The sequence below is a fragment of the Nocardia sp. NPDC051030 genome (assembly GCF_040683015.1).
Lineage (GTDB): Bacteria > Actinomycetota > Actinomycetes > Mycobacteriales > Mycobacteriaceae > Nocardia.
This window is the reverse complement of sequence record NZ_JBFBCD010000001.1, coordinates 1-57,401: the sequence shown is the minus strand read 5'-3', so window position 1 is coordinate 57,401 and position 57,401 is coordinate 1. Positions and strand designations below refer to the sequence as shown.

The following is a 57,401-nucleotide window of genomic DNA, read 5'->3' as shown; positions in this document are numbered from 1 at the left end:
GGATAGAACGCCTGTGCGGCAAGGGGATCGGGCAAGCCGGGCGTGAACATGCAGGTGGAGGCTGTGACTGTCGGGTGACTACTCCGAGTCGTCCTCGGTGGTCGGGGTGAGAGTTGTCGGGCGCACAGTGGTTGGGGGGAGGGTGGTGGGTCCCTCTGTTGTGGTCGGCTCCGTGGTGCGGGTTGGGTCCGTGGTGGGAGCCGGGCGAGTTGTGGTGGTGCGGGTGGTGGTGGGGCGGGGGATGCCGGAGGTGGGGGCTTCCGGGTCTTCCGCGGCGGTGGTTGGTGGGGTGGTTAGGGTGCGGCGGGGCGGTTGGTCTGCGGCTACGCGCCAGGTGGGGGAAGGCGGGATTATGACGGCGGGGGTGGTTTTGCCGGCGGCTGAAGTTGCCGGGGCCGCTTGGAGATCCGCGTTCAGGGGGGGTGGGGCTACGTAGGTGTCTTGGCCGCCCAGGCCGCAGGCGCCTAGGAGGATCAGGCCTAGGGAGACCGCTCCGACCGCGGCGGCTGCGTAGGTTGCGGCGGCGGGCAGGCGGCGCAGCGGGGTGGGGCCGCGATCGTCCGCGCCGGCGTTGCTGCCGTCCATTGGTGGCACTCCTGATTCGTGTCGAGTGGGCTCACACTAACGGAGGTGGCGGTGCGGGGCCAGGCGGGTGGTCGGTTCGAAAACCGGGGGCGCCGAGGGCATTCCGCGGGACACAACCACATTTCAAACAGCGATGATTCAGATATCGAATCAGTAAAGTCCGCGCGTTTTGGGCACGTGTCGTATGGACTTTTCGTTGCAGAGCCGTAATGTGTGTCCAAAGTTACACGTGATACGCCCGAAATTAGCCGAGGGGCGCGCCGAGGGTTTTTCATGGCACCCTGTGGCCGCTGTTCCCGGTGGGCGTCATCGAGGAGTAGATGATGGGTGCATTTTCGACATCTCCGTTGCGTGCCGCGGCACGGGCGGGGGAAGCGGCGGCCTCGGAGTCGCCGCGATTGTCGGCAATTCTGGCCCGCTACGCCGCCTGGTTGATCTTCCTGGGTGGAGTCACGGGCGCAGTCCTCGGGATCGCCGGGCTACGCGTCGAAACTACCGTCGCGGGACTGATTCTCGCTTGCACCGCCGGTCTGGTGCTACTGAAGCTGCGCGCCGACGCGAGCAATGCCGAGCGTTCGAATCAATAATGCGAGCAACTGAATAGCTAACTCAGGGATTCGAATTCCCGGCGCGCAGCCACATTCTCGATGAAACTCACTCCTGCGTGCGAATAACCCATTCGAACGCATCCGCTTTGGACCGACTGCCTTCCGCAACGCGTGAACGATTCGGTTCCCCGAGTTCGGCCAGCAACCGTTCCGAGATCGGCACCAGGGCCGCGAGAGTGTCCGGAGTGAACCATTCCGGGCGAGTGCCGAAAAGCAGATCCTCACTGGAAGTATTGCCGGATGCGCCGGGCGCGAACGGGCATCCGCCGAGTCCGCCGAGCGACCCGTCGACCACCCTTGCGCCCGCGGCGATGGCCGCGAGGGAGTTCGCGACACCCATGCCCCAGGTGTCGTGGCCGTGGAAGACAATTCGATGCTCCGGCGTTCCCCAGCGCCCGGATGCGGCTACCGCTGAGATCAGGGACGTCACCTGCGCCGGATGAGCCTGGCCCAGGGTGTCGGCGATGACGATGTCCGCCGCGCCCTCGGCCCGTGCGTCCCGCGCGATCGCCAGCACCCGCTGCGGATCCACCGGCCCGTCGAATGGGCAGGTGAAAGCCGTTGCCAGGCAGAGTTGAATCCGCCCGCCCGCTTCCTGCGCGATCCGCACGGCATCGGGCATGGCGGCCAGGCTGTCCTCGGTGGTGCGGCCGATATTCGCCTTGTTGTGCGCGTCCGAGACCGAGAAGCAGTACTGGAAGTTCCGCACCCCGGCGGCGGCGGCCTTCTCCACATGCCGCGGCGTCGCCACCCACACCCAGCTGCGCGCCAGCTCGTCGGGTGTCAGCTCGGCCACCAGCTCGAGCGTATTGGCCATGGGCGGCACCAGATCCGGTCGCGCCATGGACCCGATCTCGAGTTCCGGCACCCCCAGCGCCAGCAGCTCTCGCACGATCTCGGCCTTGCGTTCGGTCGGCAGCACCTTGCCGGTCAGCTGCAAACCGTCGCGCAGCGTCACATCCCGCAGGATCGCGCCTGTCAGCATTGTCATTCCCGAACCTCCAGAGCCTCGATCTCACTGTCGGACATGCCGAGCAGCCCGGCCAGCACCTCGCGGGTGTGCTCGCCCAGATCCGGGCCGACATTGCGAATGGGCAGCGACTGCCCGCCGATCACCGGGACGATGCCGGTGAACCCGACCTCCTTGAGCTCGGGTTCGCCCACATCCACCAGGAAGGGCTGAATCATATTGCGGGCCTTGTACTGCTCGTCGGCCACGATATCGGCGGCGGTGTAGATGGGGCCGCACGGGATGGCGGCCTCCTCGAGGATCTTCAATGCCTCGTCGCGGGTGTGCACGCGCGTCCATTCGGCGATGGAGGCGTCCAGGCGTTCGCGATTGCGCCAGCGGCCCGCATTGTCTTGCAGCTCAGGGTCGGCGGCCAGATCGGGGCGTTCGATCACCTGCATATAGCGTTGGAAGATGGCATCGCCATTGCCGCCGATAATGATGCTGTAGCCGTCACTGCACGGGTAGGCATTGGACGGGGCGATGCCCTCCATCCGCCCGCCGACCCGCTCGCGATTGATGCCGTACGCGAGGTAGTCGGGGACCAGTGACTCCATGACCGACAGAATCGATTCGTTCAATGCCACGTCGATGATCCGCTGATCCAAGGGAACTCGCCCGTCGGTGCGCTCGCGCTGGAACAATGCCATGACGGTGCCGAAGGCCGCGTAGATCCCCGCGATGGAATCGCCGATCGACACTCCGACCCGCACCGGCGGCCGATCCGGATCTCCCACGAGTTCCCGCAGTCCGCCGACCGCCTCGGCCACCGCCGCGAATCCGGGCCGCTGCGAGCGCGGCCCGGTCTGGCCGTACGCCGAGATCCGCGTGATCACCAGATTGGGATTGGCCTCGCTCAACACCTCGGGCCCGAGCCCCCACTTCTCGAGCATTCCCGGCCGGAAATTCTCCAGCAGCACATCGCACTGCTTGATCAGGTCGAGCACGATCCCGCGCCCCGCCTCGGTGCGCAGATCCAGCGTGATCGACTTCTTGTTCCGGTTCACGGTCCGGTACAGCATCGAGGTGTCCCCGCCGTAGAGTCGCCAATTTCGCAGCTCATCACCGGTTTTCGGCCGCTCCACCTTGATGACTTCCGCACCGAAGTCCCCCAGGATGCGCCCAGCCGTGGGCGCGGCGACGTAGTTGCCCAGTTCCAGTACCCGAACCCCGTCGAGCGGCCGAATCTCCATGACCACAGTCTGACCGACCTCACCGCATGGATGTGCTCGGGTTCGATGTCAGGAGGGCCTCGACCCGGGCGGAGAGGGTGCGGCCCGCGGCGTGCAGGGGTTCCGCCGAGCGGAGCGTTCGGCTCAGGATGAAGGCACCTTCGAGTGCGCCGAGAATCGCGAGGATCAGGTCGCGGGCGTCTGTCGTGGGCAGTCCGCGCTGGGTGAAATAGGTTGTCCCGTCCTCGATCCAGGAGCTGATGACCTCGGCTGCTACTTCGCGCAGGGCGGGTTCGCTGTCGGCGATCTCGCCCGCGACCGTGCCGACCGGGCACATATTGAGCCAGCCGCCCTGCTCGATGGTTTCGGCCGCCGCGGCGAAGGAGGCCGGAATCGCCTCTCGCAGATCGTCGTACGGGTCCATGAGCAGGGGAATCAACTGGATGTACGCCGCCCCGGAAGTTCGCAGGGCTTCGGCCGCGATCTGTGGCTTGCCGCCCGGGAAGTGGTGGTAGAGCGAGCCCATGGGGGCGCGGGCGGCGGTGGTGATCTGTTTGACGGTGATCGCGCTGTAGCCGTGTGTCCGCATGAGTTCCGCGACGGCTGTGACCAGTCGGTCGCGGGTGGTGGTTGACAGATTCTCGGTCACGGTTCCAGACTAGAGCAAACGCGCTAGAGCAAACACTCTACTGGGGAGAGTAATGGCGACAATCGAGATTCCCGCAGGTCGAATCCACTATGTCGAACGGGGTGAGGGGCCGCCGGTGGTGCTTTTGCACGGGCTGTTGATCAATCACACCGTGTGGGACGAGGTCATCGACCTGCTGCCCGAAGGGTTCCGGTACGTGCTGCCGGATCTGCCGCTGGGCGCACATCCCGAGCCGATGAACGACGGCACGGACCTGAGCATGCGCGGGCTGAATCAGGTGATCGTGGACTTTCTCGCGGCCCTGGATCTACACGATGTGACCCTGGTACACAGTGATTGGGGTGGCGGGCTGTTCCTCACCGCCAATGGACTCGATGAGCGGGTCGGCAGGCTGATCGTGCTGCCCTGCGAGGCGTTCGGCAACTTCCCGCCCGGGTTGCCCGGCAGGATGGCCATCCTCGCCTCCGCGCTGCCCGGCGGAATTGTGCTGGCGCTGCGGCAGATGCGGGTTCGCTGGTTGCTGAGTTCGCCGTTGTTGTTCGGGTGGATGGCGAAACGTCCACTATCGCAGGAGCTCGTGCACGGCTGGACCGAGCCGGGATTGCGGGACAAGCGGATTCGGCGAGACGTGCTCGCGTACCTGCGAGCCCCACGCGATAAGCGTGTTCTCATCGCCGATACCGAAGCGCTCGGCGGCTTCTCGGGTGATGCCCTGATTCTGTGGTCGTCGGCGGGCAAGGTCATGCCGCGCGAGCACGGCCGCAGACTGGCCGAGATCCTGCCGAACGGGCGGTTGGTGGAAATCGATGACGCGTACGTGCTGTCGATGCTTGATCGGCCGGTCGAGGTGGCGGCGGCGATGTCGGCGTTCCTGATCGAAGCCACCGCGAAAACACCCCACGCCGAATGAAAGCCGGTGCGACGGTCGAGAGTTGAGGGTCCGTCGCACCGGCTCTCTCTTGACGAGGACACGGTCGGCCGCGGTGCGCGCAAGAGCATCGCCGCCGGTGGGGTCCTCGTCAGGCCGCGCGCGGGGCGACTTCCTCGATGATCGAGTAGTGCTCCGCATTGCCCGAGATGATGGTGCTCTCGTCGCCGTGCACGCCGACCGGAACATCACCGGCGAGGGTGATCCGGGTGAGGCGTCGCGGCTGGCCGTCGTAGTCGTCGATCGCGTAGTGCTGGGTAGCGCGATTGTCCCAGATCGCGACATCGCCGAGCTGCCAATTCCAGCGAGTGGTGTTCTCCAGGCGGGTAACCCGGTTCTGCAGGAGCTGGAACAGGGTCTGCGATTCGGCCTGTGACAGTCCCACGAAGTTCTTCACGAAATGGCCGAGCAGCAGGGCGCGTTCGCCGGTGACCGGGTGCACGCGCACCACCGGATGCTCGGTCTCGTAGTAGGTGGACTGGAATTCCTCGCGGTACGCCTTGATATTGGCGGTCACCGCATCGTTCTCGCCGCGCTCGATCTCGGTGCGGTCGGCGGCGTAGTCATAGGAATTGGTGTGCCGGGCGCGCAGGTTCTCGACCAGGGACTTGAGCGGAATGGGCAGGGATTCATAGGCGGCCACGGTGGAGGCCCAGGTGGTGGAGCCGCCGTACGGGGGCAGGTGCACCGCGCGCAGGATGGACGCCTTCGGGACGCGGTCCACGAAGGTGACATCGGTGTGCCAGCTATTGGCGCGGCCGTACTCCGAATCGATGGGCAGCGTCTTGACGCCCTTGGAGGTGACGGTCGGATGCGGGGTGGTGGGACTGCCCAGCAGCTGCGCGAACTCGTACTGGCCGTCCTCGGTCAGATGCTCCTGGCCGCGGAAGAAGATGACCTTGTGCTCGTGCAGCGCGTCCTGAATGGCCTGCACGGTGATCGAGTCCAGATCGCCGCCGAGGCGGACACCGTCGATGCGCGCGCCGATCTTGCTGCCGAGCTTCACGACGGTGACATGGGAATTGGCGGTTGCGTAATCGGCGGCTGCGTAATCGACGGACATGTAGAGCCTTTCGCCCGAGTGCGGTGGTGTGATGACCAGAACACCACCGCGACCTCGGGTGAAACAGGTTTACGGTCAGCCGGATCGAAAGCCGTTACCCGGCGTGCTCCCGCAGGTACGCCAGGTCATCGGCGACACCCTCGGCCGGGGTTTCCAGCACGATCGGAGCGTCCGTCGCCTTGCACACCTCGACCAGCAGCTGCGGATCGATGGTGCCCTCGGACAGATTGGCATGGCGGTCCGCACCGGAATCGAACTCGTCCCGCGAGGAATTCAGGTGCACCAGATCGATTCGGCCGGTGATGGCCTTGATCCGCTCCACCACCCCGAGTAGCTCCTCACCGCCCGCCCAGGCGTGACAGGTGTCCAGACAGAACCCGGCCCCGAACTCGCCGACCGCATCCCACAGCCGCCCGATATCGTCGAAATGCCGTGCCATGGCGTGGTTTCCGCCCGCGGTGTTCTCGATGAGAATCGGGACGGCGAACCCGCCCTTCTCCTCCTGGCGCTGGAACAGCTTGCGCCAGTTGAGAATCCCCTCGACGATCTCGCCATCCGAGCGCACATGCCCGCCGTGCACCACCAGACCGAACGCGCCCAGCTCGGCCGCCGCCTTGGCCTGTAGCGCCACCGCATTGCGCGAGGGCATGCGCAGCTTATTGTTCAGGCTGGCCACATTGATCTGATACGAGGAATGCACCACCACCTCGATGGGGCTGGCCTTGATCTCCTCGGCGAGTGGATGCGGCTGGGGTTTGTCCCAGCTCTGCGGATCCGTCACGAACATTTGAATCACATCGGCACCGAGCTTCTCACCGAAACCGATGGGATCGCTGTCTCCCCGGACGTGGGCTCCTATGCGCATGGGGCCCAGCGTATCGCCGGTGACCGACAGAAGACCTCGATCACGCGGGTCTGCAAGCGAACCTTCAGTGTTGCGTAAGCGTGATCTGGGGAGATAAGCCGGTAGGAATTGCTGTGCTCGACCCGATCCAGGGGGGTGAATCGACTTGCCGGAGAACGGTACCGGTCGCGGTCGCGACGAAAGAACGGTTGGTCTGCCTGCCTGCTATGGTTTCGGTGATTTTCGGATCGGCCCGAGCACGATCATGCCGATCGTTCGCGGTACGCCGCGCGCTGGTGGGTCCCGGCGTACGACGTGGGAAGTGAGAGCCAATCATGCTGTCCAAAGGTGACGTTTTCGCCGAGTATGTCATCGAGCGGCAGCTCGGCCGGGGTGGCATGGGCTCGGTCTACCTGGCCAAACATCCCCGCCTGCCCCGGATGACGGCGCTCAAACTGCTCAATCGGGAGATGGTCTTCGACAAGGAGATCCGGGCCCGGTTCGAGCGCGAGGCCGACCTGGTCGCCCAGCTCGACCACCACAATATCGTCACCGTCTACGACCGCGGCCTGGAAGACGGGCAGCTGTGGATCTCCATGCAGTACATCGACGGCATCGACGCCGCGAGCGTGGACCCGCAGGCGCTGCCGCCCGAACGCGCCGTGCAGATCATTGCCGAGACCGGGGACGCGCTGGACTTCGCGCACCGCAACGAGGTGCTGCACCGCGATGTGAAACCGGCCAATATCCTGCTGGCCCGCTCCACCGGCGGTAAGGGCGAACGTGTCTACCTCACCGACTTCGGCATTGCCCGGCTGCGCGACGACAGTGGCCACCTCACCCAGACCGGCACCTTCACCGCGACCCTGGCCTATGCCTCGCCGGAACAGTTGACCGGTTCCACCCTGGACGGGCGCTCGGACCAGTACTCGCTGGCCTGCACGCTGTTCTGGCTGCTCACCGGGGCCGGGCCGTTCCAGGCCACCAATCCGGCCGCCGTCATCCAGGGGCACTTGCAGCAGCCGCCGCCGCTGCTGAGCACGGCGCGGCCCGGACTGCCGCAGGCCCTGGATCACGTGGTGGCCAAGGCCATGGCCAAGCGGCCCGAGGATCGCTTCGCCAGCTGTAGCGAATTCGCCGCGGCGGCCAAGCGGGCACTGACCGCGCCGAGTGCCCCGGCCATGCCGCTGGTCGGTCACCGCACCGCGCCGCCGCAGCCCGTCATGCCGTACACCGCGCCGCCGCAGCCGGTATCGCCGTACACCGCCGGACCGAATCCGGTGAATCCGTACACGAACCCGGCGACGCCGTACACGGGCGGGCAGAACCCGGTCGCCGGAACCATGGGCGGGCAGATGGCCCAGCCCACGACCGGCGGGCCGATGCAGACCTCCGGGGGGCGGCATGCCGCGCCGCAGACTCCGGCCACCGCGCAGCAGACGTCGTATCCGAATCCGACCTCGGTCAATACCGCCACGCCGCAACCGCAGCCGGTGACCAACCAATACACCGGGCAGCGGCCGACGAATCAGTACACCGCGCCGACCTACGCCTATGGCAATCAGCAGGGCCAGGTTCCGCCGCGCCCGCCGGGGGCGCCGATGGGTGGGCAGGGCGGGATGCGTCCGCAGATGCCGCCGAAGAAGTCCAATACCGGGCTGATCGTCGGGGCCATTCTCGGCGTGCTGCTGCTGGTCATCGTGGGCGTCATCGTGGCGGTCGCGTCGAGCAGCTCGGACGGCGGCGGTGGCACCGCCAAGGGGACCACGACCACCTCGGCCGCACCGGCCTCCGACAAGACGGTCGACTGGCAGTCCATCAGCAAGGAATTCCCGCGCCTGATCCCGAACTCCAAGGACGGCGGCAGCGGCTACAACAGCGCGAAGTGCTGGCTGGCCTCCACCACCAGCCCGCCCGACAAGGACGACGGCGAACCCGATTTCGGTGACTGGGCGGTGCAGTGGCGCTGCTACGGCGGCGGCAATAATGCCGATCCGTTCTATCGGATCTACGGCTACTCGTCCTCGTCGAAGGTGCAGTCGGTGATCAGCGGACTGACGTCGGACAAGCAGACGCAGGACACCAACGGCGGCAAGACCTACACCAACTACCAGACCACCAGTAACTACGGCCCGCACATGGTCACCGTGTTCACCGGCGACAACAACCGGTCGCAGTACCTGATGTACACCGACGGCGTGGCCGGCAGCATCAGCGATGTGCTCACCTGGTGGCGTTCGGCACCTCTGAACTGAGCTTGTGGCATTGGGTGCGGCAGGCAGGCTAGGGTCCGGTTTCAGGCTGGATCGAAGGAACGGCCTCGGATGAAGGGGTCGGCTTGCTGCGCAGCGGAGAGACGTTCGCGGGCTATCTGATCGAACGCGAACTCGGCCGCGGCGGCATGGGGTCGGTGTACCTGGCCCGCCACCCGCGCCTGCCGCGTCTGCTCGCGCTCAAACTGCTCAATCGGGAGCTGTTCGGCGATGCCGAGGTGCGTGCCCGCTTCGAGCGGGAGGGTGATGTCGTCGCCCGGCTGGACCACCCCAATATCGTTCCCGTCTACGATCGCGGCTTCGACGACGACCGGCTGTGGATCGCCATGCGCTATATCGACGGCGTGGACGCTTCCGCGCTGGACTCGGCGACTCTGCCGCCGCGGCAGGCGATCCGGATTGTCGCCGATACGGCCAAGGGGCTCGACTTCGCGCATCGCAAGGGCGTGCTGCACCGGGATGTGAAGCCCGCCAATATTCTGCTGGAACGGGTCGACGGCGAGGAGCGCGTCTTCCTGGCCGACTTCGGCATTGCCCGGCTGCGTGACGAATCGTCCGCCAAACTCACCCAAACCGGTTCCTTCACAGCGACTCTCGCCTACGCGGCTCCCGAACAGCTCTCCGGGCATCGGCTCGATCACCGGTGTGACCAGTACTCGCTGGCATGCACGCTGTTCCGGCTGCTGACCGGCACCGTGCCCTTCACAGCCGAGCATCCGGTCGCCATCATGCAGGGGCATCTGAACCAGCCGCCGCCACCGGTGAGTTCGCTGCGTGCCGGACTGCCGCCCGCGCTGGACGGGGTGCTGGCTCGGGCGCTCGCCAAACACCCTGGCGCACGGTTCGATTCGTGCACCGAATTCGCCGTGGCTGCCGAACAGGCAATGAACGGGCCCGGCAGTGCGCCGCCGATGGGGTACCCGCCGAATCGCGCTCCGGCCGGATCGCCGCCGCCCGCAGCGCCATTGGGGCGGCAGGGGTATCGGCATGTGGTGCAGCCGCCGGTATCGGGTACGCCGCCAAGACAATTCGCGCCACCCGTCGGTGTGCGGACTCCTCCCGCCGCGCAGGGAAGGCCTGCCACCCGGGTGGGCGGGCCGAATCTGAGTTCGCCCGCGCCGAATCCGAATGTTGCCGTGCCGAACTCGAGTGCGCCCGCGCTGAATCCGAGTGCGCCTGTGCCGAACCTGAGTGTTCCCGCGGCGAACATGGGTGCGCCCGGGGCTACACCGAGTGCGCCCGCGCCGACCGGTCCGCGGACCGCGCCGCCGAAGCCGTACCGTCCGGCCAAGAAGAAGCGGTCGCGGGCGCGGGGATGCCTGCTCGGTCTCGCCCTGCTGATCGCGGTGCCGCTGCTGGCGGGCATCGCGTTGCTCGCCTATCTCGATCGGGCGAGCGGCTCCAACGGGCCCTCGGTGGTCACCACGACCACCGAGGAATACGCGCCCACCTCCACTCCGGAGGAGACGTACGAGCCGTCGGTCTCGGTCGAACCCAACGATGGCGGCGCGTCCGGGACCCCCGAATATCCGAGCTATCCGAGCGCGGGTCCGCAGACCTCGGGCCTGCGGTTCCCCACCTCCTGAGCCCCGACAATTCGGGGCCTGAATCCCAAACTGCAAGGCCAGGGTGTTCACCCTTTGTGTGGACTCTATGAGGGTGCGGCCATCCGGGTGATCCCGGATGGCGCGGGCTGGACATCCTCGACACACTGGACAGCATGACTTCGAACGTCTCGGATTCCGCCACCCTGGACCAGGGCGCGGCCACGGTCGCGGCTCGTGCGACCGATCTTGTGAAGACTTACGGGTCGGGGGATACACAGGTCCGCGCATTGGCCGGGGTGACCGCCGAGTTCGCGAGGGGCGAGTTCACCGCCATCATGGGGCCCTCGGGCTCCGGCAAGTCCACACTCATGCACTGCCTGGCCGGGCTGGACGCGGCCAGCGGGGGCGCGGTGCACATCGGTGATACCGATCTCACCCGCCTCTCCGACAAGCAGATGACCCAGCTGCGGCGCGACCGCATCGGCTTCGTGTTCCAGGCGTTCAATCTGGTGCCCACGCTGACCGCGCTGGAGAACATCACGCTGCCGCTCGATATCGCGGGCCGCAAGGCCGATGAGGAGTGGCTGTCCACCGTCATCAAACGGCTGGGGCTTGGGGACCGGCTCACGCACCGGCCGAGCGAGCTGTCCGGCGGGCAGCAGCAGCGTGTCGCCTGCGCTCGCGCGCTGGCGGGGAAGCCGGAGATCATCTTCGGTGACGAGCCGACCGGCAATCTGGACTCGCACTCCTCCGGTGAGGTGCTGGCCATCCTGCGCGCCGCCGTCGACGAGTTCGGGCAGACCGTGGTGATCGTGACGCACGATCCGCGCGCCGCCTCCTACGCCGACCGGGTGGTGTTCCTCGCCGATGGTCTCATTGTCGACGAATTGCGTTCGCCCACTGCCGATTCCGTGCTCGACAAGATGAAGTCGCTGGAGACGCTCTGATGTCCGGTAGTCCCATGCGCAAGGTCGCCTTGCGCAATCTCGCCGCGCACAAGGTGCGCCTGGCCCTGACCCTGTTGTCGGTGATTCTCGGAACCGCCTTCATCTCCGGGTCTTTCGTCTTCACCGACTCCCTGCAGCACACCTTCGACGGCATCTTCGCCAATCAGGCCAAGGGCGTCGATGTCCGGGTGTCGCCGAAAGAGCGGCAGTCCCTGGGCATTCCGAACGAGACCGTCGCGCAGATCGCGGCCCGGCCCGATGTGCGGGCGGTCGCGCCCAGCGTGAACGGCCCGGTGGTGCTGATCAAGGACGGCAAGGCCGTGCAGACCGGCGGCGCGCCCAGTTTCGGCCAGTCGTATCTGCCGCCGGGCCAGTCGATCGCCGAGCCCGAGAAGTTCATCGCGGGCACGCCGCCGACCAAGGCGGGCGAGATCGCCATCAATAGCGGTGGCGCGAATCGGGCCGGATTGCAGGTCGGCGACCAGTTCAAGGTGCTGGTCCCGTCCAAGGGCAATATCGACGTCACCGTCTCCGGCATCTACGACCTGGCCTCCAATACCGGCGGCTTCATCAATCTGTTCTTCGACGACGCCCAGGCGCGGCAGCTGTTCACCGACGGCCAGCATGTGGCGTTCGTGGATATCGCGGCCAAACCCGGTGTGGCGGCGAATGATCTGCGCGATCAGATCGCGAAGGCGCTGCCCGACTACAAGGTTCAGAACGGCGATCAGGTCCGCGAGGATATGAAGGCCCAGGTCGCCAGCGCGCTCAAGTTCATCAACTACTTCCTGCTCGCCTTCGGCGCGATCGCGCTGATCGTCGGCACCTTCATCATCTACAACACCTTCTCCATGCTGATCGCGCAGCGACTGCGGGAATTGGCGCTGCTGCGCGCGGTCGGCGCGAGTCGCAGGCAGGTGGGTGTGTCGGTGGTGGCCGAGGCGCTCATTATCGGATTCCTCGGCAGCGTCATCGGACTCGCGGCCGGTGTCGGCTTGGCGCTCGGGCTGTCCGCGCTGCTCAATGCGTTCGATCTCGGCCTGCCCACCGGATCCATGTCGCTGCAACCGCGCACCGTGCTGGTGGCGATCGGCGTCGGCGTGACGGTGACCGTGCTCAGCGCCTACGCACCGGCTCGCCGGGCGGCGACCATTCCGCCGGTGGAGGCCATGCGCGCCGAGCTCGGCTCGACCGGGGAATCGCTGCGGCTGCGCACGATTGCCGGTGCGGTGCTGGCTGTCGCGGGTGTGGTGCTGGTGGTGCTCGGGGCGCGCAATGCCGGTGGCAATGCGGCGCTCACTGTCGGAATCGGTGCGCTCGGATTGATTTTCGCGGTCCTGCTCGCCTCCCCGGCGCTGTCGCGGCCGGTGGTGCAGGGGCTCAGTGTGCTGGTGCGGCCCTTCGGCCCGGTCGGGAAGATGGCGCGCAATAATGCCATGCGCAATCCGCGCCGTACCGCCGCCACCGCCTTCGCGCTCACGCTCGGCCTGATGTTGGTGTCGGCCATCGGCATGCTCGGTGCGTCCGCCAAGGCCAGCATTACCGAGGTGGTGGACAAGGGCGTCAAGGCCGACTACATCCTCGGCGGGCCGACCGGCAGCATTATCGGCGTCCCCCTGGCCGCCGGTGAAGCCGCCAAGAATGTTCCCGGAGTCAAGGACGTGGTCCAGTTCCACGGCGTCACCTTCAAGGCCGGTGACGAACAACTGGCCGGTTCCGTGCCCGAAGGCCCGCTCGACAAGGTCCTCAGCTACGACATCAAACAGGGCACCGACCAGCTCGGCGACAACGGCATCATGGTCTCGGAAACCGAAGCCGCCGACCGCAATTGGCATGTCGGTCAAAACGTAGAGATCACCAGCCTCGACAAGAAGAAGTACACGGTCGTCGTCGACGGCATCTACAAGGACACCCAGCTCCTCGGACCCCTGGTCGCCCCCATGGCCCTCTACAACCAGGTAATGCCGGTCAGCTACCGCACCAACTTCATCGTCCTCATGACCGCCCAGCCCGGCGCCGACCTGTCGACCATGCGCACCGACCTGGAAAAGGCCATGGAACCCTACGTGGTCGTCCAGGTCCAAGACCGCGAAGACTTCAAGGGCGCCCAAGGCAAACAGATCAACACCATGCTCGCCATCCTCTACGGCCTACTCGCCCTCGCAGTAGTGATCGCCATCCTAGGCATCGTCAACACCCTCGCCCTCTCGGTAGTCGAACGCCGCCGCGAAATAGGCATGCTCCGAGCAGTAGGTATGCAACGCAACCAGGTCCGCCGAACCATCTACCTCGAATCCATGCTCATAGCAGTCTTCGGCGGCGTAGTAGGCGTAATCCTCGGCCTAGGCCTAGGCGTCGGATTCCTCCGCACCCTCCGCGATCTCGGCCTAGCCACAATCGCAGTCCCCTGGGGCCAAATAGTCCTCATGGTCATAGCCTCCGGCGTAGTAGGCGTCCTGGCCGCCCTCTGGCCCGGAGTCCGAGCAGCCCGCACCCCACCCCTAGCAGCCATCGCCGACCTCTAGTCCCGCCTCGGTAGCCATCAAAAGCCAATGGGCCTCGCCAACTCGGCGAGGCCCATTGGCATATCAGCCGCACACGAATATCCTTACTTCGGGGGCAAAGTAAGGAGACATCATGGACGCGGTCGCTCGTATGACGTCGAAGGGTCAGCTAACGGTGCCCAAAGCGATCCGCGATGCCCTTGACCTGCAAGTTGGCGACAATGTGCTGTTTCGGGTCGAAGGCCAGGTCGTGGTACTGGCCCGGACGCCGGATCTGCTCGAGCTGGCCGGGAGTGTGCCCGTGCCGCCTCAGGTCCGCGGAAAGTCCTGGGAGGAGATTCGCGAGGCCGGGTGGGCGGCGCAGTGGAGAGCTGGTGAGTCGTGACGGTGTTTCTGGATACGAATATCCTGATTCGTCATCTCACTCAGGATCCGCCGGAACTGGGACAGCGAGCCACAGCCTTTCTTGCACAAGCGGATTCGCTGCATCTCCCTGACCTAATCCTGGCCGAGACGATCTACGTATTGCAGAGTGTCTATCAGGTGGCGAGACCACAGGTAGCCGCATTGGCGCGAGTCCTGGTGAGCTCCAGGAATATCGCGACCGATGACCCGGCTCTGCTCATCCGGGCTGTCGACGTTTACGAGCACTACCGACTCTCATTCGCCGACGCCTACTTGGTGGCGCTCGCCGAAGCGGTCCCGAAGTCGGCGATCGCGTCGTTCGACAAGGGCATCGGCAAAGTCGAGACGATCACCCGGATCGAACCAGCGGCGCTGCCTGAGTAGTGGCGGTCAGGAGGACGATGACTCGGTCGGGTCGGGTGAGAGGTAGGTCGGGAAGGGGAGGGAGAGGGTTGTCGTGCTGGAGTTGGTGGGGGGTAGGGACTTTGACTTGTTGTTGTTGACGATTACTGCCACGACGATGATCAGGGTGATCAAGGCTAGGACTATTGCGGTGATGATCCAGCCGACCTTGCTTGAACTCTTTTGTGGCGGACGGTAGGTCAGCGGGGGGACCGACGGGCGGGGCTGGTAGGTCTGTGCGGGGGGCTGATTCGTGTAGGCCGGAGCGGGGGATTGCGGCTGGTGGGGGTAGGCCGGGGTTGAGGGTTGCGGCTGATTCGGGTAGGCCGGGGCGGACGCCTGGGGCTGGTACACCGGGCCGGGGGATTGGATGGGGGTCGAATAGGAGGGGCCGGGCGTTTGGGCCTGGTTGGGGTACGCCGGGTTGGGCTGGTGCTGGGAGGGGTTCGAGTACGTCGGGCCCGGCTGTGGGCGCTGCGGGACCGGGTTGGGGGCGTGCGTCGAGGGCTGGACCAGCGGCTGCGGGCGGGCCGGAGTCGGCTGGCGGGGTGGGACGACGATCGGTTGGGGGTGCGCGGGAGTTGGTGGGCGCGGGGGAGTTCGGGGGGCGGCCAGTGCGCGTTCCACGGCGGCAGCGAATTCTGCGCAGGAGCGGAAGCGGTCTTGGGGGCGTTTGGCCAGGGCTCGGCCTAGGACGCCGTCGAGGGCTCGGGGGAGTTCGGGGCGTTGGGCGCTTATCGGGGGTGGGGGTTGTTGGAGGTGGCCTCGGATTACGGCGGCGGGGCTGGTGCCCTCGAAGGGGACTGCGCCGGTGAGGAGTTGGAAGAGGGTGCAGGCTAGGGAGTATTGGTCGGCGCGGCCGTCGAGGGTTGCGCCGGTGAGTTGTTCGGGGGAGGCGTAGGCGAGGGTGGCGGTTACCGTGCCGGTTTGGGTGAGGTGGCCGGTGTCGTCGCGGAGGCGGGCGATGCCGAAATCGGTGAGGTAGACGCGCTCGCCGGTGCCTGCCCGGCTGGAGGAGCGGGCCAGGAGGATGTTGGCGGGCTTCACGTCGCGGTGCAGGACGCCGCGGCCGTGCGCGTAGTCGAGGGCCTTGGCGGTCTCGGCAATGATCTGCGCGGCGCGCGGGGGCGGCAGGGAACCGGGGTTGACGGCGGAGGCGTTCACGCCGTCGATGTACTGCATGGAGATCCACAGCTGCTCACCCTCGGTGCCGCGGTCGTAGACCGTGACAATATTCGGGTGATCGAGCTGTGCCACCAGATCCGCCTCCCGAATGAATCGGGCGCGGATCTCATTATCGGAGAACATCTCCTGATTGAGCAGCTTCAGCGCCGTGAGCCGCGGCAGCCGCGGATGTTTGGCCAGATACACCGACCCCATACCGCCGCGACCGAGCTCGCGTTCGATGACGTAACCGGCGAACACATCACCAGAGCGCAAAACCGAGCCCCCGTTCACACGAGATAGATCCAGCCCCGCAGCCTACCGAACGGAGGCGTCACGCGGACCGTCCGGCGTTGACGTTGGCCCAGGCTTGCACGTCGCCCCGGTCCAGGGCAACCGCCAGCAGATCCGGAAAACGATCCGGAGTACAGGCGAAGGCCGGGACGCCGAGCGCCGTCAGCGCGGCAGCGTTCTCCCGATCGTAGGCCGGTGCGCCCTCATCGGAGAGGGCAAGCAGCACCACCACCTGCACACCGGCCTCCTTCATCGAGCGAATGCGCCGCAGCATCTCCGCGCGCACACCCCCCTCGTACAGATCGGAGATGAGCACGAACATGGAATCGGCTGGGCGCGTGATCAGCGACTGCGAATAGGCGATGGCGCGATTGATATCGGTGCCGCCGCCCAGCTGCGTGCCGAACAGCACCTCGACCGGATCGGACAGTTTGTCGGTGAGATCCACGACGGCGGTATCGAACACCACCAGCGAGGTCTTCAGCGACCGCATGGTGGCCAGCACCGCGCCGAACACCGACGCATAGACCACGCTCGACGCCATCGAACCGGATTGATCGATGGCCAGCACCACATCTCGGCGCACCGCCTGCGCCTTACGCCCGTAGCCGACCAGCCGTTCGGGCACTACGGTTTTATGCTCGGGCAGATAGTTCGCCAGATTCTTGCGAATAGTCCGATCCCAGTCGATATCCCGCAGCTTCGGCCGCGACACCCGCGCCGCCCGATTCAACGCGCCCCCGACCGCCGCCACCGTCTGCGCGGCGATCCGGCGCTCGATCTCACGCACAACCTTCTCCACCACCATGCGCGCGGTCGCCTTGGTGGTCTCCGGCATCACATGATTGAGGCTCAGCAGCGTCCCCACCAGATGCACATCCGGTTCGACGGCCTCCAAAAGCTCCGGCTCCAACAGCAATTCGGTGAGATTCAGCCGATCCACCGCATCCCGTTGCAGCACTTCCACCACGGTCGACGGAAAGTAGTTCCGGATATCCCCCAGCCACCGCGCCACCGACGGCGCGGAACCCCCGAGTCCCCCCGACCGCCTGCCCCCACTGCGCCCCTGCGCGTCCGCGTCGTACAACGCCCCCAGCGCCCGATCCATGGCAACGTCATCGGCTGCCTTCAGCCCGGCCCCGAGCCCGCCCTCGGCCGCCGCCCCCAAAACCAGCCGCCAGCGCCGCCCCTGCGCCTCGTCCATCTCACTCATGCCATTCCTCCCAAATCCTTCGCGGCGGATCCGTCACGCCCCGTAAATGTCCTTTGTCGCAGCCGGTCTGAGCCCCTCGGCCGTCGTCAGCCCGCACGCCCCGGCGTACACACCCCTTCGGTTTGGCTCGGACCCCGTGCAGGACATCCGCAGGGGGTGTGAGCCAAACACGTGGGGTGTGAACTGCTGGATGTGGGTTGCGTGGGGTGATCATCAGGCCACTCCGAGGATTTCGGCGGCGGCCTGTAGAGCGAGAGCGCCGCGATCGGTGTCGTAGTCGGTGGTGGTGGGTGCCGAAGTCGTTGGTGCGCCGTGGCGTACGGCTTGGGCGATGGCTTGGCGCTCACCCGAATCGAACGCGCCGAAGGTGCGCCGGAGCAGGGGGAGGGTGGCCACGAATTGTGGTTCGTCCAATTCGCGGAGCCAGGTGTCTATGAGGCTCAGCAGGTTTCGATCGTGGACCAGTAGGAGGCCGCGGCCGCCGAGGAAGCCGTCGATCCAGGCGGCCTTGTCGGCGGCGGCGCGGCCCACCGAGAGGGCAGCGGAAAGCCGCCGGGCGGATTCGTTCGAGTCGATGAGTTCGGCATCGCAGAGGAGGCGAACGGCCCGGCCCACCAGACCGCCGTGGATATCGTCGCGGTCGGCCAGGGTGCGCAGGGTGGTGAGCCAGGTGGTGGTGGCCCACTCGTCATTGCGGGCCGAAAGGGCTAGGTGCACAGCGTCGATGAGGCTGCGCAGTTCGGTGGCGGCGTCGGCGTCCAGCCCGGTCACGGCGCTGGGGAGTCCGGCGCAGCTGCGGACCAGGAGGCTGTCGGCCACCCGGGTGAGGGCCGCGGTGTCGGTGCCGCGCACATCGCCGTAGCGGAGGGTGCGCAGCAGACCCGGGATCGCCGCCAGCAGGTGGGTGACGTCGTGATCGAGGGCGGCGACGGATTCCAGGCGCGTGATCAGCCCCTCGGTGGCCCCGCCCAGATCGGCGAGCAGGGCCGATTCCAATGCTGCCGCAACAACTCCCACCGTCGCGTCGGGATTGGTGGCCGTATCGAGGATCTTGGCCTCGGCCGCCGTGCGCAGGGTGGTGCCCCAACGCGCGGCCTCCACCACCGAGATGGCGAGTTCGGGCCGCCACTGCAACTTCCAGGTCTCCCGGAAGGTGCCGGTATTGCGGACCTGGCTGTCGGCCTGTCGGCCCCAGCCCACGCCGAGCAGCCGAAGCCGGTGCAGCAGGCGGGATTTCGCTTGGTCGCGTTCGGTGCGCAGGTCCAGGTCGACCGTGCGTTCCAGGGCTTCCAGCTTCATGCGTAGGGTTTTCAGTTGCGCTCGCAGGTCGGCTTCCAGCGGCACCGTCGGCGTGCCATCCGGGACTGCGCCCAGTGCCTCGCCGACCACCAATTCGGTGCTGACCAGCCGCAGCATGGTTTCATCACCGTCGCACAGCACCGCCCGGGTCGCCTCGGTGACCTCCGACAGCCCGGCCAGTGGACGCTCACGCAGGGTCGCGAGAGTCTCTGCCAGCCGCACGGATTCGATAATGTGCGCGCTCGACACCGGCAGATCATGCGTGCGCAGCGTGCCCGCCACCTTGGTGAGCCAGCGGGCGATCGGCTGCTCGGTCTGAGTGAAGAGATGGTGATACCAGCCGGGCGAGGTGATGCCCGCGCCATAGCCCGACGAACTGGCCAAGCGCGAATGCGTCCACGGCACCCAGGTCAGCGTCGCCTTCCCCTTGGGCAGTCCCTTCACCAGCCGCGCATCCGCCGTAGCGGGCCCGAGCTTCCCCTCCAGCGCGGGCGCGTGCCATGCCCCGCACACCACCGCAAGCCGTTGCGCCCCATCCTTCAATGTCTTTCGCATGACGAGCCGCATGTATGCCTCACGCCGCAGCGTGTGCGCATCGACCACGATCCGCTGCCGCTCGAGCTCAACATCCACCGCCGGGTCCGTGGGCATCGACGGATCGTTGGACGCCGCACCCGAATCACCCTCGGCCGCAGTGGTATCGGCATCCGCACCGTCGGGAGCGGCTGCTTCGCTATCGGTGGCCTCGTCATCAGGATGCTCGGCGTGCTCCCGCAGCGCGGCCATCGCCTCGTTCACAGCGGCGAAAATGTCGGCGTCCGAAGCGGATTCGACAATCGCATCCCACCAGCGTTCGGCATCGTCGTACCCTCCGGCGGCGGCGAGCAGCCCGAGCGGGTCGGTGTTGTCGCCGGGTTCGTTCTCCATGGCCAGGGTGGTGGCGGCGGGCAGATCGCAGAAGGCCACGTGCACAGCGTTTTCCGCCGCGTAGGTCAGCGCCTGCCATTCGGGGGAAAAGAGGGCGAACGGCCACAGGGCGGCCTTGGCGGGCGCGTCGGGATGGTAGCCGAGCAGGGCCACCGGTGGTTCCATGCCGTCGGCGGCGACGAAACCGATGAGCGGATCCGCGTCGGCGGGGCCTTCGATCAGGATCGCGTCGGGACGAAACCGCTCCAGGGCCAGCCGGAGCGATCGCGCGGAACCCGGCCCGTGATGGCGAATTCCGAATACCCGGGTCTCCGGTTGCCCCGAAGCGCTCGGCTCGCCCGCCGGACGGGCGACGGTCGGGGCGCTCATCCATTCACCTCACGGCAGGCACGGTAGAAGTCTGCCCAGTCCGGACGCTGGCGCACAACGGCTTCCAGGTATTCGGTCCACACCACGGAGTCAGCGACCGGATCCTTGATGATCGCGCCGAGTACCGCGCCCGCGATATCGGAGGCGCGCAGCACGCCGTCGCCGAAGTGCGCGGACAGGGCCAGGCCATTGGTGATCACCGAGATGGCCTCGGCGGTGGACAGCGTGCCGGACGGCGACTTCAGCTTGGTTCGGCCGTCCGCGGTCATGCCGGAGCGGAGTTCGCGGAACACCCGGACCACGCGACGCACCTCCTCCGCGGCGGCGGGCACGGCGGGCAATTCCAGTGCGCGCCCGAGCTGTTCGACGCGGCGGGTCACGATCGCGACCTCCTCGTCCTCGCCCGCGGGCAGCGGCAGCACCACGGTATTGAAGCGGCGGCGCAGCGCGGAGGAAAGCTCATTGACGCCGCGGTCGCGATCATTGGCGGTGGCGATCAGATTGAAGCCCTTGGCCGCCTGCACCTCCGTGCCCAGCTCCGGCACCGGCAGCGTCTTCTCCGACAGCACGGTGATCAGCGCGTCCTGCACATCCGAGGGGATGCGGGTGAGCTCTTCGAGGCGGGCGATGGAACCCGCCCGCATGGCGGTCATGATCGGCGAAGCCACCAGCGCGGCCTCGCTCGGACCCTCCGCGAGCAGCCGGGCGTAGTTCCAGCCGTAGCGAATGGCTTCCTCCGCCGTGCCGGAGGTGCCCTGCACCAAAAGCGTGGACTGCCCGGACACGGCGGCCGCGAGATGTTCGGACACCCAGGTTTTCGCGGTGCCGGGCACGCCGATGAGCAGTAGCGCACGGTCGGTGGCGAGGGTGGAAACCGCGACCTCCATGAGCCTGCGCGGGCCGACATACTTCGGGGTGATCACGGTGCCGTCGGCGAGCGTGCCGCCCAGCAGGTAGGTCACGACCGCCCACGGCGACATCCGCCACGACGGCGGGCGCGGTCGATCATCGGCGGCCGCCAGGGCGGTCAGTTCGTGGGCGAAGGCCTGTTCGGCGTGCGGGCGCAGCAGGGCGTCCCGCTCCTCGGTGATGGTCACTGCAACTCCTCGAGCATCGTCTTGCGTTGAATAAGGTCATGGGCGAGCTGGTCGAAGTCCTGCTCCCAGTAGGGATCCGCGCATTTGCGGGCGATCGTGCTGACCATCGGGGCGATGGTCACGGGGAAGTGCGCGGAGGCCGCGCGGAACAGCGACCGGTAGGAGCCGGGCAGCAGGCTCGGCGCGCCCGGCCGATTGGCGCAGAGCTCCGCGCGCTCCAGCAGTAGGCGCAGCACATGCTCGGCCACCGGTCCCGGCCAGGGATTGGGCATGGCGCGCAGCAGCGGTTCGAGCTCGGCGAGCCAACTGGAATCCAGTGAGCGCAAATGCTTCACCTGGTCATCCAGGGGTTGCAGGGCGAACAGTTCGCGCAGCTTCTCGCTATCGGACTCTCCGGCCTCGGCCGCGGCATAGGCACCGAACAGCGCCCGCGCCCAGGCCGAATCCCCCTGTGCCAGTGCCGCATCCGACCAGCCCGCGAACATGGGTCCGCGGACTCCCTCGGTCATGGACACGCGCACCGCCTGTTCCGGCGACCCGAGCACCCGCTCCCAATGCTTCAGCGGTGTCGCGGCGACCACCCGGTGCAGCCATTCGGCCGCCAGGTCGGGTGCGCCATCGGCCCGGTAGGCGGTGTATCCGTAGGAATCACCGACCCCATCGCGGCGGGCGGCATCGTCGAGCACGCCCGGCCCGGTGGTGGTGAGCTGCGGACGCGTCAGAGCCCGGCCGAAGGCGATCCAGGCGCTGGCCCGTTCCGCCATGCGTTGCGCGAAGGCCGAATCCGGCAGTCGGCCGAGCAGATCCGCCGCCAACCGGCGCACTTCGGCCCGCCGATCGTCCAGCGCCGTTTCGAGCAGGGCCTCATCCGCGCTGGAAAGCCCATTGCCCAGCAATGCCAGCAGTTCGCCCTTGCCCGGCCCGGACTCCTTGCCCCAGGATCCGGACAGTGCCGCCAGTGCGGCCTGCGGATCGCGACTTCGCAACTGCGCCAGCCACATCCGCCGCTCGGCGGCCCGGCCGTGCGTCCACACGCTGTCGTCCTTCGCGGTGGTTCGCACCAGCGACCGCCAGCCGGGATGCTGCGTGGCCAGCCACCGGCCTCGCGCCCCGGCCAGCCGCAGCAGCGATTCTCGGTATGGCGCAAGCGATTTCGCCCGTTCCAGTAGTGCGCTGCACAAGGCATCCGGAGCCCGGAAATCCAGTGGCCCCACCGCCGCGAACCATTCTTCGAGGAAGGGGGAATTGTCCGCCAGCAGGCCCGCCAGTCGCGCGGCGGCCGCCTGCGGCAAGAGCGGTCGCGCATCGTCCTCGGCCACCGCCGTCCGCTCCTCCAGCGTGGTGGCAACTGCCCCGCCCCGCATGAAACAGCTCTGTAGTGCAACGGATTCGAGCAGCGTGGCCGCCGGATCCCCGGTCAACTGCTGGGCGAGTTTGTCGACCGGCCCGGCCAGCCCGACTCGTTCCGCCTGCTGCCGTGCCGTCCCGACCAGTGCCGCCGACACGAATTCGGCGCTCCCCGGTCCGGTATCACCCGTCCCGCTCAGCACGGATGCCGGATCGGACTCTGCCGCAGCGACATCCACCATCATCCCGTCGGCGAACGCGGCCACCGGCACCAGTCCGTCCACGGTCCATTCACCGATGAGAGTCACCGGATATCCACCCGACAGTCCCAACAGCCGCCAGGGCTCGCCCTCGGCCACCGAAACCGGCAGGGCATCCCCCTCCGATTCCACTACATGCCAGCCGTTTTCGCCGCGCACCGGCGTCACCTCGGCCAGCAGGATCGGCCAAGCCCGCAAGAACGGATCAGCCCCGAGTGCCTGCGCGTGGTCATGCAACCCGGCCGCGATGCTGCCCGCCCGAAGAGATTCCGCGCCACCGGTCAGCGGGAGCGTGGTGAAGGGTTCCGGGGTGCCGTGGCGTTCGCCCCAGATCGCGCGAAGAGGTGTGGCGCTCGGGTAGAAGTGCAGGTCGGCATCCACGAGGAGACCGGGGGCGGGGGTGTCCGGCGGGAAGGAGGGGCTATTGCGGCTGTGGTCGAGGAGCAGTGCCCAGCGGCCGGTTTCGCGGCCGCGCAGCCAGACCCGGCGGGTGTAGATGCCGTCCTGGACCGAGGTGCTCATGCCGAGGACCTGCCAGCGGTCCCGGACGGGAGTCTCGGCGCGGACGGATTCGGCGGTGGTGGTGTAGCCGATATGGGTACGCACCGAGGAACGCAGGGCGGGGGAGAGCTCATCGAGACGACGGTGCGCGGCGGCCAGCAGATGCAGCCGGGCGTATTCGCGGAGCAGTAGCTGCGGCCATTCGGAGCCCGTTGCCAGGCGCGGCAATTGGCGCAGCGCGGCGGCCACCCCGGGGGCCTTGGCGTCGACCATGCGGGCGGCAACCGACTCGAAGGCGCTCATCGACCGGTCGGCCTGTGCGAGCCCGGTACGAACCTGGTCGGTGAGCCAGGTATCCAGATCGGCGAGGCCCGCGCCGACAAGGGCGCGGCGCTTATCGGCGGTGGCGCTCGAAGTACGCGATGAGGTCGCCGCGGGCGCGGCCTTCTTCGCGGCCCGGGCCGAGCGTCCGCCCAGCCAATCAGCGGCGAAATCGGCGACCGCATCGGCGTTCGGAATATCCCCATCAGCCCAGGCCAGCAACAGTGACAGCGTGTGCTTGCACGGAAACTTGCGACTCGGGCAGGTGCACTTATACGCGGGCCCCGACACGTCGACAATGGCCTGATACGGACGGCTCCCGCTGCCCTGGCACAGTCCCCACACCGCGGTGTCGTGTTGTCCGGTGCCACTCCACTTCCCGCGCAGCTTGCGAGCGGCGGACAGGGATGCGGCATCGGGTGCCATCGCGGCGACTTGATCGGCGGTCCAAGCGGTGGTCATCGTCCCCCTTCCTCAGTTGACCGGATCATTGTTTCGCTCCCGAGTAGGTTCGGTGGGATGGGAGCGAATTCACTTGGCGCTCAAAACATCTGAGCCAGTGAAGGGTGTTCGATCGCGGCCTGTTTCGGTTGATTCGGAGCCTATCGGCAGGGTCCGACACGTTCACCGCATACCTATGTGAAACAAGGCCGCTCGGTCTGAAAATGGCTGTATGGAACCGATTTCGGCAATCAGGCGGCATACACGGAGTTACCCTTGAGCTAGTCGAAGCCCGGGTATCTTGCGATCGAAGGAGCTGGCCGTGAATCCCTGGACCGCCTTGAGCATCATGAGCTTGGGCTCAGCCATCGCCTCCAACACCCTCGGCCTGGCGAGCAATGTGCTCAGCCTGTTCGGGCTGTTCATGTGACGTTCCGCGCCCGCGGGTAGGGTGCGCTCATGCCCCGCGTCGCGATCGAATACTGCACGCAGTGCCGCTGGCTGCTTCGTGCGAGCTGGATGGCTCAGGAGTTGCTGACCACCTTCGCCACCGATCTTTCGGAGGTGGCGCTCGTTCCCGGCGAGGGCGGTGTCTTCCGCATATCGGTCGATGCCGAACAGATCTGGGACCGCAAGAACGATGGCGGGTTTCCGGATATCGCGATTCTCAAGCAGCGGGTGCGCGACCGTGTCGCCCCGGATCGCTCACTCGGCCATACGGATAAGAAGGACGCCGAGGGCAATCAGGCCACCGCCGTCCCGTCCGACTGAAGTCAGCCGCAGCGTCCGCCGCCGCAGCATCCGCCACCCGAGGGTGCGGGCGGCGTCGGTGCGCCGCCACCACCGCCGCGGGTCACCGTCCCGAACGTCGTGAGCAGTTTCACCGTGTCGTCATGCCCGGCGGGACACGCGGCGGGCGCGGACGCCTCGGCCATCGGACGGTTCATTTCGAAGGTGTCACCGCAGCTGCGGCACCGGTACGCATAGCTCGGCACCGGCTCAGGGTAGACGACGGCACGCTGGTCACGCTCGCGCTACCGGTAGCAGTGCACCCAGTACTCTCGATTTACGGAGTACGAGGAGGTCTGGGTATGAGCACTCGAGTCTTCGACACGCTGCCGGATGAAGCCGCCGCACCGGTCGTTCGCACCGGGTATGGCGACGTCCGTGGCCGTCGCGAGGGGGCGATCGGGGTATGGCGCGGCATACCGTACGCCGCCTCGGCGGGCGGTAAGAACCGGTTTCGCAGGCCGCAACCGGCCGAACCCTGGGACGGGGTGCGGGACTGCCTCGAATTCGGGGACGTCGCGCCGCAGAGTGCGGGATTCGTGCCGGTGGACTCCGGGCTGCAGGTGGGCGACGACTGTCTCTGGCTGAATGTGTGGGCCCCGGTCACCTCCTCCGAGGAACCCCGCCCGGTCATGGTGTGGCTGCACGGCGGCGCGTTCTGCTTGGGTACCGCGGCGCAGGCCATCTACGACGGGCGCAGGCTGGCCGAGACCGGCAATCTCATCGTGGTGAGCGTGAACTACCGGCTCGGCGCGCTCGGCTTCCTGGACCTGTCCTCGCTCGGCGCGGAGTTCACCCCGAACCTGGGCCTGCACGATCAGATCGCCGCCCTGGAATGGGTGCGCGACAATATCGCGGCCTTCGGCGGCGACCCGGACAATGTCACCCTCTTCGGCGAATCCTCCGGCGCGGGTTGCGTGACCGCGCTCATGACCTCGCCGCGCACCGAGGGCCTGTTCCATCGCGCGATCGCCCAATCCCCGCCCGCCACCACGGTTTTCGGGCAGGAGCGGGCCGCGGTCGTCGCCGATCGCTACCTGGAGATCCTGGAACTGCCGCGCGAACGCGCCGAGGAACTCCTGGATATGCCCATCGAACGCATGGTGGCCGCCGCCGGGATCCTGCTCGACGAGGTGCCCTCCCGCGAGCCGGGCCGCCTGGCCGCCGCGCCCGTGGTGGACGGCGATCTGCTGCCCGCCTACCCGAGTGAGCGCTTCCAGCAAGGCCTTTCGCACCACATCCCCTTGATCATCGGGACGAACAAGGATGAGGCGTCACTGTTCCGGGTATTCCGCTCGCCCATCATGCCGGTCACCCCGGACGCGGTGAACGCCATGCTGCGCGAGGTGTCCGGGCAGCATCCGGGGATGTCGCCCGAGCGGATCGCCGAAATCGCCTCGGCCTACGGCAATATCAGCACCCCGCGGGCCGCGCTCGACATGTCCACCGATGCCGCCTTCCGCATGCCCGCGCACTGGGTGGCGTCCGCGCACTCCGCGCATTCACCCACCTGGATGTACCGCTTCGACCATGCCACGCCGATGCTGAAGGCGGCCCGGGTCGGCGCGGGGCACGCCACCGAATTGCCTTATGTCTTCGGCACTTTCGGCTCCTTCGATCACGACCCGACCTTCTGGCTGGGCGGGCGCAAGGCCGCACAGGAGATTTCGGGCCGCATCATGCGCCGCTGGGTGGCCTTCGCCGGGCACAGCGTGCCCGCCGCGCTGGACGGGTCCAAGCATTGGCCGCCGTACTGGGCGGGCAAGCGCACCACCCTGGTCATCGATGCCGTGGACCGCGTGCTCGACGACCCGGACCGTGACCGCAATTCGGTCTGGGGTGACCAGGTCGTCGGCTTCTTCTAGATCGCGGCTGCTAGACCGGCGCGTGCGCGCGGTGTCCGAGATTCGCGGGCATGCGCGAGTAGCCGTGCAGCGTATTGAGGGGGCGGCGCTCGGGCTTCCCGGCCAGGCTCAGGTCCGGGAAATGCTCGAATAGCGCCCGCAGCGCGTACGCCCCCTCCATGCGCGCCAGGCTCGCGCCCAGGCACGTGTGGATGCCGCTCGAAAACGTCAGCTGCTCTCGGGAATTCGCGCGCGTGATATCGAATCGGTTGGGGTCCTCGAACTTTCGCGGATCCCGATTGGCTCCCGTCAGTGACATCACCACCGCATTGCCCTTGTGCATCTGTATCCCGTCGATCTCCAGATCGCACAATGCCATTCGCGCGGTCGTCTGTACGGGCGGATCGAAGCGCAACACCTCTTCCACGGCCCCCGGCCACAGCTCCGGATCCTCCCGCAGCCGCGCCAGCTGCTCCGGGTGTGCGAGCAACTGCACGATGCCATTGCCGATGAGGTTGACGGTGGTCTCGAATCCCGCGCCCATGAGCAGGCTCGCGGTCGCCTTCAATTCCAGGTCGTCGAGATCACCGGCCGCGACCAGGCTGCTGAGGATGTCCTCCCCGGGCGTCCGCCGCAATTGCGCGATGTGCTGATCCAGATAGCCGTCCATCCCCACGATGGCGAGCATTGCGGTCCGCCATTCCCGCCAGGAGATCCCGAAGTCCAGCAGTGGGCTCGCCGCATCGCCCCACTCCAGGAATTCATTGCGGGACTTGTCGGGGAATCCCAGCATTTCGGAGATGATGGCGATCGGGATCTGCGCGGCGTACTGCGCGATCAGATCGGCGGAGCCGTCCGCGGGCAGCGCGTCGATCAGTTCGGCCGTCACCGATTCCACCCGGTCGCGCAGCCGCCCGATGGCGCGCGGGGTGAAGGCCGCCGACACCGACTTGCGCAGCCGGGTGTGGTCCGGCTGATCGAGCAGGAGCATGGACGGCGGATCCATCGGATTCGGGGGAACGACTGCGGTCTTGATCCGCGCCCGCAGCCAGTCCGGCATTTCGAAGCCGTCGGGGCCGAAGACGCCGAATCGATTGTCGCGCAGAATATTCCGGCTCATCTCGTAATCAACCGTGGCGTAGCTGAACGAGGTCCGCACCAGCGATCCGCGCCCGCGCAGTTCCTCGATGTAGGGGAGCGGGTCGTCCACGGCCGCCTTGGAGCCGTACAGCTGCCCGAACGCTTCGCCGCGCCGGGCCTGCCACCGCAATCCGTATCGCGCCGTGCCGTGCTCGACCATCCAGCGCAGCCAGTATCGCGGGCTCATCATCGTTCGACTCCCTCGTCCTCGGATGATTTCCACGGTACGGAAATCCGCACCTGCGCAGAACATCCCGCGGAGGGAATCAGAACTCCTACCGAGGTAGGACTCAGGAGCGCTGCGCGGTCACCCGCTCGGTGCCGATCCGGCGTTCGCGCACGGCCGGATCCGGGTTCGTGACCTGCACCAATGACGCTCCGGCCGCGAAAACCGCGACGAAACCGTCGATCAATTCGGCCGGGGTTTCCCACGACGTACTCGACAGCACGCGATCCTCGGCCGTGAAGCCCTGGCGCGCAGCCGACTTCCGCGCCTCCTCGAGCACCTCCGACACCGACATACCGTCCAAGGCGCACCCGACCCCGCCGGGCCGGAACTGATCGCCGTGCACCCGCACCGCCGTCGCGTAATCGGTCACGCCGATCGGCAGGTTCTTCACCGGCATCCCCATGGGGTCCATCGAGAGCGCCGCGATCTCCGCGATATCGCCCGCCTCGTCGATCCGCTCGGCGGTGACCATTGCCAGTTCGGCGTCCGGATCGGCGTGCAGCACCACCTCCGCGCCCGCCCACCAGCAGCCCAGCAGTACGGCCGCGGTCTGCCAGTGCGCGGGCAGCAGCACCGCCACCCGGCAGCCGGGGGAGAGACCGAATTCGTCGCGAATCATATTGGCGGTCTTGGCCGCCCAGTTCGCCAGCGTCAGCGCGGATAGTTCGATCCGCGCGCCGGTGGCGTCGTCGTAATGGGTGATGCGCGGCCCCGCGGGGTCGCGGGCGAGGATGGGGTCGAGTACCGCGTCGGTGAGGGTCTCGTTCAGTTCACGCATTTCGGTCCGTTCTGGCCGGCATCGATGGGTGCGGCGGGCGGCACGGGGGTTGCCGTGGTCGAAGTTCCCAAGTCGAACGTGCCGGTGCTCACCGCCGAACCGGGACCAGAGTAGTCACTCGCCAGCACCACGCGGACCGCCCCCTCGGGCAGGCCCGCCTCGGACAGGACCGGTATACCGCCCAGGGCCTTGGCCACCGCGCGCGCCTTCGGGTCGCCGCTGGAGGCGGCCAGCACCCGGCTGGACTGCACCGGCCCGCCGATCCAGTTGTCCACCGTGCCGGTGCGGAAACCCTTGCCCGCCAGCACCTGTGCCGCCTGCCCGGCAAGGCCGCCGGTGCCGCTGGCGTTGTAGACATCGACGGTCACCGTGGACGGGTCTACGCCGCCGGTCTCCTCGTGCGCGTCGTCGTCGCCGACCATCTTGGCGACATATTTCTGCACCGCGACCGGATCCACGATGACGACCGATTCGCCGTTATCGGTCCAGCCGTTGAGATCCTTCACCGGAATGGTCTCGAACTTCACCTGCCCGCCGGACAAATCCTGCAATTGGTTCATGAACTTCAGGACGTCCCAGTCGTCGTCGAGCACCACGGTTCGGCCCACCGCATCGCTGAGATTCTTCAGCCGCGTCGGACTGGTGAGGGTCTTGGCGCTGAGCACCTGATGCACCAGCTGCGCCATGTACACCTGCTGGCGCACGATGCGATCCAGGTCGCCGCGCGGCAGATCGTGGCGCTGGCGCACGAAGCTCAAAGCCTCCGCGCCGTTCAGCTTCTGGCGGCCCGCCGGGAAGTCCGCGCCCGACATGGGTTCGTACACGGCATTGTTGAGGCAGACCTCGACACCGCCGACGGCATCGGTGAGCAGCACGAATCCGAGCAGGCCGACCTCGGCGTAATGATCCACGGTGATGCCGGTCAGGTTGGCGACCGATTTGATCAGCGCCTGCCGTCCGGCCTGCGTGGACTTCTTGTCCGCTTCGGCCGCGCTGACGCCCTTGTCGAGCAGCTTCTGCTGTTCGGTGGACTTGGTCACGCCGTACGCCGAATTGATCTTGCCCTTGCCCAGGCCCGGAATGTCCACATAGGAGTCGCGCGGAATGGAGATGGCGGTGGCCGAACTGCCGTCGTTCGGGACGCGGATGAGCACGATGGTGTCGGTATTGAGGCCGACCTCGTCACCGGCGTGCAGCATGGCCCGCTCATCCTCGCTGAGCGGATTGCCGTGCGCGTCGGTGCGGCTGTCGATGCCGACCATGAGAATGTCGACCGCGCCGTCGGTGCCCCCACCCAGGCCGAGATTGCCGATCCGTTCGATGCTCGACACCAGTTCGTCCACGCTGTGCCAGCCGAGCCCGGTCACCACCAGCACCAAGGCCGCGACGACGCCCGCCAGTGCCTTGAGCGGATTCCGGCGTGGCCGGGGCGAAGTGCGCGCCGCGGGGCGGCGCGACGGTAGCGGCGCGGATGCCCTCGTGCTCTCCGGCAACGCCAAATCCTTTCCCGTGCTCGGCCGACCGCACTTCGGCGACGAAATGAAGTCGATGGAATTCCCCCACCTGCAGGCTAGACGTGAGGTCCGGAATCCGGCCGTAGCCGACGCTCCGTGAGTCGTGCCCGGCGTGCTCACCATTCGCCGCCCACAGTGGGATTCCCGCAGGTGGAACCGGGTGTGCGCAATGCCGGTCGGCCGTGTCAGACTGACCGCCGTGACTTCTGCCTCCCTGACCGCGGTCACCGAATCACTCACCGCGCGACTCGTGGTGACCGGGGCCCGGGGTCAACTCGGCCGCGCCCTGCTGCGGCTTTCGCCGGGTGCCCGGGGGTTCGGCCGCGCCGACCTCGACATCACCGACGCCGACGCGGTCCGCCGGGTGCTGAATCCGGGTGACGTGCTGCTCAATTGCGCCGCGTACACCGCCGTGGACCAGGCCGAAACCGAGGTGGACGCGGCGTTCGCGGTGAATGCCACCGGTCCGGCCGTGCTGGCCGAGGTCTGCGCCGAGGTCGGCGCGCGGCTGATCACCGTCTCCACCGACTACGTATTTCCAGGCAATGCCCAGCAACCATACGAACCTGGCGATCCGACCGGTCCCGCCACCGTCTACGGCCGCTCGAAACTGGCCGGGGAGCAAGCGGTCCTGGAACTCTCGCCGGACGCGCACATCGTCCGCACCGCCTGGGTTTACACCGGGCAGGGCACGGATTTCGTCGCCACCATGCGGCGGCTCGAACGCGAACGCGACACCGTGAATGTCGTTGCCGACCAGGTCGGTTCGCCCACCTACGCCCCCGACCTGGCCGCCGGGCTGCTCGAACTCGCGGGACGGCTGCTCGCGCCGCAACCGGCGCAGCCGCCCATCGCGCGAATCCTGCACGCCACCAATAGCGGAGAGGCCAGTTGGTTCGACCTCGCCCGCGCCGTCTTCGCCGGAATCGGCGCGGATCCGGACCGCGTGCATCCCTGCACCACCGCCGATTTCCCGAGACCCGCTCCGCGCCCGGCATATTCGGTGCTGTCCAACGCGGCCTGGACGTCCGCCGGGCTCACCCCGCTGCGCGACTGGAGGGCGGCGCTGAAGGACGCACTGTCCACCATCTCCGACTAGGCTGACCGCCCGTGAGCCCCTCGGATTCAGCAGGACGGCCGACCCTGGCCGTCGTCACGGTGACCTATTCGCCCGGTGCGCACCTGCAACACTTCATCGACACCCTAGCCACCGCGACGGGCGAGAAGCCGCAGGTCATCCTTGCCGACAATGGTTCGGTGGACGGCGTGCCGGAAATGATCGCCGAAGCCAATTCCCATGTGCGACTGCTGCGCACGGGCGGCAATATCGGCTACGGCGGCGCCATCAATCGCGCGGTGGCGGAGATCGATCCGGACATCGAATTCATCGTCATCGTCAATCCGGATATCCGCTGGGGTACCGATTCGATCGACGAACTCCTCGCCGCCGCCCAGCGCTGGCCGCGCGCGGGCGCGCTCGGCCCGATGGTCCTGGAGCCGGACGGCAGCCGTTACCCGTCCGCCCGCTCGGTGCCCGGCCTGCTCGACGGCGCGGGCCACGCCATCCTCGGCTCCCTCTGGCCGGGTAACCCGTGGACCCGCAGTTATCAGCAGGCCAATGAATCCGTCTCCGAGCGCACGGTCGGCTGGCTGTCCGGTTCCTGCCTGCTCGTGCGCCGCGCCGCCTTCGATTCCATCGACGGTTTCGACTCCCGTTACTTCATGTATATGGAAGATGTCGACTTCGGTGACCGCATGGGCAAGGCGGGCTGGCACAATGTGTTCGTGCCGTCGTCCGAGGTCACGCACGCCAAGGGTCATGCCGCGGGACGCCATCCCGAGACCATGCTCCCCGCTCATCACGCGAGCGCGTACCGCTTCCAGGCCGACCGGCATCCGCACTGGTGGCAGGCTCCGCTTCGGGTCGCGCTCAAGGCTGGACTTGCGATCCGCTGCAAGCTTGCGGTTCGATCTGCGCTGCGCGAACGCGATAAGGCGAACGCGACTCACTGACAACCGGACAACAGGGGAGAAGATGGCGAACAGCGGCAGTACTGCCGGGTCCACGGATGCGGTGATCCTGGTCGGAGGCCAGGGCACCCGACTGCGTCCGCTGACCCTGTCCGCCCCCAAACCGATGCTGCCCACGGCCGGGCTGCCATTCCTGCAGCACCTGCTGGCACGCATCGCGGACGCCGGCATCACGCACGTCGTGCTCGGCACCTCCTATAAGGCGGAGGTGTTCGAAGACCACTTCGGCGACGGCTCCGAGCTCGGACTCGAGCTCGAGTACGTCACCGAGAGCCAGGCACTCGGCACCGGCGGCGGCATTCGCAATGTGCTGCCCAAGCTGCGCGCCGACACCGTCATGGTGTTCAACGGCGATGTCCTCGGCGGCACCGATCTGGGCGGGGTCCTGGAGACCCACCACACCAGCAATGCCGACGTCACCCTGCACCTGGTGCGGGTCAGTGATCCGCGCGCGTTCGGTTGTGTGCCGACCGACGCCAATGGCCGCGTCACCGCGTTCCTGGAGAAGACCCAGGATCCGCCGACCGACCAGATCAATGCCGGGTGCTACGTGTTCCGGCGCGAATACATCGAGAAGATCCCCTCGGGCCGCCCGGTCTCGGTGGAACGCGAGGTCTTCCCGTCCCTGCTCGCCGAGGGCGCGCACATCCAGGGCCATGTCGACACCTCCTACTGGCGTGACATGGGAACCCCCGAGGACTTCGTGCGCGGTTCGGCCGACCTGGTTCGCGGCATCGCACCCTCGCCCGCCCTGCCGGGTCAGCGTGGCGAATCCCTCGTCCACGCGGGTGCGGGCGTCGCCCCGGGCGCACTGCTCATCGGCGGCACCGTGGTCGGCCGCGGCGCGGAGGTCGGCGCGGGCGCTCGCCTCGACGGCGCGATCCTGTTCGACGGCGCGGTCGTCGAAGCCGGTGCCACCGTGGAACGTTCGATCGTCGGCTTCGGTGCGCGGATCGGTCCCCGCGCGCTCATCCGTGACGCCGTGATCGGCGATGGCGCGAATGTCGGCGCGCGTTGCGAACTACTACGCGGTGCGCGCGTGTGGCCGGGTGTGGAACTCCCGGACGGCGGCATTCGGTTCTCGACCGACGTGTAGAAGAACAAGCAGCACAACGCGAATCGGCCGCTCCCATTCGGGAGCGGCCGATTTCGTTTGCGGGGGAGGCGATTTCGCGCCGAGCGTTCGGGCTACCGCTCCCATTTGCCGGGGTTCAGGTGGAACTGGGCGAGGGCGGTGGCGTGGCCATGACCCATTTCGTGCACGGACTTGAGCCAGTTCACCAGGTCCTTCTGACCGGTGATGCCGGTTCCGGCGAGCAGGGCGAACCAATCGTCCACGGTGCGGCCGTATTTGGCTTCGATGCTGGGGAAGTACGAGGCCGGGCCGTGGGGCTTGGTGGTCGCCATGAGGTTCTCCTGTTCGTGTGGTTACCGGTGCAGACGGGCCCGTCCGGGGATATTCATCGGGCTGTGGCGGGGCTCACAAGCGCGGTGGAGTCGGCGGCGGTCTTGCGCTCGCGGAGGAGCAGCAGTCCGGTGCCCGCGACCAGTGCCGCGGTGAGCCCGTGGACGCCGAAAGCGGTTGCGGTGGAACCGCTGTGGCGCAGGATGGTGAGCATATCGCCGGTCGGGACCAGGGCCAGGACCAGGGTGACGATGCCGAGGGCGTAGCGCTGGCGGGCCGCGAGGAGCGCCAGCATGATCAGGCCGGAGACCACGTCGCGGACGCCCTTGGCGTTCAGGAAGTCGGCGGCTTCGCCGGTCGGCCAGGCGGGCATGCCGAAGCTGGGGGCCATGCCCGCGGGGTCGGTCAGGTAGCGGAAGCCGACATAGGTGATGAAGGCCGCGCCGGCGAGGGAGAGGGCGGTGGCGATGCGGGAGGTGTTCACTGTGTACTCCAAAATCTAGCGCTGCTAACTGATGTGGACAACGCTAGATCATGCGTGGGTAGTTTGTCTAGCGATGCTAGAGTTTTCTTCATGACCGTCACCCAGACCCGCAAGGAACGTGAACGCGCCGAACGCCATCAGCGCATCATCGACACCGCCCGCGAGATCGCCGAGAACGACGGCTGGGATGCTGTGACCATCCGCAAGCTGGCCGATCGCATCGAATACAGCCAGCCCGTGCTCTACGGCCACTTCGCCGGCCGGGACGCCATCGTCTCCGCCGTCGCCGAACAGGGCTTCGCCGAACTGGCCGCGCTCATCAGGGAACTGCGGGAATCCGCCGCCGATCCCGAGGCCGCGCTCACCGCCGTCGCCGAGGGTTACCTGCGCTTCGCCCGCGACAAGGCCGCCCTCTACGACGCCATGTTCCTGCTGCGCACCGACCTGAAATTCGGACCCGACGCGCCACAAGCGCTGAAGGACGGCTTCGTCGAACTGCTCCAGACCTTCGCGCCCTTCGCCCCGCCGCACGATGCCGAGACCTTCACCGAGGTCGCCTGGAGCGCGCTGCACGGACTGTCCACGCTCGACCGGGGGGGTCGGCTACGGCCCGACTTTCGGGGCCAGCGCCTGGAAATCATGGTTTCCCAATGGATCGAACCCGCCTGATCGGCGCTGCCCCTGAGTTCACCGGGTGGACCCGGGGGCGATTCCGGTCGTATCGTGATCGGTTATGAATCTTATTCTCTCCCTTGGGAAGGGCATTCCCGCCGCCCGATGACCGCGGCCCGGCTGCGCACGCGCAGCGAGATCCGCACCCAACGCCGACCCCGCGCCCACAGCTGCTGGGATCACCTCATCGCCGCACCGCTGTGGCCCATGCACGGCGTGAACCTCGGCACCCTGCTCCGCACCTGCGATGCCACCGGCGCCTGCCTGGCCGTTCCGCGACTGCCCTGGGTGCCCGAGGCCTTGGAACGCGGAAACACCTTGCGGCACAAGCAGTGTGTCCACTTCATCAATGGCCGCGTCGATCGCTGGCTCGACCGCCAGCGCGAGGGCGGGGCTTCGATTCTCGGCGTGGAGCTCACCGATGAATCCGTGCGTCTCGCCGATCTCCCCGCCGCCCGCCGTCGCACCATCGTCGTGCTCGGCAATGAGGGGTCCGGCATTCCGCCCGAAGGTCTCGAGCGCCTGGACCTGGCCGTGGAAATCCCCATGGTCGGCTCCGGGAACAGCCTCAATGTCGCCGTCGCCGGATCGCTCGTGCTCTACAAGCTCGCGGGGCTGTGCTGAACCCATGACCTCCGAGGTTATTTCGGCGCGACACATTACTGGCTACCGTCGAGCACAAGATCGAAACCAGGCAAGGGGAGTAATTATGAGCAAGTCCGACCAGGCCGCAGCGCTCGACATCACCGAGGGGACGCTGAAGCACGGAATGCCTTATCTCGCACTCGGATCCGGCCGCCCCCTGGTCTTCCTGCGCTGGTTCACCCCCGACCACGCCAACCCGACCGGCTGGATGCGCAAGTCGGAAATCAAGATGTTGTCCCCGCTCGCAAGGCATTTCCGGGTTTACGCGGTGAACCGCGCACCCGGTATGCCCGCGGGCACCACCATGGCCGACATCGCCACCCAGCATGCCGACGCACTCCACGCCGAATTCGGCGCACCGGTGGACGTTCTCGGCGTCTCCTCCGGCGGATCCCTCGCGCTCCAACTTGCCGCCGACCACCCCACCGCAGTCCGCAAACTAGTGATCGCCTCCTCCGGCTACACCCTGGAAACCCTCACCCGCGAAGCCCAACTCCGCTACGGCGAAGCCGCCGCCCAAGGCCGCCGCGCCATGCACTACATGGCCCCCGTCAGCGTGCGGAACCCACTCGCGGCCCGGCTCATCGCCGCCGCCCTCTGGCTGGCCGACCCGCTCGTCCGCCCGAAAAACCCGGCCGACACCCTCGCCTTCATTCGCGCCGAAGACGCCTTCAACCTCTCCGACCGACTATCCGACATCACGGCCCCCACCCTCATCCTCGGCGGCGACCGCGACGCCGCCTACACCCCCGTCACCTTCCGCCACACCGCCGCCGGTATCCCCAACTCCCACCTGACCATCTACCCCCGAACCAGCCACATAGGCGTAACCCGCCACCCCCGCTTCACCCCCGACATCACCGCCTTCCTCCGCGCCGACTGACTCACCCGCCCATCCACTCTGCAGGCCTTCTCGACAGCTGCAGGGGTTGCAACCCCTGCAGCTGTCGAGAAGGCCTGCAACTACGTGGTCGGGCGAGGGCGGGGGCGGGCATATGGTGGGGGGATGGCTGACGCGGTGGTGGTGGGGTCCGGACCCAATGGGCTTGCGGCGGCGGTTATCTTGGCGCGGGCCGGGCTCGAGGTCGAGGTGTTCGAGGCCGCGGAGGAATTCGGGGGCGGGTGCCGGACCGGGGAGGTGACGCTGCCGGGGTTCAGGCACGATCTGTGCGCGGGGGCGCATCCGATGGCGGTGGCGTCCCCGTTCTTCCGGGCATTCGACTTGGCCAAGCACGGGGTGGAGTTGCTCGCGCCGCAGGTGTCGTATGCGCATCCGATGGATGGCGGGCGGGCCGGATTGGCCTGGCGGGACCTCGAACACACCGTGGACGGTCTGGGGCGAGACGGCCGGTCCTGGCAACGGCTGTTCGGGCCGCTGGTGCGCAAGTGGGAGGACCTGGTCGGGCTGATCATGTCCGACCTGCGGCATCCGCCGATCGACCCGACCGGATTGCTGCACGTGGATCCGGGCATCGAACTGCGCATGGCGCGGCGAATAGTGGAACAGTCGACGCCGCTGTGGAATCTGCGTTTTCGCGAGGACCTCGCGCCCGCCCTGCTGACCGGGGTGGCCGCCCACGCCATTCGCCCGCCGCGCAGCGTCCCCGGCGCGGGGGTGTCCATGCTGCTGGGAACCCTTGCCCACGTGCGCGGCTGGCCCGTTCCGCGCGGCGGCAGCCAGGCCATAGTCGATGCCCTCGCCGCCGATCTGAAGGAGCACGGCGGGCGCATCATCACCGGGCACCGCGTGGACGACCTCGACGAATTCGACGAGGTGAAGGCCGTCCTGTTCGACACCGCACCCGCCGAACTCCAGCGCATTACCGGAAACCGCCTGCCCGGCCGATACACCTTCGCGCTCAATCGCTTCCGCTACGGCGGGGCCGCCTGCAAGGTGGATTTCGCACTCTCCGGCCCGGTTCCGTGGCAGGCCAAGGGTTGCGATCGCGCGGGCACCCTGCACCTCGTCGGCTCCCGCGAGGAGGCCGTGGCCGCCGAAAAGGCCGTGGCCGCAGGCCGTCTGGCCGATCGCCCCTTCGTCTTGGCCATCCAGCCCGGCGTGGTGGATTCCACCCGTGCCCCCGAAGGCAAGCACACCTTCTACACCTACGCCCACGTCCCCAACGGCTCCACCGAGGACATGACCGAGGCCATCACCGCCCAGGTCGAACGCTTCGCCCCCGGCTTCCGCGACCTCATCCTCGCCACCCACGTCCGCACCGCGGCCACCATGCCCGCCCACAATCCCAACTACATAGGCGGCGATATCTCCGCGGGCGCAATGACCCTGCGCCAGACCATCTTCCGACCGGCTCCGCGCTGGAATCCGTACAGCACCCCGCTCCCCGGCGTATACCTCTGCTCCTCGGCTACACCTCCGGGCCCGGGTGTGCACGGTATGAACGGCCTCTACGCAGCCCGCCACGCCCTCCGCCGCGAATTCGGTATTCGCACCGATCCTCTGGAACTGCTCAGCGCCCGCGCGTGATTGCTACGCTCCCGCCATGGCCGGTTACTCGGGCACCCCATTAGCCCGCAAGCTCGGCATCAAGGAAGACAGCCGAGTCCTGCTCTCCAACACCCCACCCGACTTCACCCTCCCCGACCTCCCCCCGGGCGTCACACCCCACCGCCGCGCGACCACCGGCCCCTACGACGTAATCCTCGGCTTCTGCCCCGATCACGCCACCCTCCATGCCCGCTTCCCCGGCTGGCGCGACCGCATGGAACGCAATGGCGGCCTATGGATCGCGTGGCCCAAGAAGTCGAGCGGCATCCCCACCGACCTCACCGACACCGTCATCCGCGAATACGGCCTGACCCAGGGCTTGGTCGACAACAAGGTCGCCGCCATCGACGACACCTGGTCGGGCCTGCGCTTCGTAATCCGCCTCGCGGACCGCTGATCCGCCCGCGATCGGACTCCCGCGACAGCCCGCCGATCCGGCGATTGTGATAGGGCTACCGGTGTGGACGGAACACCCTTTGGCCCCTACCGGCTGCTCGAGTTGCTCGGCGAGGGCGGGATGGGGCGGGTCTACCGCGCGTACGACACCAATACCGATCGGATCGTGGCACTCAAGGTGCTGCCGCAGCAGATCGCGCACGATCCGGTCTTCCGGGAACGGTTTCGGCGGGAATCGCTGGCCGCGGCCCGTTTGAACGAGCCGCACGTCATTCCCATTCACGCGCACGGGGAGATCGACGGGTCCCTGTACCTGGATATGCGGTTGGTCGAAGGGACGGATCTGGGGAAGGTCCTGGCGCGCGAAGGCAGACTCGAATCGGCAAGGGCTCTGGCGTATCTCGAGCAGATCGCTTCCGCCCTGGACGCCGCGCACCGGTCCGGATTGGTGCATCGGGACGTGAAGCCGTCCAATATCCTGCTCACCGACTCCGGTTTCGCATACCTCATCGACTTCGGAATAGCCCGGGGCACCGAGGATTCCGGGCTGACCACCATGGGTTCGGCGATCGGCACCTTCGCGTACATGGCACCGGAGCGGCTCGCACAGGGTGTCAGCGGGCCGGGCTCCGACGTCTACTCGCTGGCCTGTGTCCTGTACGAGTGCCTCACCGGTTCGAAACCCTTTGCGGGAGACAGCGTCGAGCGGCAGATCGCGGGGCATCTGACGCAGCCGCCCCCGCGACCGTCGGCGGCCGGGTCCGTTCCCCCGGCATTGGACGAGGTGATCGCGCGCGGCATGGCGAAGAATCCGGCGGACCGTCATCCCTCCGCGGGCGCGTTCATCGCGGCCGCCCGAGCGGCATCTCGTGGACTTCCCCCTGCCGGAGACGGATATCCCGGACCCGCTCCCACCCGGATCGATTCGACGCCGTTTCCGCTCCCACAGCGGCGTCGGCCAGTGCTCGTGTGGGTAGCGGCCGCGGTGATCGCACCCCTGCTCATCGGAGGAATCCTGCTGGGCAGGCACGTGGTTCGCGATAACTCGTCCACCGGCCAGTCCCCGGCCGGAACCAGCATCGCCAGATCGACGTCCTCGAGTGCGAACACCCTCGGCCTGGACGAGCTGGACAACAAGGCGGTGCAGAAGGGCGTCCAGAAGGTGCTGAAGGATTCCTATGGCATCAAGGACGCACAGAACATCAGCTGTCCGTCCGGCCAGAAGGTGGTGGTGGGGCACACCTTCGACTGCACCCTGAAGATCGGCGGCGCGGACAAGAAGGTCACCGTCAAGATCACCAAGGCGGACGGCACCTACGAGGTGGGCCGGCCGGTCTGAAGCCGGGCGGAACTCAGACTGGCTGGGTGCGGTAGAGGTCGGGCTCGAGGTAGATGACTCGGGCGGCCGGGACTGCTTCGCGGACACGGGCTTCGGCCTCGTCGATGGCGGTGGCGATTTCGGCGATCTCGAGGCCCGGGAGGATGGAGACCTTGGCCGCTACGAGCATTTCCTCGGGGCCGAGGTATTGGGTGCGGAGGTGGATTACGCGGTCGATGTGCTGGTGGTCGACCAGGCCTTCGCGGATTTTGCGGTCCTCTTCGGGGGTCGCGCCCTCGCCGATGAGGAGGCTCTTCATCTCCACGATGAGGATGATGGCGATGATGCCCAGCAGGATGCCGATGGCCAGGGTGCCGATGCCGTCCCAGATCGGGTCACCGGTCAGCTCGGTGAGAGTGATGGCCACGAAGGCGAAGATCAGGCCGATCAGCGCGCCGGTGTCCTCGAGCAGGACGACCGGGAGTTCCGGGTTGCGGGAGTTGCGGATGAACCGCCACCAGCTGGCATTTCCCTTGAGCGGCTTGGATTCCCGCATGGCGGTGAAGAAGCTGAAGCCCTCCAGGAGGATGGCTAGGCCGAGGATGACGATCGCCACGATCGCATTGGAGAGCATCTCCGGATGCTGGATCTTGTGAATGCCCTCGTAGATCGCGTACAGCGAGCCGAGCGCGAAGATCACCAGCGCGACCACGAACGAGTAGAAGTAGCGATTGCGCCCGTACCCGAACGGGTGCAGCTCGTCGGCGTCCTGCTCGGCGCGCCGCTGCCCGAGCAGCAACAGACCCTGGTTGGAGGTGTCGGCCACCGAGTGCACGGCCTCGGCCAGCATCGACGCCGAGCCGGTGATCGCCGCGCCGATGAACTTCGCCACCGCGATCCCGGCGTTCGCGCTGAGCGCCGCCAGGATCGCCTTCTTACCGCCGCCCGCAGACAATGTGCCGTTCCTCCCGAACCGATGTCCGATTTGCCCTGAAACACGCTTGACTCGAACACCCTACCGACGTCCCCCGGCGACGACGCAGCCTAGGCCGCCGACACCGACGCAAGGACGTGGCGCTGAATCGAATGTGCCGGTCGAGCCGATCAGTTCGCGCCGACGGTGGCACAGAACAGCTGTGCGGAGCCGTCCAGCGCCTGCGCGCGAATCTCGCTGTCGGTGGCGGAGATCCAGGCGGCGTGACCGCATTCGACGGGGAGTTCGGACTTGCCCTGGAGCAGACGGACCGTGCCGTGGGTGCACAGGGCGATGCCGGGGCCGCCGTGCAGCACCGTCGCGGGGTCGTCACCGGGCGAGAGTTCGTAGCGGGTGAGGGTGAATTCGGCAGCGGGCGTGTGATAGCGGTAGACGCCGTTGCCGACCACCTCGGAATGCACCTTCGGCAGGTCGAGGGGCTCGAAGTCGAGAACGCGAAGCAGCTCGGGGACGTCCACGTGCTTGGGGGTGAGGCCGCCGCGCAGCACATTGTCGGAGTTGGCCATGATCTCCACGCCGACGCCGCGCAGATAGGCGTGCAGATTGCCCGCGGCCAGGAACAGGCCCTCACCGGGTTCGAGGGTGATGCGGTTCAGCAGCAGCGCCGCGAGCACGCCCGCGTCACCGGGATAGGCCTCGGCCAGTTCCAGGAGGGTGCGCACCTCGGTCGTGAATTCCTTGGGCACGCCGTCGAATCCGGCATCCCGCTCGGACAGGTAGCGCACGCAGCCGTCCAGGACCTTCGGCAGCAGGGTGCCGAGCGCGTTCTGCGGCAGCGCGATCCAGGTGGTGAACAGGGTGCGCAGGCCCGCCGAGTCGGGCTGGGCGTCGAGCAGTTCCGCGTACGGGTTCAGCTCGGTCACGTCGATTGCCTGGAGCAGCTTCACGGTGCGCCGCGGGTCGCGGAATCCGGCGAGCGCCTCGAAGCGATCCAGGGCCACCACGAGTTCGGGTTTGTGGTTCTCGTCGCGGTAATTGCGCATGGGGGAGTCCATGCCGAGCCCGGCCTGGTTCTCCCGCGCGAATCCGGCCCGCGCCTGAGTGAGGCTCGGATGCGCCTGGAGCGAGAGGGGTTCCTCGGCGGCCAGGATCTTCAGCAGGAAGGGCAGCCGTCCGCCGAATTCGCCCGCGACCGAGCCGAGTTCGCGCTGCGGATCGGCGCTGACCAGATCCAGTAGCGATTCGCTGTGCCCATTGATCTGCACGCGCGCGGGATCGCCCGGATGCGCGCCGAACCAGAGTTCGGCCTCCGGGTGCGCGGAGGGAACCGGTCGTCCGCACAGCTCTGCGAGCGCGGTGCGCGAACCCCAAGCGTAGGAACGCAGCGCACCAACGAGTTCGTGCACTAGAAGTTGCCCCCGTCGTAATTTCCCGGACCGGTGGCCGGGCGGGAACCCAGTAGTCGTAGGTAGGCGGCCGCCATTTCCAAGCGAAGCGTGAGCACCGCGAGCCGTTCCAGCTCACCGCTGCGACCGGTGGTCGCGGCTTGGCCCTGCGCCACCTCGGCGGCCGTCTGTCCACCAGGCAGCATAGGCGCGGGACCCGCCGATTCGGCGTCGACATTCACAAGATCGGCATCGACCATGCTGCCTTCGGCCCCGAAGAAGGCCAGTCGCCGCCGCGCCGCCACCTCATCGATGTCGGCGCTGAGCACCAGGACCCGGACCTGTTCAACCGGGGCCGGACCGTCCAGCTGCTCATCGTGGAACAGCGGATCGAAGCCCGGCGCGGACACTCCGGCGGCCTCCACCAGACGAGCATGCGCCGCAATGGTTTCCGAAAGGTTGGCGGCGGTGGTGATCTGCCCGGCCGCGGCCAGCAGCACCTCCGAGGCGTGCTCCGCGAGCACCGTGGTGGCGGGCGTGTCGCCGGACATGACCAGGCGCTTGCGCTGCTGCATCCGGGTGGCGAGGGTCTTGGCGGGATTGTGGAACGCCTCGTTCTGCGGGCCGTCGCGCAGGGCTTCGGCATCGAGCAGATCGGCGAGCGCGTTCAGGTTGGGCACCAGCGGCCCGGTGCGATGCGGGTCCACCGCGGCGATCACGGCCATGCCGACGGCCAGGAACCGCAGCAGCCGATTGTGGTCGAGCACGGGCACTCTGGGCGGCAGCATGGTGGCGCGGCCCGCGGCGGCGGACCGCATCGGGCCCTCGTCGGGCGCGGCCACGATGACCTCCGCGCCGCGGCGCAACGCACTGTCCACGGATTCGGCCAGGCGTGGATCACCCGAATCGTCCCCGGCCACCAGCACCACGTCGAGCGGACCCACCCACGGCGGAATCGAGGTGGCATGCACCAGCGGCATACTCGTCCGGTCGCCGAGCACGGCGATGAGCAGCGAGGCCGCCCGCGCCGCGCGCCCGGAGCCCGAGACCAGCACCAGACTGCGCGGCCGCAGATCGGCCAGGCGGTTCAGGGTGTTCTCGGAAATGGCCGCGGCGGTTGCCCTTACCTGGGCGCCCCCTGATGCGGCAGAGCGCAATGTGCCCCCGGTGTCGGCCGTCTCCAAAGAGGCGACGTCATCGAGGTCGAGTACCGGTGTCCCAGCGATCATCGGGCGTTGCCACCTCCCCTCATCGGGTCACCAGACGCTGGTGAATCCAAGCTCTGTGATTCCACTATTCCAGTCAGGCGCGGACGATGCTCAGGATCTCGGTTACGAGTCCGTCTACTTCCTCCTGCGATCGGGCCTCGACGTTGAGCCGAAGCAGCGGTTCGGTATTCGACGCACGCAGGTTGAACCAGGCGCCATCGGGCAACTGCACCGTGACTCCGTCCAACCGGTCCACCGACTTGGCCCGCTTGCCGAAGGCCTCGAGTACCGCCATGGTCCGCTCCTTCGCGTCTCCTACTGTGGAGTTGATCTCTCCGGAGGACGCATATGTTGCATATGCGGACGCGAGCTCGGACATCGGCCGGTCCTTCTCGCCCAGAGCGGCCAAAACGTGCAGAGCTGCGAGCATGCCGGAATCGGCGCCCCAGAAATCGCGGAAGTAGTAGTGCGCGGAATGCTCGCCGCCGAAGATCGCCCCGGTCGCGGCCATCTGCTGCTTGATGAACGAATGGCCGACGCGGGTGCGCACCGGATTGCCGCCCAGCTCGGTCACCAGCTCCGGCACGGCGTGCGAGGTGATCAGATTGTGGATGACCGTCGCGCCCGGCTCCTTGGCCAGCTCGCGCTCGGCAACCAGACCGGTGACCGCGGACGGCGAGACCGGATCGCCCTTCTCGTCCACCACGAAGCAGCGGTCGGCGTCACCGTCGAAGGCCAGGCCGATGTCCGCGCCGGTCTTGCGGACGTAGTCCTGCAGGTCCACCAGGTTCTTCGGATCCAGCGGATTGGCTTCGTGATTGGGGAAGTTGCCGTCCAGTTCGAAGAACAGCGGTTCGATGGTGAACTGCGGCAGCGTGCCCAGCACGGCGGGCACCGTGTGGCCGCCCATGCCATTGCCGGCGTCCACCGCGATGCGCAGCGGGCGGGAGCCGCTCAGGTCCACCAGCTTGTTCAGGAAGGCCGCGTAGGCCGACAGCAGGTCTTGCTCGGTGGCGGTGCCGCGCGGGCCGTCGAAGGCAGGGACACCCTTGATGACCTCTTCGGTGATGACGCCCAGGCCGGTGTCCTGACCGACCGGCAGCGCCTTGGCCCGGCACAGCTTGATGCCGTTGTACTTGGCCGGATTGTGGCTGGCGGTGAACATCGCGCCGGGGCATTCCAGATGGCCGGAGGCGAAGTACAGCTGATCGGTGGAGGCGAGGCCGATGTGCACCACATCGAGGCCCTGGGCGAGCACGCCGTCCGCGAAGGCCTTGGCCAATTCGGGGGAGGAGTCGCGCATATCGTGGCCGATGACGACGCGGGCAGCGCCCTCGCTGCGCATCAGCCGGGCGAAGGAACCGGCGACGTCGCGCACGAAATCCGCGTCGATCTGTTCGCCGACCACACCTCGTACGTCGTAAGCCTTGATGACTGCATGAACGGACTCGGCGGTGCGGGCGTCTGTCATGCCGACCACATTAGTAGTTGTGCTCCGAGAGATGTATTCGGTGCGGCCCACTGGTCGTGTTCCAGCTCAGTTGGGCGGGTCCGGGAGGACTCGGAGGTGCCCGCGTCTGCCGGTGCGGCCGGCGCGCGTGGGGCGCTGCGGGGCCGGGGCGTAATCGGTGGGGTAGCCGCGCGGGTCCGGTTCGGTTGGGCGGCGGCGCAATCCGGCTTCTCTGACTGCTTCGGCCAAAGCCGTTAGGTCATCGTCGTCCGGGGTGCTGGAGGAAAACCCGCCCTCGTGGCGGACCATCTCCCAGCCCTTCGGCGCGGTGATCCGGGAGCCGTGCGTTTCACACAGATCCCAGGAGTGCGGCTCGGCGACCGCGGCCAGTGGTCCGACGACCGCTGTCGAGTCGGAGTACACGTAGGTCAGCGTCGCTACGGCTGGGTTTTTGCAGCCTGGACGGCAGCAACGACGCATGGGAATCACGCCATGCAGGGTAACCCTCCCAGCGTCCGCGTGTGGACAGACACGCTCAATGGGACCCGTCTCACTCGTGCCCCGACGGCGGCGAAGCGTGAGCCCGGGCGTGCGGTTAGATTCGTGGTATGACCCGTTCACGAAAGAGGCCGGCGCCCACCGCGCGGTCGGTGATCCGCCGCGGGCGGGGTGTGCGCGGGCCGATGCTGCCGCCGACGGTGCCCGCCCGGCGAACCCGTGGCCAACAGTTCGACCGCCTCGTGCTGGAGGCGTTCGCGCCACTGGAGAGCCGCTGGCACGAACAGCTCACCAAGCTCGACATCGCCGTGGACGACGTGCCGAAAATCCGTCCGCTGCACCCGGATTCGGTGACCTGGCCGGACGAGGTGGTGGCCGATGGCCCCGTGCCGCTCTCACGCCTCATCCCGGCCGGGGTGGATCGATACGGTATGGCGACCCGCGCCCGAATCGTCTTGTTCCGCAAGCCATTGGAGCTGCGCGCGGGCGATCCGGACGACCTGGTGGACCTGCTGCGCGAGGTGCTCGTCCAGCAGATCGCAACCTACCTCGGCGTCGAACCGGACATCATCGATCCGGAACCCGAGTAGCGACGCGGAACGTCGGCGGGTTCGCGAATTCCGTTGCGACCGAGGTGTTTCGGCTTCGCTGCGCTCCGGCGCAGCGAAGCCGTCTAGATGATGCCGCGCTTCAAGCGGCGGCGTTCCCGCTCCGACAAGCCGCCCCAGATTCCGAAGCGCTCGTCGTTCTGCAAGGCGTATTCGAGGCACTCGTCGCGAACCTCGCAACCGAGGCAGATCCGCTTGGCCTCGCGGGTGGAGCCGCCCTTCTCCGGGAAGAACGCCTCCGGGTCGGTCTGGGCGCACAGCGCCCGTTCCTGCCACTGCTCAGCCTCGGTGAGGTTCTTACCCCGTGCGAAGCTGTCGAATCCATCGTCCTGTCCGGTGACGATCAAGCTCAGTCGTGGCGGTTCGGGCTGGTAGCCCGCCCGTGCCCACTGGCCGCCCCCCGGTCGCGTCATCGGTTCACCCCCCTCGTACCCGTTCCGTTCGTCGGCGCAGAAGTCTGGTGCTGCGCCAGCTATGGAATCGGTTTGCGATACACCGCCCGGAATGCCTGACGGGGCCGGTTCATCGACCATCGCTCCGCCTCCTCACTGTGTGTTAGCGCAGAATGATTTCTCCGTCGGAACCGATCCCACCGACGGCCCAACCCCGCGATGTAGTCCCGCGGACATCCCCGAGCTGCACGTCACTCCGATGCGAACGCGTGTTCGAAAAGCCGTCCGCGCCTTGAGCTCTCGCGCGGACCCGGAATGACATGCCTGTGATTAGACACGCCGCGCGTGGCGATGGTCAAGCTGCCGAAGCTATTCCGTTACCATCCGCGACCCCCTTCGGAAGGGTTCCCGCAGATCAAACAGCAAATCTGCAGCAAATAAGGTGCGGGGCATCTTCGGGCCCGAACCGCATAGGCTGTGCGGATGTGACTCGAGAACAAGCGGACACCGCACCCGGGGCAGGCCTGCGGATCGCGGTACTGGTCGGTGGAGTCGGCGGTGCGCGGTTCCTGCAGGGCGTGCGCGAACTGCTCCCCGGCGCCGACACCACGGCCATCGTCAATGTCGGCGACGATGTCTGGATGCACGGGCTGCGCATCTGCCCTGACCTGGACACCTGCATGTACACGCTGGGTGGTGGCATCGACCCCGAACGCGGCTGGGGGCATGCGGACGAGACCTGGCACGCCAAAGAGGAGCTGGCCAAATACAACGCCCAGCCGGACTGGTTCGGACTCGGTGATCGTGATATCGCCACCCACCTGATCCGCACCGAAATGCTGCGTCAGGGATACCCCTTGTCGGCGGTGACCGAGGCGCTCTGCAACCGGTGGCAACCCGGTGTGAAACTGCTCCCGGCAACGGACGACAGGTGTGAAACACACGTAGTAATCGGGGACCCGGAGAACCCTGGCGAACGTCGCGCGATCCATTTTCAGGAGTGGTGGGTCCGGTACCGGGCGAACGTCGAGACCCATGGATTCGTGACTATTGGGGCGGACCAAGCAAAACCGGCCCCTGGTGTGACGGAAATCATAGCGTCGGCCGACGTGATTTTGCTGGCCCCTTCGAACCCCGTCGTGAGCGTCGGAGCCATCCTCGCGGTGCCCGGAATTCGGGGCGCGCTGCGCACCACCGAGGCCAAGGTCATCGGGCTCTCCCCAGTTATCGGTGGGAAACCCTTGCGCGGCATGGCCGATGAATGCCTTTCCGTTATCGGGGTGGAGACCACCGCGGAGGCGGTCGGCAACTATTACGGGGCGCGCGCCACCACCGGCATTCTGGACGGTTGGCTTGTGCACACCTCCGATACCGCCGATGTGCCCGGCGTGGAAGTACGCAGCGTGCCGCTGCTCATGACGGATCCGGCCGCGACCGCCGACATGGTGCGGGAGGCCTTGGACATCGCGGGAGTGAAACCATGAGTGCCCCAATGGAAATCATGGGCGACCACGCCTCCGGCGGCGAGCTCCGCATGCTGCCCATCACCGGCCTGCCGGAATTCCGCCCGGGCGACGACATTGCCGAAGCCATTGCGGCACAAGCGCCTTGGCTCCAGAACGGTGACGTCCTGGTGATCACGAGCAAGATCGTCTCCAAGGTCGAGGGCCGCATCGTCACCGCACCCACCGATCCGGAGGAGCGCGACGCCGCCCGGCGCGAACTCGTCGAGCAGGAAGCGGTGCGCGTGCTCGCGCGCAAGAACCGCACCCTCATCACCGAGAACCGCCTCGGCATCGTGCAGGCCGCCTCCGGCGTCGACGGCTCCAATGTGGAACAGGGCGAACTGGTCCTGCTCCCCGTCGACCCCGACGCCAGCGCCAAGGCCCTGCGCACCGCCCTCGCGGAGAAGCTGGGCGTCCAGGTGGCCGTGGTCATCACCGACACCATGGGCCGCGCCTGGCGCAATGGCCAGATCGACGCCGCCATCGGCTCGTCCGGTCTGCGGGTGCTGCACGACTACAACGGCGCGGTCGACGGCCAGGGCAATGAACTGCACGTGACCCTCGTGGCCGTGGCCGATGAACTGGCCGCCGCCGCCGATCTGGTCAAGGGCAAGCTCGGCGGCGTCCCCGTCGCCGTCGTGCGCGGACTCGACTACACCGACGACGGCTCCACCGCCGCCGACCTCCCGCGCCGTGGCGAGGAAGACCTCTTCTGGCTCGGCACCGAGGAGGCCATCGAACTCGGCCGCAACCAGTCCGTGTTGCTGCGCCGCTCGGTCCGTCAATTCGCCGACACCCCGGTCGAACCCGAGCTCATCCGCAGTGCGATCGGCGCGGCCCTGACCGCTCCCGCCCCGCACCACACCCGCCCGGTCCGCTTCGTCTGGCTCCGTAAGCGCGGCCTGCGCACCCAACTTCTCGAAGCCATGGCCGAGAAGTGGCGCGCGGACCTCACCGCCGACGGCCTCGCCCCGGACCGCATCGAACGCCGCATCGCCCGGGGCGACATCCTGACCGCCGCCCCCGAGGTGATCATCCCGTTCTGTGTCCCCGACGGCGCACACGATTACCCGGACGAGCGTCGCCGCGCCGCCGAATCCACCATGTTCACCGTCGCGGTGGGCGCGGCCGTGCAGGGCCTGCTCGTCTCCCTCGCGGTGAAGGGTGTGGGCAGCTGCTGGATCGGCTCCACCATCTTCACGCCCGAGATCACCCGCGACGTTCTCGGCCTGGAAGCGGACTGGAACCCGTTGGGCGCGATCGCGATCGGCTACCCCCTCGAGGAACTCACCCCCCGCGACCTCCGCGAGCCCGGCCTCGGGCTGGTCGAACTGTGAGCGCCGAATCCCTGCACAAGTCGGCCACCGAACTCCTCGAAACCTGGCATCCCCCAACGGGTCCGGACCGGTCGATCCGCGAGTCCATGCTCGCCTTCCTCGGGTCCGCCCCGCGCGGCTGCCTCCGGGAACACGCTCCCGGCCACATCACGGCCTCCGCGGTCGTCTTCTCCCACGACGAGAGCGAAGTCCTGCTGACCCTGCATCCCCGGGTCGGCCGTTGGATCCAATTGGGCGGCCACTGCGAGGAATCCGACGATTCGGTCGCGGCGGCGGCCTTCCGCGAGGCGACCGAGGAATCCGGCATCGAGGGCCTCCGGCTCGAGCCCGGCCTCTACGGAGCCCAGGCGCACCCGATCACCTGTTCGCTGGGCATCCCCACCCGCCACCTCGATCTGCTCTTCAAGATCAAGGCTCCGCAGGGGGCGATCCCCGTTCGCAGCTCGGAATCCACCGACCTGCGCTGGTGGCCGGTGGACGGCCTCCCCGCCGACGCGGACGTGCTCCTGCTGTGATTTTCACGCCGCTGAGAGCCTGCTAAAGTCCGAACTTGTACACGTTCTCAGGGCGGGGTGGAATTCCCCACCGGCGGTGATGGTGTCCGGACCGATCCGGAGGCATGAGCCCGCGAGCGCTGCGATGTCCTCGGATATCGCGGGTCGAGCAGATTCCGGTGTGATCCCGGAGCCGACGGTCAGAGTCCGGATGAAAGAGAACGCGACCGTACAGCCTGTCCGCTCGCGCGGCTGGGTCTGTTCGCGTCGCCTTTGCCCTGGGTGACATCGCGAACAGGAGAAAACACATGTCACCCAATCAGAATCGAATCGCCATCGTCGCCGCGCGCTGGCATTCGGAGATTGTCGACAACTCGGTCAACGCGTGCAGGACTCAGCTGGCCGAGCACGGTTTCACCGAGGTCGATGTGATCGAGGTGCCGGGAGCCTTCGAAATCCCGTTGCGGGCAAAACGATTGGCGCTGAGCGGACAGTATGCCGCGGTGGCCGCCTGTGCGCTGGTGGTCGACGGCGGGATCTACCGGCACGACTTCGTGGCCTCGACCGTGGTCGACGCGCTCATGCGGGTGCAGTTGGAGACCGATGTCCCGGTGTTCTCCGCCGTGCTGACGCCGCATCACTTTCATGAGCACGCCGAGCATCTGGAGTACTTCTCGCGGCACTTCACGGTCAAGGGAACCGAATTGGCGAATGCCATCGAGGCGACTCTGCGGGTCGACGCGCTGCTGAGCTGAATCGGATTCGGGACATAAAGAACCCGCCGGCGCGCAACGGGGGTGAGTACGCGCCGGCGGGCCCGGATCCAGCCCGGGGTGGGCAGGTCAGGCTGGAACCAGGTTCTTATCGGCCGGGGCAGCGGCCTGATGGTCATCGACCATGGTGGTTTCGTCGAAGGGCAGCTGGCGGTCCAGGACAGCGCGGACCCGGGCCGGTTCGATGGTGTTGGTCCAGGTGCCGACCAGGATGGTGGCGACCGCATTGCCCGAGAAGTTGGTCAGCGCACGGGCTTCGGACATGAAGCGGTCGATGCCGACGATCAGGCCCACGCCGTCGAGGAGTTCCGGACGGTGACTCTGCAGGCCGCCCGCGAGGGTGGCCAGGCCCGCGCCGGTGACACCGGCCGCGCCCTTCGAGGCGACGATCATGAACACCAGCAGGCCCAGCTGTTCGGACCACGACAGTGGCTTGCCCATGGCATCGGCGACGAACAGCGTGGCCATGGTCAGGTAGATGGCGGTGCCATCCAGGTTGAACGAATAGCCCGTCGGCACAACCACACCCACGGTGCCGCGGTCCACGCCCAGATGCTGCATCTTCGCAATCAGCCGGGGCAGTGCGGATTCCGAGGACGAGGTGGCGACGATCAGCAGGTATTCACGAGCCAGGTAGCGGCACAGCTTGAAGATCGAGACCCCGGCCACCGCGCGCAGCAGCGTACCCAGGATGCCGAAGATGAACACGATGCACGTGAGATAGAAGGCGACCATCAGTAAGGCCAGCTGTTTCACCGCGTCGAGTCCGGTGCGCGCCACCACATTCGCCATGGCGCCGAACGCGCCGATCGGAGCCAGCCACAGGATCATGGTCAGAATCCGGAACACCAGCTTCTGCAGCAGCGCCACACCGCGCAGCAGCGGTTCGCCCGTGGTGCCCATGGCCTGGATGCCGAAGCCGACCAGCAGTGCGATGAACAGGGTTTGCAGCACCTTGCCGGAGGTCAGCGACGACACCAGTGTCGTCGGGACGATGTCCTTCACGAAATCCCAAGTGCCGCCCGCGCTCTGCGCGTCCTTGACGTACTTGGCGGTCTCCTTGGCATGCGAGGCGATATCCAACCCGGTGCCGGGGTGCAGCAGATTGCCGACCACCAGGCCGATGGCCAGCGCCACCGTCGACATGATCAGGAAGTAGCCGATGGCCAGGCCGCCGACCTTGCCGACCTTCGCCGCCGCCCGCACCGAGCCGATGCCCAGCACGATGGTGCAGAAGATGACCGGCGAGATCATCATCTTGATCAGGTTCACGAACAGCGTGCCGAGCTCGCCGACCTGCTTGCCGAAACCGGGCGCCAGCCAGCCGACCAGAATTCCCGCCAGCACGGCCGCCAGGACGGCCAGGTACAGCCAGTGGGTACGGTCGCGCTTCTGGGCGTCGGGCGCCGGTGCAGTTGTCGTTTCGCTCATATGGGATGCCTTCGGGTACTGCCGGTGTGAGACCGCTCACCCGGGTGTGTAGAGAATGATGGCCCGAGCAGTGACCGGGGTCACTGTTTCGTAAGTTTTGTTCATAGCAGGAGCACGAGCGTTGTCGATGGAGGCGCAGTTGACCGGTCGGAGAACCCGCCGCGGCCTGACCCTGGCCGGGCAGGTGTTCACGATGCAGCTGGTGGTGCTGGCCCTGGTGATCGTCGCGGCCGCCTCGCTCGCGGTATTGCAGACCCGCCGGGCCCAGGATGAGGCCATCCGGGTGCAGGTCACCGATATCGCGGTGAGCGTCGCCCGCGCGCCCTCCACCGTGGCCGCGGTCAAGACCGCGGACCCGACCGCGCTGCTGCAACCCACGACCGAGAGCATCCGTATCGCCACCGGCGTCGACTTCATCGTGGTGATGGCCCCGGACCGCACCCGCTACACGCATACCGAGCCGTCCCGCATCGGCCAGCCGTTCAGCGGCACCATCGATCGCGCGCTGGCGGGGGAGACGTTCACCGAAACCTTCACCGGCACACTCGGTCCGTCCATTCGCGCCGTCACGCCCGTGCGCGATGTGGACGGGAAGATCATCGCCCTGGTGTCCGCGGGTGTCACCCGGACCCATATCGGCGATCAGGTGGCCGGGCAGCTGCCCATCATCGCGATCGCGGCGGCCTCCGGCCTGCTGCTGGCGACGCTGGGCTCACTGCTCTTGCGCCGCAGGCTATTGCGGCAGACCCACGGCCTGGCGCCCCGCGAGCTCCGCTCGCTCTACGAGCATCACGATGCCGTCCTGCATTCCGTGCACGAGGGTCTACTGGTCTTCGACGAGTCCGGTGAGCGGGCCGAGGTGGTCAATGATGAGGCCCGCCGACTACTCGACCTACCGGACGGTCCGATCGACCGCACCGACCTACCCATCTCGTTGCAACGCCTCGGCACCGGCGTGGTGCGCGACGAAATGCATGTGACCGCCGATCGCGTCCTGGTGGTGAACCAGGACGTGGTGGAGCGCGACGGCCGCCGCATCGGCACCGTGCTCACTCTCCGCGACCACACCGAATTACGGGATGTCTCGGTCGAACTCGCCTCGGTGCGCGGTTTCGCCGAATCACTGCGGGCCCAGGCGCACGAGGCGGCGAACCGCCTGCACACCGTGGTCACCATGGTCGAACTGGGCCGCGCCAAGGAGGCCGTCGCCTTCGCCACCGCGGAACTCGAACTCTCCCAGGCGCTCATCGACCGGCTCACCGGCGCGGTCGGCGAACCCGCGGTGGTCGCCCTGCTACTGGGCAAGGTGGAGAAGGCCGCCGAATACGGCGTCGAGCTGACCGTCACCGGCGACACCCTGGTCGATTCGGTGGAACCGCTCAGCCCGAACGAAATGGTCACGCTGCTCGGCAATCTCATCGACAATGCCCTCGACGCGGTCGGTCGCGACGAGGATGCCTGGGTCGAGGTGACGGTGCGCCGCGGCGCCGAACCGGGAGATAACGGCCCGGAACTGTATGTACGGGTTGCCGATAGCGGGCCCGGTATGTCCGAGGAGCTGTTCACCCTGGCCACCGAACGCGGCTATTCCACCAAGACCGACCATGCCGGACTGGGACTGGCGCTGGTGCGCCGCCTGGTCGCCCGGCACAGTGGCGAACTGCGAGCGCTCCGGGAGCCGGAATCCGCTGTGATAGTTCGATTTTCGTCTCCGGCCTCCGGTGATTCAGAATGATCCGTGTGTTGATCGTTGAGGACGAGCCGAAGATCGCGCAGGCCCATCGCGCATACGTGCAGCGGCTGCCCGGCTTCGAAGTGGTGGCCGTCGCGCACACCGGACGGGAGGCTGTGACGATCGCGAAAAGGTCACAATCTTCCGGTGCCCCCATCGATCTGGTGCTGATGGATATCGGCTTGCCGGATATGAGCGGTCTCGGTGTGGCGGCGGCGCTCGCGGGGTTGCGGCCGCGGCCGGATGTGATCGCGGTGACCTCCGCGCGGGATCTGGCCATGGTGCGCGCGGCGGTGGCGCACGGGGTGGTGCTGTATCTGCTGAAGCCGTTCACGTTTTCGGCATTCCGCGAGAAGCTCGATCGCTATCTCGGGTACCGGGCGGCGCTGCCCGCGGGTGAGTCGGCCGTCTCGCAGCAGGACATCGATCGCGCGTTCGGGGCATTGCGCACTCCGGAACAGCGGGCCAGCTCGCCGAAAGGCATTGCGCCGCAGACGATGGAGGAGGTGTCCCGGGCGGTGCGCGCGGCCGAGGGTGGACTGTCCGCGGGCGAGGCCGGGCGCGTCGTCGGCGTTTCGCGAGTTACCGCATGGCGATACCTGGAACGTCTCGCCGAAGACGGTGTGGTGGAACGGCGAACCGACTACGGTCGGACCGGGCGGCCACAAGTTCGCTACATGTGGTTGCACTGAGCTGGAATTCACTGCCGGTTTGCCTGTGATGTGCGGTGACGGCAGTCACAGGGCAGGTTGCCCGAGAAGCGACTGCTCATGATGTAACAGTTGCCACCTTTGGCGGTCAGCCAGTGCTGTAACAGGGTTAAAGTCTGTACATATCTACCTGCGAAGTTGTAGAGGTATCTGATTAGCGGGGCAAACGTGCAAAAGGTCGGCAAACGGTCGGGTTCGCCGGATCCCAAACGGCACCTGTGGGTGTTGGGGCTCATCGCCCCGGGGTGTGCCTTATTGCCTTCACAGCTGGTGCTGCGCACCGGCTCCGAGGTGTTCTGGTGGATCGGCCCGATCATCGTTCTGATTGTGATACCCGTACTGGACTGGGTCGTCGGGGAAGACGGCACCAATCCGCGGGACGAGGACTACGAGCTACTGTCCGGTGACCGGTACTACCGGTGGTGCACTTACCTTTTCCTGCCGATCCAGCTGGTCGGCCTGATCGTCGCCGCCTGCATGTGGGCCGGTGACGACTTGTCGATCGTGGACAAGCTGGGCCTGGCGACCACGCTGGGCTTCGTCAGCGGTATCGGCATCAATGCCGCCCACGAGCTCGGCCACCGGGTCGAGCGCATGGAACGCTGGCTGTCGAAACTCGCGCTCGCGCAGTCCTGCTACGGGCACTTCTACGTGGAGCACAATCGCGGCCACCATGTGCGCGTCGCCACCCCGGAGGATCCGGCCAGCGCGCGCATGGGCGAGGGTCTGTGGGAGTTCCTGCCGCGCAGCGTGATCGGCGGCTTCCGCTCGGCCCTGAAGCTGGAGCGCGAGCGGCTGCGCCGCAAGGGCCTGCGCTGGTTCGACGTTCGCAATAACATCCTGCAGGCCTGGTCCATGACCCTGGTGCTGTTCGGCACACTGCTGGCTATCTTCGGCTGGCATATCCTGCCGTACCTGGTGTTGCAGGCCGTCATCGGTGCTTCGCTGCTGGAGACGGTCAACTACGTCGAGCACTACGGGCTGCTGCGCCGCCGCCGCGCCAATGGCATGTGGGCGCGCTGCTCGGCGCGGGATAGCTGGAACAGCGACCGGTTGGTCACCAATATCTTCCTGTTCCACCTGCAGCGGCACAGCGACCACCACGCCAATCCGGGACGCCGGTACCAGACCCTGCGCTCCTCCGACGAGGCCCCGCAGCTTCCGGCCGGCTACGCCAGCATGATCCTGCTGGCCTACTTCCCGCCGCTATGGCGAATGGTCATGGACAAGCGGGTGCTGGCCCACTACAGCGGTGACATCAGCAAGGCCAATGTCCAACCCCGCAAACGCGAACGACTTGCTGCCCGGCATGGGATGGCGGCTGCCGCCTGATCGCAGGGTGATCGCGCTGTGCCGCGTCTGAGTCGGACCGACTAGCCTTGCGTAGGAATTAGCCGACCAGGAGAGGCAGATGACGACCGTCGTGTCCAGCAATATGACCCCTGACGTCCGCAACGGGATCGACTTCAAGGTGGCGGACCTGTCACTGGCGGAGTTCGGCCGCAAGGAGATTCGGCTCGCCGAGCACGAGATGCCCGGCCTGATGGCGCTGCGCCGCGAGTACGACGACGTGCAGCCGCTCAAGGGCGCGCGCATCTCCGGCTCGCTGCATATGACCGTGCAGACCGCCGTGCTGATCGAGACCCTGGTCTCCCTCGGCGCCGAGGTCCGCTGGGCCTCCTGCAATATCTTCTCCACCCAGGATCACGCCGCCGCGGCCGTCGTCGTCGGCCCGCACGGCACCGAGGAGGAGCCCAAGGGCACCCCGGTGTTCGCGTGGAAGGGCGAGACCCTCGAGGAGTACTGGTGGGCCGCCGAGCAGATGCTCACCTGGCCCGGCGAGCCCGCGAACATGATCCTCGACGACGGCGGTGACGCCACCATGCTCGTGCTGCGCGGCGCGCAGTTCGAGAAGGCCGGAGTCGTCCCGCCCGAGGACGAGACCCACTCCGCCGAGTACAAGGTCTTCCTGAACCTGTTGCGCGCCAGCCTCGAAGCCGACGGCACCAAGTGGGGCACCATCGCCGAGTCGGTCAAGGGCGTCACCGAGGAGACCACCACCGGCGTGCTGCGGCTGTACCAGTTCGCCGCCGCGGGCGAGCTGGCCTTCCCGGCCATCAATGTCAATGACTCGGTCACCAAGTCCAAGTTCGACAACAAGTACGGCACCCGCCACTCCCTCGTCGACGGCATCAACCGCGGCACCGATGTCCTCATCGGCGGCAAGAAGGTGCTGATCTGCGGTTACGGCGATGTCGGCAAGGGCTGCGCCGAATCCCTCAAGGGCCAGGGCGCGCGCGTGCAGGTCACCGAGATCGACCCGATCAACGCCCTGCAGGCTTTGATGGACGGCTTCGACGTGGTCACCGTCGAGCAGGCCATCGCCGATGCCGACATCGTGGTCACCTCGACCGGCAACAAGGACATCATCACCCTCGATCACATGAAGGCGATGAAGGACAAGGCCATCCTCGGCAATATCGGCCACTTCGACAACGAAATCGACATGGCCGCCCTCGAGCGCTCCGGCGCGGACCGCCTGAACATCAAGCCGCAGGTCGACCTGTGGACGTTCAAGGAAACCGGCCGCGCCATCATCGTCCTGTCCGAGGGTCGCCTCCTCAACCTGGGCAACGCCACCGGCCACCCCTCCTTCGTCATGTCGAACTCGTTCTCCAACCAGGTCATCGCCCAGCTCGAACTGTGGCTCAAGCCCGACGAGTACGACAACGAGGTCTACCGCCTCCCCAAGCACCTCGATGAAAAGGTCGCCCGCATCCACGTAGAGGCCCTGGGCGGCACCCTCACCAAGCTCACCAAGGACCAGGCCGAGTACATCGGCGTGGACGTAGAGGGCCCCTTCAAGCCCGAGCACTACCGCTACTGAGCTCGCCGCTGAACTTCTTGTAGCGCAATGAGATTCGGGCGGGGCCCCCAAGGGGGGCGCCGCCGGCCAATAACACGCGGGGCGGGGGGGCATGGACAACGACGTAAAACAAAGACAAAACCCACAAAAGAGGT

The 57,401-nt window shown here is 67.2% G+C and carries 52 protein-coding genes and 1 riboswitch; of the genes, 28 read left to right on the top strand and 24 right to left on the bottom strand.

Annotated features, from left to right (window positions below; translation table 11 throughout):
* Positions 1–78: 78 nt before the first annotated feature.
* Entirely contained in the window at positions 79–585 is a 507-nt protein-coding gene (locus tag AB0N05_RS00260) for a hypothetical protein (protein WP_364685330.1), read from the bottom strand.
* Between the two features lie 323 nt (positions 586–908).
* Here AB0N05_RS00260 and AB0N05_RS00255 point away from each other — a divergent pair, with 323 nt between their 5' ends.
* Positions 909–1,172, top strand: a complete 264-nt coding sequence (locus AB0N05_RS00255) for a hypothetical protein (protein WP_364685327.1) — start codon at positions 909–911, stop codon at positions 1,170–1,172.
* 67 nt (positions 1,173–1,239) lie between these two features.
* Here the strand turns inward: AB0N05_RS00255 and AB0N05_RS00250 are convergent, their stop codons facing one another.
* Genes AB0N05_RS00250 through AB0N05_RS00240 form a run of 3 tightly spaced genes read right to left on the bottom strand, consistent with a single transcriptional unit; the run spans position 1,240 to position 4,023 of the window.
* The gene (locus AB0N05_RS00250) at positions 1,240–2,178 is read right to left on the bottom strand and encodes a hydroxymethylglutaryl-CoA lyase (protein ID WP_364687384.1); all 939 of its coding nucleotides are present in this window, start codon (positions 2,176–2,178) and stop codon (positions 1,240–1,242) included.
* Positions 2,179–2,180: 2 nt separating this feature from the next.
* The gene (locus tag AB0N05_RS00245; protein ID WP_364685324.1) at positions 2,181–3,395 is read right to left on the bottom strand and encodes a CaiB/BaiF CoA-transferase family protein; all 1,215 of its coding nucleotides are present in this window, start codon (positions 3,393–3,395) and stop codon (positions 2,181–2,183) included.
* A gap of 19 nt (positions 3,396–3,414) precedes the next feature.
* Positions 3,415–4,023 (bottom strand): TetR/AcrR family transcriptional regulator, encoded by a 609-nt coding sequence (locus AB0N05_RS00240; RefSeq protein WP_364685321.1) that lies wholly within the window; start codon positions 4,021–4,023, stop codon positions 3,415–3,417.
* A gap of 52 nt (positions 4,024–4,075) precedes the next feature.
* Here AB0N05_RS00240 and AB0N05_RS00235 point away from each other — a divergent pair, with 52 nt between their 5' ends.
* Entirely contained in the window at positions 4,076–4,933 is an 858-nt protein-coding gene (locus AB0N05_RS00235; protein ID WP_364685318.1) for an alpha/beta hydrolase, read from the top strand.
* Positions 4,934–5,042: 109 nt separating this feature from the next.
* Here AB0N05_RS00235 and AB0N05_RS00230 read toward each other — a convergent pair whose 3' ends face one another.
* Both AB0N05_RS00230 and AB0N05_RS00225 read right to left on the bottom strand, forming a co-directional pair.
* Positions 5,043–6,014, bottom strand: coding sequence for a TauD/TfdA family dioxygenase (locus AB0N05_RS00230; RefSeq protein WP_364685315.1), 972 nt, complete (start codon positions 6,012–6,014; stop codon positions 5,043–5,045).
* Positions 6,015–6,108: 94 nt separating this feature from the next.
* A complete protein-coding gene (locus tag AB0N05_RS00225) occupies positions 6,109–6,879 on the bottom strand; it encodes a deoxyribonuclease IV (RefSeq protein ID WP_364685312.1) in 771 nt (256 codons plus the stop codon).
* Positions 6,880–7,193: 314 nt separating this feature from the next.
* On the opposite strand from AB0N05_RS00225, the gene AB0N05_RS00220 reads away from it, so the two are divergent.
* The 6 genes from AB0N05_RS00220 to AB0N05_RS00195 all read left to right on the top strand — a co-directional run bounded on the left by AB0N05_RS00220 (position 7,194) and on the right by AB0N05_RS00195 (position 14,918).
* The gene (locus tag AB0N05_RS00220) at positions 7,194–9,113 is read left to right on the top strand and encodes a protein kinase (RefSeq protein ID WP_364685310.1); all 1,920 of its coding nucleotides are present in this window, start codon (positions 7,194–7,196) and stop codon (positions 9,111–9,113) included.
* A gap of 83 nt (positions 9,114–9,196) precedes the next feature.
* Positions 9,197–10,717: a protein kinase gene (locus tag AB0N05_RS00215; RefSeq protein ID WP_364685307.1), complete on the top strand. Its 1,521-nt coding sequence runs from the start codon at positions 9,197–9,199 to the stop codon at positions 10,715–10,717.
* Between the two features lie 134 nt (positions 10,718–10,851).
* Complete coding sequence (locus tag AB0N05_RS00210) at positions 10,852–11,625, top strand: ABC transporter ATP-binding protein (RefSeq protein WP_364685304.1); 774 nt, start codon at positions 10,852–10,854, stop codon at positions 11,623–11,625.
* On the top strand, positions 11,625–14,150 hold the full coding sequence (locus AB0N05_RS00205) for an FtsX-like permease family protein (RefSeq protein WP_364685302.1): 2,526 nt from the start codon (positions 11,625–11,627) through the stop codon (positions 14,148–14,150). The genes AB0N05_RS00210 and AB0N05_RS00205 overlap by 1 nt, the downstream gene beginning before the upstream one ends.
* 112 nt (positions 14,151–14,262) lie before the next feature.
* Positions 14,263–14,514: an AbrB/MazE/SpoVT family DNA-binding domain-containing protein gene (locus tag AB0N05_RS00200; RefSeq protein ID WP_364685299.1), complete on the top strand. Its 252-nt coding sequence runs from the start codon at positions 14,263–14,265 to the stop codon at positions 14,512–14,514.
* Positions 14,511–14,918: a PIN domain-containing protein gene (locus tag AB0N05_RS00195; protein ID WP_364685296.1), complete on the top strand. Its 408-nt coding sequence runs from the start codon at positions 14,511–14,513 to the stop codon at positions 14,916–14,918. The genes AB0N05_RS00200 and AB0N05_RS00195 overlap by 4 nt, the downstream gene beginning before the upstream one ends.
* 6 nt (positions 14,919–14,924) lie before the next feature.
* On the opposite strand, the gene AB0N05_RS00190 is transcribed toward AB0N05_RS00195, so the two are convergent.
* From AB0N05_RS00190 to AB0N05_RS00170, 5 genes are all read right to left on the bottom strand, one after another.
* Positions 14,925–16,376 (bottom strand): protein kinase, encoded by a 1,452-nt coding sequence (locus AB0N05_RS00190; protein ID WP_364685293.1) that lies wholly within the window; start codon positions 16,374–16,376, stop codon positions 14,925–14,927.
* Between the two features lie 58 nt (positions 16,377–16,434).
* Positions 16,435–17,607: a VWA domain-containing protein gene (locus AB0N05_RS00185; RefSeq protein ID WP_364685290.1), complete on the bottom strand. Its 1,173-nt coding sequence runs from the start codon at positions 17,605–17,607 to the stop codon at positions 16,435–16,437.
* 213 nt (positions 17,608–17,820) lie between these two features.
* Positions 17,821–20,202 (bottom strand): DUF5682 family protein, encoded by a 2,382-nt coding sequence (locus AB0N05_RS00180; RefSeq protein ID WP_364685287.1) that lies wholly within the window; start codon positions 20,200–20,202, stop codon positions 17,821–17,823.
* Entirely contained in the window at positions 20,199–21,299 is a 1,101-nt protein-coding gene (locus AB0N05_RS00175) for an AAA family ATPase (protein ID WP_364685284.1), read from the bottom strand. Before AB0N05_RS00175 ends, AB0N05_RS00180 begins: the two co-directional genes overlap by 4 nt.
* Positions 21,296–24,190: a DUF5691 domain-containing protein gene (locus tag AB0N05_RS00170; protein ID WP_364685281.1), complete on the bottom strand. Its 2,895-nt coding sequence runs from the start codon at positions 24,188–24,190 to the stop codon at positions 21,296–21,298. The genes AB0N05_RS00175 and AB0N05_RS00170 overlap by 4 nt, the downstream gene beginning before the upstream one ends.
* Positions 24,191–24,628: 438 nt before the next feature.
* Here AB0N05_RS00170 and AB0N05_RS00165 point away from each other — a divergent pair, with 438 nt between their 5' ends.
* Entirely contained in the window at positions 24,629–24,940 is a 312-nt protein-coding gene (locus AB0N05_RS00165) for a SelT/SelW/SelH family protein (protein ID WP_364685278.1), read from the top strand.
* A 2-nt stretch (positions 24,941–24,942) separates the two neighbouring features.
* Here the strand turns inward: AB0N05_RS00165 and AB0N05_RS00160 are convergent, their stop codons facing one another.
* Positions 24,943–25,164, bottom strand: coding sequence for a zinc ribbon domain-containing protein (locus AB0N05_RS00160; protein WP_364685275.1), 222 nt, complete (start codon positions 25,162–25,164; stop codon positions 24,943–24,945).
* 96 nt (positions 25,165–25,260) lie between these two features.
* On the opposite strand from AB0N05_RS00160, the gene AB0N05_RS00155 reads away from it, so the two are divergent.
* Positions 25,261–26,823 carry a carboxylesterase/lipase family protein gene (locus tag AB0N05_RS00155; RefSeq protein WP_364685272.1) on the top strand — a complete coding sequence of 521 codons (1,563 nt, stop codon included), beginning with the start codon at positions 25,261–25,263 and terminating at the stop codon, positions 26,821–26,823.
* Between the two features lie 10 nt (positions 26,824–26,833).
* Here the strand turns inward: AB0N05_RS00155 and AB0N05_RS00150 are convergent, their stop codons facing one another.
* From AB0N05_RS00150 to AB0N05_RS00140, 3 genes are all read right to left on the bottom strand, one after another.
* Positions 26,834–28,132, bottom strand: a complete 1,299-nt coding sequence (locus AB0N05_RS00150; protein WP_364685270.1) for a cytochrome P450 — start codon at positions 28,130–28,132, stop codon at positions 26,834–26,836.
* A 100-nt stretch (positions 28,133–28,232) separates the two neighbouring features.
* Positions 28,233–28,949: a TIGR03089 family protein gene (locus AB0N05_RS00145; RefSeq protein WP_364685267.1), complete on the bottom strand. Its 717-nt coding sequence runs from the start codon at positions 28,947–28,949 to the stop codon at positions 28,233–28,235.
* Positions 28,937–30,349 (bottom strand): LCP family protein, encoded by a 1,413-nt coding sequence (locus AB0N05_RS00140; RefSeq protein WP_364687382.1) that lies wholly within the window; start codon positions 30,347–30,349, stop codon positions 28,937–28,939. The genes AB0N05_RS00145 and AB0N05_RS00140 overlap by 13 nt, the downstream gene beginning before the upstream one ends.
* Positions 30,350–30,662: 313 nt before the next feature.
* Here AB0N05_RS00140 and rfbD point away from each other — a divergent pair, with 313 nt between their 5' ends.
* Genes rfbD through AB0N05_RS00125 form a run of 3 tightly spaced genes read left to right on the top strand, consistent with a single transcriptional unit; the run spans position 30,663 to position 33,590 of the window.
* A complete protein-coding gene (gene rfbD / locus AB0N05_RS00135; RefSeq protein WP_364685264.1) occupies positions 30,663–31,562 on the top strand; it encodes a dTDP-4-dehydrorhamnose reductase in 900 nt (299 codons plus the stop codon).
* An 11-nt stretch (positions 31,563–31,573) separates the two neighbouring features.
* Positions 31,574–32,476 carry a glycosyltransferase family 2 protein gene (locus AB0N05_RS00130; protein ID WP_364685261.1) on the top strand — a complete coding sequence of 301 codons (903 nt, stop codon included), beginning with the start codon at positions 31,574–31,576 and terminating at the stop codon, positions 32,474–32,476.
* Positions 32,477–32,498: 22 nt separating this feature from the next.
* Positions 32,499–33,590, top strand: coding sequence for an NDP-sugar synthase (locus tag AB0N05_RS00125; RefSeq protein WP_364685259.1), 1,092 nt, complete (start codon positions 32,499–32,501; stop codon positions 33,588–33,590).
* Between the two features lie 92 nt (positions 33,591–33,682).
* On the opposite strand, the gene AB0N05_RS00120 is transcribed toward AB0N05_RS00125, so the two are convergent.
* The gene (locus tag AB0N05_RS00120) at positions 33,683–33,901 is read right to left on the bottom strand and encodes a DUF4287 domain-containing protein (protein ID WP_364685256.1); all 219 of its coding nucleotides are present in this window, start codon (positions 33,899–33,901) and stop codon (positions 33,683–33,685) included.
* A 53-nt stretch (positions 33,902–33,954) separates the two neighbouring features.
* The gene (locus AB0N05_RS00115; protein WP_364685254.1) at positions 33,955–34,383 is read right to left on the bottom strand and encodes a DUF4267 domain-containing protein; all 429 of its coding nucleotides are present in this window, start codon (positions 34,381–34,383) and stop codon (positions 33,955–33,957) included.
* A 90-nt stretch (positions 34,384–34,473) separates the two neighbouring features.
* Here AB0N05_RS00115 and AB0N05_RS00110 point away from each other — a divergent pair, with 90 nt between their 5' ends.
* The 6 genes from AB0N05_RS00110 (at position 34,474) to AB0N05_RS00085 (ending at position 39,944) form a co-directional block, all read left to right on the top strand.
* Positions 34,474–35,052, top strand: coding sequence for a TetR/AcrR family transcriptional regulator (locus tag AB0N05_RS00110; RefSeq protein ID WP_364685251.1), 579 nt, complete (start codon positions 34,474–34,476; stop codon positions 35,050–35,052).
* 108 nt (positions 35,053–35,160) lie between these two features.
* A complete protein-coding gene (locus AB0N05_RS00105) occupies positions 35,161–35,679 on the top strand; it encodes a TrmH family RNA methyltransferase (protein ID WP_364685248.1) in 519 nt (172 codons plus the stop codon).
* 85 nt (positions 35,680–35,764) lie between these two features.
* The gene (locus AB0N05_RS00100; RefSeq protein WP_364685245.1) at positions 35,765–36,583 is read left to right on the top strand and encodes an alpha/beta hydrolase; all 819 of its coding nucleotides are present in this window, start codon (positions 35,765–35,767) and stop codon (positions 36,581–36,583) included.
* 123 nt (positions 36,584–36,706) lie between these two features.
* Positions 36,707–38,188, top strand: a complete 1,482-nt coding sequence (locus AB0N05_RS00095) for an NAD(P)/FAD-dependent oxidoreductase (RefSeq protein WP_364685242.1) — start codon at positions 36,707–36,709, stop codon at positions 38,186–38,188.
* Between the two features lie 16 nt (positions 38,189–38,204).
* Positions 38,205–38,606, top strand: a complete 402-nt coding sequence (locus AB0N05_RS00090; RefSeq protein ID WP_364685239.1) for a hypothetical protein — start codon at positions 38,205–38,207, stop codon at positions 38,604–38,606.
* A 63-nt stretch (positions 38,607–38,669) separates the two neighbouring features.
* On the top strand, positions 38,670–39,944 hold the full coding sequence (locus AB0N05_RS00085) for a protein kinase (RefSeq protein WP_364685236.1): 1,275 nt from the start codon (positions 38,670–38,672) through the stop codon (positions 39,942–39,944).
* A 13-nt stretch (positions 39,945–39,957) separates the two neighbouring features.
* On the opposite strand, the gene AB0N05_RS00080 is transcribed toward AB0N05_RS00085, so the two are convergent.
* The 5 genes from AB0N05_RS00080 to AB0N05_RS00060 all read right to left on the bottom strand — a co-directional run bounded on the left by AB0N05_RS00080 (position 39,958) and on the right by AB0N05_RS00060 (position 45,389).
* Positions 39,958–40,878 carry a cation diffusion facilitator family transporter gene (locus AB0N05_RS00080; protein ID WP_364685234.1) on the bottom strand — a complete coding sequence of 307 codons (921 nt, stop codon included), beginning with the start codon at positions 40,876–40,878 and terminating at the stop codon, positions 39,958–39,960.
* 149 nt (positions 40,879–41,027) lie between these two features.
* Positions 41,028–42,263, bottom strand: a complete 1,236-nt coding sequence (manA, locus tag AB0N05_RS00075) for a mannose-6-phosphate isomerase, class I (RefSeq protein ID WP_364685231.1) — start codon at positions 42,261–42,263, stop codon at positions 41,028–41,030.
* A complete protein-coding gene (locus tag AB0N05_RS00070; protein WP_364685228.1) occupies positions 42,263–43,471 on the bottom strand; it encodes a tobH protein in 1,209 nt (402 codons plus the stop codon). Before AB0N05_RS00070 ends, manA begins: the two co-directional genes overlap by 1 nt.
* Positions 43,472–43,544: 73 nt before the next feature.
* The gene (locus AB0N05_RS00065; protein WP_364685225.1) at positions 43,545–44,921 is read right to left on the bottom strand and encodes a phosphomannomutase/phosphoglucomutase; all 1,377 of its coding nucleotides are present in this window, start codon (positions 44,919–44,921) and stop codon (positions 43,545–43,547) included.
* A 66-nt stretch (positions 44,922–44,987) separates the two neighbouring features.
* Positions 44,988–45,389, bottom strand: coding sequence for a DUF3499 domain-containing protein (locus AB0N05_RS00060; protein WP_364685222.1), 402 nt, complete (start codon positions 45,387–45,389; stop codon positions 44,988–44,990).
* Between the two features lie 119 nt (positions 45,390–45,508).
* Between AB0N05_RS00060 and AB0N05_RS00055 the strand changes: the two genes are divergently transcribed.
* Positions 45,509–45,988: a metallopeptidase family protein gene (locus AB0N05_RS00055; RefSeq protein WP_364685219.1), complete on the top strand. Its 480-nt coding sequence runs from the start codon at positions 45,509–45,511 to the stop codon at positions 45,986–45,988.
* Positions 45,989–46,071: 83 nt separating this feature from the next.
* On the opposite strand, the gene AB0N05_RS00050 is transcribed toward AB0N05_RS00055, so the two are convergent.
* Entirely contained in the window at positions 46,072–46,419 is a 348-nt protein-coding gene (locus tag AB0N05_RS00050) for a WhiB family transcriptional regulator (protein WP_364685217.1), read from the bottom strand.
* Between the two features lie 503 nt (positions 46,420–46,922).
* Here AB0N05_RS00050 and cofD point away from each other — a divergent pair.
* The 4 genes from cofD (at position 46,923) to AB0N05_RS00030 (ending at position 50,489) form a co-directional block, all read left to right on the top strand.
* Entirely contained in the window at positions 46,923–47,882 is a 960-nt protein-coding gene (cofD, locus tag AB0N05_RS00045; RefSeq protein WP_364687380.1) for a 2-phospho-L-lactate transferase, read from the top strand.
* Positions 47,879–49,240 (top strand): coenzyme F420-0:L-glutamate ligase, encoded by a 1,362-nt coding sequence (locus AB0N05_RS00040; protein WP_364685214.1) that lies wholly within the window; start codon positions 47,879–47,881, stop codon positions 49,238–49,240. Before cofD ends, AB0N05_RS00040 begins: the two co-directional genes overlap by 4 nt.
* Entirely contained in the window at positions 49,237–49,755 is a 519-nt protein-coding gene (locus AB0N05_RS00035; protein WP_364685211.1) for an NUDIX domain-containing protein, read from the top strand. The genes AB0N05_RS00040 and AB0N05_RS00035 overlap by 4 nt, the downstream gene beginning before the upstream one ends.
* A 39-nt stretch (positions 49,756–49,794) precedes the next feature.
* Positions 49,795–49,961: riboswitch (FMN riboswitch) on the top strand.
* A gap of 81 nt (positions 49,962–50,042) precedes the next feature.
* Positions 50,043–50,489, top strand: coding sequence for a 6,7-dimethyl-8-ribityllumazine synthase (locus AB0N05_RS00030; protein WP_364685208.1), 447 nt, complete (start codon positions 50,043–50,045; stop codon positions 50,487–50,489).
* A gap of 87 nt (positions 50,490–50,576) precedes the next feature.
* On the opposite strand, the gene AB0N05_RS00025 is transcribed toward AB0N05_RS00030, so the two are convergent.
* The gene (locus tag AB0N05_RS00025) at positions 50,577–51,938 is read right to left on the bottom strand and encodes a cation:dicarboxylase symporter family transporter (RefSeq protein WP_364685205.1); all 1,362 of its coding nucleotides are present in this window, start codon (positions 51,936–51,938) and stop codon (positions 50,577–50,579) included.
* Between the two features lie 193 nt (positions 51,939–52,131).
* On the opposite strand from AB0N05_RS00025, the gene AB0N05_RS00020 reads away from it, so the two are divergent.
* From AB0N05_RS00020 to ahcY, 4 genes are all read left to right on the top strand, one after another.
* The gene (locus tag AB0N05_RS00020) at positions 52,132–53,673 is read left to right on the top strand and encodes an ATP-binding protein (protein WP_364687378.1); all 1,542 of its coding nucleotides are present in this window, start codon (positions 52,132–52,134) and stop codon (positions 53,671–53,673) included.
* Entirely contained in the window at positions 53,670–54,362 is a 693-nt protein-coding gene (locus tag AB0N05_RS00015; protein ID WP_364685203.1) for a response regulator, read from the top strand. Before AB0N05_RS00020 ends, AB0N05_RS00015 begins: the two co-directional genes overlap by 4 nt.
* A 273-nt stretch (positions 54,363–54,635) precedes the next feature.
* Positions 54,636–55,712, top strand: a complete 1,077-nt coding sequence (locus tag AB0N05_RS00010; protein WP_364685201.1) for an alkane 1-monooxygenase — start codon at positions 54,636–54,638, stop codon at positions 55,710–55,712.
* A gap of 79 nt (positions 55,713–55,791) precedes the next feature.
* Positions 55,792–57,267 carry an adenosylhomocysteinase gene (gene ahcY, locus AB0N05_RS00005; RefSeq protein ID WP_364685199.1) on the top strand — a complete coding sequence of 492 codons (1,476 nt, stop codon included), beginning with the start codon at positions 55,792–55,794 and terminating at the stop codon, positions 57,265–57,267.
* Positions 57,268–57,401 lie beyond the last annotated feature (134 nt).

Coding starts and splice junctions, on each gene's coding strand:
- AB0N05_RS00030 (WP_364685208.1), top strand. CDS start 50,043: ATGTCACCCAATCAGAATCGAATCGCCATCGTCGCCGCGCGCTGGCAT.
- AB0N05_RS00200 (WP_364685299.1), top strand. CDS start 14,263: ATGGACGCGGTCGCTCGTATGACGTCGAAGGGTCAGCTAACGGTGCCC.
- AB0N05_RS00055 (WP_364685219.1), top strand. CDS start 45,509: ATGACCCGTTCACGAAAGAGGCCGGCGCCCACCGCGCGGTCGGTGATC.
- AB0N05_RS00245 (WP_364685324.1), bottom strand. CDS start 3,395: ATGGAGATTCGGCCGCTCGACGGGGTTCGGGTACTGGAACTGGGCAAC.
- AB0N05_RS00105 (WP_364685248.1), top strand. CDS start 35,161: ATGACCGCGGCCCGGCTGCGCACGCGCAGCGAGATCCGCACCCAACGC.
- AB0N05_RS00125 (WP_364685259.1), top strand. CDS start 32,499: ATGGCGAACAGCGGCAGTACTGCCGGGTCCACGGATGCGGTGATCCTG.
- AB0N05_RS00255 (WP_364685327.1), top strand. CDS start 909: ATGGGTGCATTTTCGACATCTCCGTTGCGTGCCGCGGCACGGGCGGGG.
- AB0N05_RS00015 (WP_364685203.1), top strand. CDS start 53,670: ATGATCCGTGTGTTGATCGTTGAGGACGAGCCGAAGATCGCGCAGGCC.
- AB0N05_RS00180 (WP_364685287.1), bottom strand. CDS start 20,202: ATGAGCGCCCCGACCGTCGCCCGTCCGGCGGGCGAGCCGAGCGCTTCG.
- AB0N05_RS00260 (WP_364685330.1), bottom strand. CDS start 585: ATGGACGGCAGCAACGCCGGCGCGGACGATCGCGGCCCCACCCCGCTG.
- AB0N05_RS00250 (WP_364687384.1), bottom strand. CDS start 2,178: ATGCTGACAGGCGCGATCCTGCGGGATGTGACGCTGCGCGACGGTTTG.
- AB0N05_RS00065 (WP_364685225.1), bottom strand. CDS start 44,921: ATGACAGACGCCCGCACCGCCGAGTCCGTTCATGCAGTCATCAAGGCT.
- AB0N05_RS00020 (WP_364687378.1), top strand. CDS start 52,132: ATGCAGCTGGTGGTGCTGGCCCTGGTGATCGTCGCGGCCGCCTCGCTC.
- AB0N05_RS00040 (WP_364685214.1), top strand. CDS start 47,879: ATGAGTGCCCCAATGGAAATCATGGGCGACCACGCCTCCGGCGGCGAG.
- AB0N05_RS00150 (WP_364685270.1), bottom strand. CDS start 28,132: ATGATGAGCCCGCGATACTGGCTGCGCTGGATGGTCGAGCACGGCACG.
- ahcY (WP_364685199.1), top strand. CDS start 55,792: ATGACGACCGTCGTGTCCAGCAATATGACCCCTGACGTCCGCAACGGG.
- AB0N05_RS00210 (WP_364685304.1), top strand. CDS start 10,852: ATGACTTCGAACGTCTCGGATTCCGCCACCCTGGACCAGGGCGCGGCC.
- AB0N05_RS00185 (WP_364685290.1), bottom strand. CDS start 17,607: ATGAGTGAGATGGACGAGGCGCAGGGGCGGCGCTGGCGGCTGGTTTTG.
- AB0N05_RS00235 (WP_364685318.1), top strand. CDS start 4,076: ATGGCGACAATCGAGATTCCCGCAGGTCGAATCCACTATGTCGAACGG.
- AB0N05_RS00070 (WP_364685228.1), bottom strand. CDS start 43,471: ATGATCGCTGGGACACCGGTACTCGACCTCGATGACGTCGCCTCTTTG.
- AB0N05_RS00165 (WP_364685278.1), top strand. CDS start 24,629: ATGCCCCGCGTCGCGATCGAATACTGCACGCAGTGCCGCTGGCTGCTT.
- AB0N05_RS00095 (WP_364685242.1), top strand. CDS start 36,707: ATGGCTGACGCGGTGGTGGTGGGGTCCGGACCCAATGGGCTTGCGGCG.
- AB0N05_RS00230 (WP_364685315.1), bottom strand. CDS start 6,014: ATGTCCGTCGATTACGCAGCCGCCGATTACGCAACCGCCAATTCCCAT.
- AB0N05_RS00225 (WP_364685312.1), bottom strand. CDS start 6,879: ATGCGCATAGGAGCCCACGTCCGGGGAGACAGCGATCCCATCGGTTTC.
- AB0N05_RS00155 (WP_364685272.1), top strand. CDS start 25,261: ATGAGCACTCGAGTCTTCGACACGCTGCCGGATGAAGCCGCCGCACCG.
- AB0N05_RS00090 (WP_364685239.1), top strand. CDS start 38,205: ATGGCCGGTTACTCGGGCACCCCATTAGCCCGCAAGCTCGGCATCAAG.
- AB0N05_RS00220 (WP_364685310.1), top strand. CDS start 7,194: ATGCTGTCCAAAGGTGACGTTTTCGCCGAGTATGTCATCGAGCGGCAG.
- AB0N05_RS00110 (WP_364685251.1), top strand. CDS start 34,474: ATGACCGTCACCCAGACCCGCAAGGAACGTGAACGCGCCGAACGCCAT.
- AB0N05_RS00145 (WP_364685267.1), bottom strand. CDS start 28,949: ATGCGTGAACTGAACGAGACCCTCACCGACGCGGTACTCGACCCCATC.
- AB0N05_RS00100 (WP_364685245.1), top strand. CDS start 35,765: ATGAGCAAGTCCGACCAGGCCGCAGCGCTCGACATCACCGAGGGGACG.
- AB0N05_RS00205 (WP_364685302.1), top strand. CDS start 11,625: ATGTCCGGTAGTCCCATGCGCAAGGTCGCCTTGCGCAATCTCGCCGCG.
- AB0N05_RS00120 (WP_364685256.1), bottom strand. CDS start 33,901: ATGGCGACCACCAAGCCCCACGGCCCGGCCTCGTACTTCCCCAGCATC.
- AB0N05_RS00025 (WP_364685205.1), bottom strand. CDS start 51,938: ATGAGCGAAACGACAACTGCACCGGCGCCCGACGCCCAGAAGCGCGAC.
- AB0N05_RS00050 (WP_364685217.1), bottom strand. CDS start 46,419: ATGACGCGACCGGGGGGCGGCCAGTGGGCACGGGCGGGCTACCAGCCC.
- AB0N05_RS00170 (WP_364685281.1), bottom strand. CDS start 24,190: ATGACCACCGCTTGGACCGCCGATCAAGTCGCCGCGATGGCACCCGAT.